Genomic DNA, 57,671 nt, shown 5'->3' with positions numbered 1-57,671 from the left:
ACGGTCAGCGACCGGACGTACATGGCGCCGATGCCGAGGCCCAGCGCCATCAGGACGATGTCGTTGGTGATGGCGAAGGCGCCGATCACGCCGTCGAAGGAGAAGGACGCGTCCAGCACCTCGAGGTAGAGGAACATGAAGAACGCGGCCTTGCCGGCCAGGGCGACCGCGGGCCGGCCCTCGCCGGCCCCTCCGGGCCGCCGCTCGGCACGGGTCTCGTTCTCCCGGGCGGCCAGCCTTCCCTCGAAGAAGCCGGAGAGTCCGCCCACGACCAGGTAGGTGATCAGGCCCGCGATGCCCGAGACGAGAACCGTCTGGGCCTTGTCGACGTGGAGGCCGCCGTGCTGGTGGGCGTGGGCGGCGAACGTCACGGAGGTGACCAGGAGGACGCCGAGGGCGATGCAGACCGACAGCATGTCGATCCTGCCGAGTCTGGCCAGGAAGCGTTCCACCGGTCCGAGCCACTTGGTCTCGTGGTCCTCGAGGACGAAGTCGAGGAAGATCATCAGCAGGAACATGCCGCCGAACGCGGCGATCGACGGGTGGGCGTCGGTGACGAGTTCCTGGTAGCGGTCCTTGTCGGTGAGCGCGAGGTGGACGGCCTCGACCGGACCGAGCCGGGCGCTGACGGCGACGATGACGACGGGGAAGACCAGCCGCATGCCGAAGACGGCGATCAGGATGCCGAGGGTGAGGAAGACCTTCTGCCAGAAGGCGTTCATCTTCTTCAGGATGCCGGCGTTGATCACCGCGTTGTCGAAGGACAGCGAGACCTCCAGGACGGCGAGGACGGCGACCAGGCCGAGAGCCGTCCAGCCGTCGTACAGGACTCCGGCGACCAGGCCGAGGGCCGTGACGGCGAAGGCCCAGCGGAATGTCTTCAGCAGCACGTGGCCCTCTTCTCTCTCGTCGCGTTCGCCGCCGGACGACGGTTCCCGTTCCGGTGCCCTTCTCCCGGTTGTCCACTACGCGGTGCGGCCGGCGCCCGTGGTGACCGGGCCCGCGCCCTCGCCCGGCGGAAGGCCGTCACGGGGACGTGCCGCCGGCCCGGCGGCACGTCCGGTTCCGCCGCGCGTCCGCCCCGGGCCCGCCCGGAGCGGCCCGACGGGCCCGCAGAGGGAGGGGAGCACGGCTTCCCGGGCCGCCCCGACGCACCGGCGGGTCACGTCCGCGGCGTCCGGTCCGCGGGCGGTGCGCACCCGGCGGGCCCACCGGGCAGGTGCCGGCGGTTGGCCGCCACGAGCCGGTAGACGGCGTGGGCCGCCCAGCGCACCGGCGGCAGGGTGAGCAACGCCCCCGCGAACGTCCAGGCGCCGCCGGCGCTCAGCAGCAGCTTCGCGACCGCCTGGGCGCCGCCGTACACCCTTCCGGCCGGTGTCACCCAGAGCGCTTCGTGCCGGGCGCGTTCCCGGGGGACGCCCAGAGCCGCCAGGTCGGCCCGCTGCCAGGGGACGGTCTCACACCGTGGACGCACCACTCGTTCGACGAGACGCACCGAGCCGGCGCAGAAGCCGCAGTCTCCGTCGAAGACGAGCACGGGCCGGTTTCGCATACCTCCCATCATGCCGCGCCCCCGCCCCGGCGGCCGTGGAGCGGCGGGCCCCGCCGCGGGCGGCGCGCTGTCAGCCACCGGCCGCGTGCGCCGAGGCCGCGTCGCGCAGCGCGTCCAGTCCCGCCCTGACGAGGGGGTGTGCGGCGCTGCCGCGCCGTACGACGGTCAGCAGCTGCCGCACGGGAGCCGGCTCACCCAGGAGGGGAACCCGGGTCACCGCGTGCGGGGGCAGCGGCACGATCCTCGGTACGAGGCAGACGCCGAGTCCTTCCGCGACGAGTGAGGAGACCGCGTACCACTCCTTGACCTGGTGGACGACGCGGGGGGTGAAGCCGGCGGCCGCGCACGCCGCCGTCACCAGGGGATAGGTGTCGTTGCGGTGTTTCTTCACGATCCATGCCTGATCGGCGGCTTCCGCGAGCCCGACCCCCTCGGGCCGGGCGAGCCGGTGCCCCTCGGCGACCAGCAGGTCCTGGCGGTCGGTCATCAAGGGGGCCTGCTCGAAGCGGGCGTCGGTGAAGGGCGGCGCTTGCGGGCCGGGCAGCACCAGGGCCACGTCGGCCTCGCCGGAGAGGAGCAGCCGGTAGCACTCGGCGCTCTCCTCCTCGGTGATCAGCGGCTCCACCGACGGGTGCGTCCCGCGCAGCCGGGCGACGGCCGGGGCCGCGAGCGCGGCCAGGGCGGAGGACACCCCGCACAGCCGCAGCGCGCCCCGGAGGACCGCGCTCTGCCGGGCGAGTTCCGCCTGAGCCGCCTCCCACTGCTCCCGCATTCCGTCGGCGTGCCGGAGCACGATGTGCGCGGCCGGGGTCAGCCGTACGCGCCGCCCCTCCGGCCGCAGCAGCGCCACCCCCAGATCACGGGCCAGCAGACGCAACTGCTGGGAGACGGCCGAGGGGGTCAGGTGCAGGGCGGCGGCGGTCGCGGTCACCGTCTCGTGCTCGGCGAGCGTCCGCAGAACGTCCAACCGGCGATCGATCATGCAGGCGAGCCTAGAGCGCGCGATGCGGAATCATCCGCCGATCGTCGAGGATCGCACCGTCGAGCCGTGAGGCGGGCCGTGCCGCCCCGGCAGGAGGGGCGGGTGGCCCTTCCGCGCTCCGCACGGCGTCCGTTTCCCGCTCGGGGCGTGTTGCTCGCCCCGGCCCGGGGCCCGTACGGCCGCCTGTCCACTGCCGAGCGGGAAACCGGGGCCCGGCGGCGGAAGGGGACCACCGGCACCCGCGGTGGTCCGGGCGGCTGTGCCGGCGGCCCCGCCGGGCGCGTGACGGGCCGTGGGACGGAACCGCTCGCCCCGCAGGCACTGCTGACGGACACCCACCGCGTGAGCCCCGCGCGGGCGGAGGCGGGGGAGCCGGCGGAGGGGCCCGGTGGTGCCCGGGCCGGGTTCTGGTCCCCGCCCCCGCCTGCGAACGCGACGACCGGGCATACGGGGTTCATCCCTACGAGAGGAGCTCACCCGTGCTCGGCATAGTCGCGGCGGTGCTGTTCTTCATCGCGTTCCTGATCAACGCGGCGGAGATCGGCACCAACGACGTGTTCTCTTCGGTGAACGTCATGCTGCTGGGGCTGACCGCCCTGGCGCTGCACGTGGCGGGAATCGGGTCCGGCTGGTCCCGCAGACGCTGACCCGGCGGCACGGGGGCCCGGTGACGACCCGTCACCGGGCCCCCGCGGCACCCGGGGCGACCACCGCGTGCCCGACGACGGCGGTGCTCGCCCGCGGGGAGCCGCCCCCGGCCCGTCGGGGGCGGCTCCCGGGAGCCCCGGTGCCCGGTCAGCGGGCGGCGAGGAGTTCGAGCGTGTCGATCACGCGGTGCGAGAAGCCCCACTCGTTGTCGTACCAGGCGACCACCTTGACGTGGCGGCCGTCGACGCGGGTGAGGGCCGAGTCGAAGACCGACGAGGCCGGATTGCCCGTGATGTCGGACGACACGAGCGGGTCGTCCGCGTACTCGAGGATGCCGGCGAGCGGCCCCCGGGCCGCGGCGCGGTACGCCGCCAGCACGTCGTCGCGCGTCACGTCGCGGGCCACGGTCGTGTTGAGCTCGACGAGCGAGCCCACGGGAACCGGCACGCGGATCGAGTCGCCCGACAGCTTCCCGTCGAGGTTCGGCAGCACGAGGCCGATCGCCTTGGCGGCGCCCGTCGTGGTCGGCACGATGTTGACGGCGGCGGCGCGGGCCCGGCGGGCGTCGCGGTGCGGGCCGTCCTGCAGGTTCTGCTCCTGCGTGTAGGCGTGCACCGTCGTCATGAAGCCGTGCTCGATGCCGGCGAGCTCGTCCAGCACCGCCGCCAGCGGCGCGAGCGCGTTGGTCGTGCACGACGCGTTCGAGACGATCGTGTGCGCGGCCGGGTCGTAGGCGGCGGTGTTGACCCCGTAGGCGAGCGTGACGTCGGCGCCGTCCGACGGCGCGCCGACGAGCACCTTCCGCGCGCCCGCGTCGAGGTGCGCGCGGGCGGCCCGGGCCGACGTGAAGCGGCCGGTCGCCTCGAGCGCGACGTCGACGCCGAGTCCGGCCCACGGCAGCCGTGCCGGTTCCCGCTCGGCGAGCACCGCGATGCGACGGCCGTCGACCACGAGGGCGTCCCCGTCGACGGTCACCGGGCGACCGAGCCGGCCGGCCGTCGTGTCGTAGGCGAGCAGCCGCGCGAGGACGGCGGGCTCCGTGAGGTCGTTGACGGCGACGACCTCGAGGTCGCTGTCGCGTTCCAGCAGCGCGCGCAGCACGTTGCGTCCGATGCGGCCGAATCCGTTGATGGCGATGCGAGTCATGGATGCTGTCCCTTCGGTCCGCCACCAGCGTCGCGCGCGGCGCCCGCCCGTGACCTCGGCGTGAGCGCCACGGTTCGAAAGGATCGTGCCAGGCGGCCGGCTACTCGCCCCGGGTGAAGGTGCGCCGGTACTCGCTCGGGGTGGTGCCGAGGACGCGCTGGAAGTGCAGCCGCAGATTGGCGCCGGTGCCGAGGCCGACGTCGGCGGCGATCTGCTCGACACCGCGCTGCGAACGCTCCAGCAGTTCACGGGCCATGTCGATGCGGGCGCGCATGACCCACTGCATCGGCGTGTATCCCGTGTCCTCGACGAAGCGCCTCGACAACGTGCGCGGCGAGACCGCCGCGTGCCGGGCGAGCGCGCCGAGGGTGAGGGGCTCGGCGAGCCGGTGCAGCGCCCACTCGCGGGTGGCGGCGAACCGCTCGCCGAGCGGCTCGGGCACGCTGCGCGGCACGTACTGCGCCTGACCGCCACTGCGGTACGGGGCCGCGACCAGGCGCCGGGCGGCGTGGTTCGAGGCGGCCACCCCGAGGTCGCCGCGCAGGACGTGCAGGCACAGGTCGATGCCCGAGGCGGCCCCGGCCGACGTCAGCACGCTGCCCTCGTCGACGAACAGGACGTTCTCGTCGACCCGGACGAGCGGGTGCTTCGCCGCCAGTGCCCGCGCGTAGTGCCAGTGGGTCGTGGCGCGCCTGCCGTCGAGCAGGCCCGTGGCGGCGAGGGCGAAGGCGCCCGTCGAGATGGCGGCGAGCCGCGCGCCCCGGCGGTGGGCGGCGAGCAGGGCGTCGACGACGGCCCGCGGCGGATCGTCGCGGTCCGGGAACCGGTAGCCGGGAATGAAGACGATGCCGGCCCACGAAAGCGCGTCGAGGCCGTGGGCGACGTGATACGACAGGCCGTCGCCGCCGGCCACGAGACCGGGCGCCGGACCGCACACCCGCACCTCGTACGGCATGCTCGCCCGGGTCGTGAACACCTGGGCGGGAATGCCGACGTCGAGCGGCTTCGCACCCTCGAGCACCAGGACGGCGACGCGGCGCAGACGGGAGGACGGCACGGGCAACAGGGTACGAGGTCACGGGGCCGACGCGGCCCGGACCCCGCTCGGCGGAACGCCGGCGGCGCCCCCGGGGGAGCCCCCGGAACCGGCCGGGCGGGACCCCGCGCCCGCCGGAGCGCCGGTCGACGGGAGCGCCGGTCGACGGCGGGCCACCGCACCGGCGGGCCACCGCACCGGCGGGGCGCCGCACGGCCCGGGTGCTCCTCGACGGCCGGCACCGCGCCGCGTTCCCGCTCCGGGACCGCCCGGCGCGTGCCCGGTCCCCGAGGGGCTCCTCCACCACCGGGCCGCCGCCCGGCAGGAGGACGGAAACCCGGCCGGCACGGCGGACGGTCCCGTCCGGACCGGGCGGTGAGAGCCGGATCGAGGGACTCCGCCCGGTCGGCCCCCGCGAACGGTGCCCGAAGCCCCCGCCCGCGGCGTCGGCGGGGCGGCGGTGGAGCCGGGAGGGCATCGGGGAGCGGGTGCGAGATTCACGGATCCTCTGACAACTTCCGGCCACACCGGCTACCTTGAACGCGCATGACCGGCATGTTCCGATGTGTCGGTGTATTCAGTGCATGACGCGCGGCTCGTCAGCACTTCTCTGCCGTGGGGGGCCATGTCGGACCGGAACGCTTTCGAATCGAACAGGTCGGGTGGGACCGACGAACAACTGGGAAACGCGCGCGCCGCCGACGCCGTCGAGCTGATCGAGCAGGTTCTGGCCCTGCTGTCGCGGGCGAGGGAGCTGGGGCTGGCCTGGAGCGACCGTCCCGAGGGCGAGGCCGGCGCGATCGACGTCATCCGGCGGGAGTGGGAAGCCGTCCGGGGCGGGGAGCTGCGCATGTCGGTGGTCGCGCCGATGAAGGCCGGGAAGTCCACGCTGGTCAACTCCGTCGTCGGCTACGAGCTGCTGCCCGCCCGGGCGGCCGCCATGACCACCCTGCCGACCCGCATCGTGCTGGACCGGCGTGTGCACGAGAGCCAACTGGCGGATCACGACAACGACCACTTCGCCCCCGTCCTGGAACTTCGCGAGGAGGACGCGGCGCAGTTCAACCTGCTGGTCGGCATGTTGCGGACCCATGTCTCGAAGCCGGCGGCCGGGAGCCTCCTCGAGGAGTACCCGCACCTCGCTTCCCTGGTCAACGACATCCTGTCCGGCCGGGTCGAGGACATCCGGGTGCGCTACGAAGGAAGGGCGGCCGTACAGAAGTGCCTGACGCTGCTGAACGACCTCGTGCGCCTGGCGGGGCGGATGCTGCCGGGCGGCTGGAGGGCGGAGCTCACGGACGTACCCGTGGTGCGTACGCCCTACTGGTCGGTCGTGTCCCAGGAGACGGAGGGGCCGGGACGGCTGGTCCTCGTGGACACTCCGGGGCCCGACGAGTACGGCCTTGAGGACATGCTGACGACGGTGGTCCGCAGGCAGCTCGGTGAGAGCCACATCGTGCTGGTCGTGCTCGACTACACCAAGATGGGCGGGAAGTCGGACGCGCAGATCCGGGAACTGATGAAGCCCCTTCTCCGTGTGGTCGGCACGGAGAAGCTCTTCGTGGTGGTCAACAAGATCGACCAGAAGCGCCGTGAGACGGACCTGGACGACGAGGGCATCGTCCGTTCGGCCTGCGCCAACCTCCGGTTGACCGACGCCCGGGCCCGCGACCGCGTCTTCACGGTGTCGGCCGAGTGGGCCCTGGCGTCGGTGCAGGTACTGGCCGCGCTGGCGCGATCGGACGAGGCGCCGATGGCGGACGGCAGCGCCGCGCGGCTGGCCCGGCTGCTGTACCCCGTGGACTGGCAGGACCAGTTGGAGGACATGGGCCCCGGTCGGCTGCGTAAGAGCACCGGGCGAGCCCTCGAGTACAGCCGCATCAGCGAGTTCCTCGTCTCCGTGGTGGCCTGGCTGCGCCTGCGCGCCCTGGGGCTGGCCGTCGACGGGGCGCTGGACAAGGCCGCGGCCGAGCTCTCCGATCTGCGGACCGCCACACTGGCGCGCCGCGACCTGATCGGGCGTGAATCGGCGGACCTGGCGGCGGCCGCCCGCGAGATCTCCGCCGATCTCGACGCCATCGCGGGTTTCCGCAGCCGGGTGAGCTCGCCGTCGATCCTGGCCGGCAAGCTCGCGGACGAGTTGAGCAAGGGCGAGCTCAAGGAGCTCAGGACCCAGGGCGAGGCGCTCGTGGAGGACTTCCGCGCCTACATGACGAAGGCCGAGAACCCCCCGTCCCGGGGCCGGAATCCCGTGGCGTTCCTCAGCGGCATCTTCAGACGGGGTGACGGGGCCTTCGAGTTCCCCACCCAGGAAGCCGCGGAGGGCTTCGTCCGCAGCCAGGCCCTGCCGACACGGCAGAACCTCGACGCGTCCCTCGAACACGCCCGCAGGCGCATCGAGTCGCGCGTGGGCGCGTCGGCCGAGAAACAGGTCCGTCACGAGAGCGAGCGGGTCCGGCCGGTGGTCGTACGGGCCGCCACCCGGATGAAGGACGAGTTCGACGTCACCTTCAGCATCCCCGCGTGGGAACTGGGAAGGGCGGACGTCGAGGAACTGCCGACCGAGCTCCAGACGGAGACCAGGGCCACGCGTCGCGAGGTCGAGTACGAGTACCACCAGCGCTCCTGGCGACGGCTGTGGCTGTGGAGGAGCACGTTCACCAGGACCGAGACGGAGATCACGCAGGAGCGGACGTACCTGGTGCGGCCCGAGGCCATCGCATCCGGTCTGCAGGTCTCGTTCGACGAGCGGCTGAAGGAGATCCGCGCCGCCCTGGACGGCCACGTCCGGGAGATGATCACACAGCAGGTGTCCCAGTACTACGACCGGGTCGAGGCGTTCCTCCAGCGGTACCGGCACATCCTCCAGCAGTCCGCCGAGGACAACCAGCTCCAGGAGAGGCGCCAGGTCGAACTGCGGGAGTCCCTGACGGTCTGCCTCGACGCCGCACGGACACTGCACGGCGAAGTGCGCCACCTGCGCGGCGCCTGAGACAGCGGACCCGCGGGCGGGGGCGGCCGGGTGAGGCCGCCGCCTCGCCCGCTCTCCCGGCCCGGTCGCAGGCCCGGCCGCCGCCGTGCCGGCCCGTCGAGACGACGCGAAGCCCCTCCGTCCGCTCCCCGATCACATGGAGGTGATCAGCCGTGCCCGAGGACCTGTACCGACTCGCCCGGGACATCCCCCTGGTGCCCGACCGGGTCATGCTGGAGCTCGCCAACAGCGTGGTGGTCGCCGATGACCTCACCCGGTTCCGGCGGGACCAAGGGGCGATCCGCGGCCTGCTGGCCGGGATCGTGGGCCGGGAACGCCGCCGCGAACTGCTCACCACGCGGGCCCTCATCGACGGCGGGCAGGCCCTGATCGGCTGGGTGACGGAGCTGTCGGGGCACGTGCGGGTCTCGGACCTGGCCCTGCGCCGGGTCGCGAACTGCCTCACGGAGGCGCGGCGCCGCTCGGGGTCGGACGCCGCGCGGATGTCGGCGCAACTCACCGAACTCGCCGAGGTCGTGGCACGGGTGGCCGAGGTGTGCGAGGCGCGTTTCACGCGGATCGAGGACCGGGTGACGGCGCTGGAGCACCGGCAGGCCATGACGGAACTGCGTCTGGGGGCCGAGGAGGGCTTCGCCCTGTCCACGGGACGCTGGGCGTCGGGGCACACGTACGCCATGGTGCCGTGGCCCCTCCAGGTGGTGCTCCTGGCCGCGGAGGTGGCCGCCGGCCCGGCCGGACTCTACGGCCACCGGGCCGGCGACGGGGCCTTCGACGAGCGGCTGGTCAACACGATCATGAGCACGCCGTGCCCGGACGTCCCGAAAGGGAGTTTCGTCGTCACCGACCTCCTCGACGAGGCCTGCGGCTCTCTGGCGGGGAACGAACTCCAACTGGTGGCGGAGTTGCTGGGCAGCGGTCTGGAGAACTCCCTGGCCGCACCCGCCGGTCCACTGGTCTCCGTGATCGGCGGTGCGGTGGAGCTGTGGGCCCTGCCCCGGGGAGCGAGACCGGCCGCCCCCGCGAGGACGGCTCTGGCGCTCGTGCGGCGGCGCCACGGCATGTGGACCGCCCGCACCAGCAGCGCACGGCACTTCGTCGAACACGTCGTCGCCGAGCAGGCGGCCGTCTCCCGCGCCCTGCGCGAGCGGTCCACCCCCGCCGAACCGCGCGGCGGTCCGTCCGGGGAGGGGCGTCCCGCGGGGCCGGCGGCCGCCCCGGTCGGGGGACTCCCGTCGTGACCGGCCTCGACGACCTCGCGGCCGCGGCACGCGGGACGGCGGCTGGCCGAGCCGGCGCCGCCCCTGAGCCCGGAAGGGACGAACGGATCACTCCGGCGCCTCCCGCGTCCGGCGCGATCAGGCCCCGGATCGGTCTGGTCCTGTCCGGCGGCGGCGCCAAGGGCGCCTACCACGTGGGCGTCGTGGAGTGCCTGGCGTCGGCCGGCGTGCACGTCGACGCCGTCGCGGGCGCCAGCATCGGCGCGCTGAACGGGGCGGTGCTCGCCTGTGCCGGGAACCTGGAACGGGGAGCGACGGCCCTTCGCGCGATCTGGGACGAGGTGGCGGCGTACAGCGCGGCACCGGAACGCGGCGGCGCCGTCGCGGACGGACTGGGCGTGCCCGTCGAGGAGACGACCCTGGAACAGCTCGGGCTGCTGCTGCCGCGGCTGACCGGCCGGGTCGTCCGCCCCTCGTACCTGGAAAGGCTCGTCACCGCCCATGTCGTCCCCGACCGCCTGGACGGCGGGACGCCGTTGTGGGTCTCCGCCTTCCCCGCGTGGGAGGAACTCGGCGTGCTCGGCGGCTGGGGCTGGACCCTCGACGTGCTCCGCTCCAGGCTGGGCGCGCGTGCCGAGTGGCTGCACGTCGACGCGCTGCCGCCGGAGGAACGGCGGACGGCCGTACTGGCCAGTGCCGCGCTCCCCGTGATCCTGCCCGCACGGCGGGTGGACGGGCGGCTCTTCAGGGACGGCGGCCTCGCGGACAACACCCCGGTGGGAGCGCTCGCCCTCCGGGAGCGCTGCGACATCGTGATCGTCGTCCACCTGACCGACGGCGCGCTGTGGGACGCCCACGACTTCCCCGGGCTCGGCGTCGTCGAGATCCGGCCGAGCCGGCCCCTGCAGATGCCGGGCCCGGTCGGCGGGACGACCGCCCTCGTCGACTTCTCCCCCGCGCGCCTTCGCGCCCTGCGGGAACTGGGCGCGCGGGACACCGCGAACGTCCTGGGGGCACTGGGCGCCCGGCTCTCCGCGGTGTGGGGGACGCGTTCCGCCGAGCAGACGATGCTGGACGCCGTGATGAGGCTGGAGTCCTCCTCCGGGACGGACTGACCGGACCGGCGGCACCACTTCCGTCACCGTCCCCCCCCGGCCGGCGGCGCCACCGCCTTCGCCCGCCTCCCGGCACCGGCGGGGGAGGGCGGGTCCGGCCACCGCCACCGCCGTCTGCCCCGGCAGCACCGGTTCCAGCGGCACCGGCCACCACCCCGTCCCGTCCCGGTCTTCTTCTCCGAGGGGCGGAAGGGCTCGACGGCGCCGGTGGCGGTCCCGGGACGTCCGGAGAAACCGACTCGCTCCGAGAGGTCCGGCTCGCCGCACGCTCGGGCATGGGCGCGGGCCGCGGGCCCGGCCGGCGCTTCCCGACGGGAAGGCGTCCGCGACCTCCACCCTCACCGCGGGCAACGCTCCCAGCTCCCCGACGGCGCCTTCGCCACCGTGGTGGTGGGGGCCCGCGAAGCCGCGCGGCGCGGGCTCGCCCCGTTCGGCGCCTGCCGGGGATCGCCGTCGCCCGCTGCGAGCCGGACGAGACAGGGATCGGCCCCGTGCACGCGGTCCCCGAGCTGCTCGCCGAACACCGGCTCCGCGTGGACGACGTCGACCTGTGGGAGCTCAACGAGGCCTTCGCCTCGCAGGCCGTCCACTGCCGGGACCGCCTGGGCGTCCCAGGAGAAGACCGGGAACCCGCCGGCGAGCTCGTGGGGGACCGCGCCACACCCCCGGCGCCGTCAGGAAGCCCCCGGGCCTGCGGCGGCGTGCCGCCCGCCACCGCCGTCGGCGCCGTCCGGGAGGCCCCGGTCCGCAGCGCTCCCGCCGCCCGGGGGAGCGTCGCCGGCCGCCGGCTCCGACCGGCGCGAGGCGCCGGAACGCCGTCGCTCCGGATCGGCCAGCCAGCGGTGGACCGCGAGCGCGGTGGTGCGGGCGTGCTCCTCCAGGACGGTGAAGTGGTCCCCGGGCACGGTGATCTCGGTGTGCGGCAGGCCCCAGGCCGGAGCGGGTTCCGCGCCGGGCAGCGGGTCCCGGGCCCGCACGAAGAGGGTGGGGGAGACGAGCCGGGAGGGCCGCCGGCCGGCGAAGAGCTCGAAGTACCCGGCCATGGCGGTGAGCCGGTCCGGGTCGGCCGGGAGGAACTCCGCCGCCCGGCGCAGCATGTCCGACGTCATCGCGGAGAGCTCCCGGTCGTGGTCGCCGTCGCCGCTCGGATAGGTGTCCACCAGGACGACGGCGAGCGGGGCGGAGCCCTCGGCCTCCAGCCGTTCGGCCACGGCCTGGGCCACCCAGCCGCCGGCCGAGCGGCCCAGCAGGACCACCGGGCCGTCGCCCGCGACCGCGCGGACGGCGGCGGTCTGGGCGGTGACGAGGGCGTCCAGGGTGGCCGGCAGCGCCTCCCCGGGACCGAATCCCGGGTGCCGTACCGCCGAGACCGGCCGCAGGCCCCGCAGCCCGACGCCGAAGCGCGCGTATTCCCGGGGACCGGAGAGCGCGCTGAGAGCGGGGAAGCAGATCAACCGGGGCCCCGCGCCGCCCGGTGCGAGGGTGACGGGTTCGAGGGCCGCGCCGGGCGCCCCGGCGCGGTCGAAGACCGGGCGCAGGCGTGCGGCGACGGTGAGCAGCACCATGCCGTCCCAGGTCCGTCCCCGGGCGCAGGCGGCGCGGAAGAGCGCGCCCAGGGAATCGGGAGCGCCCCCGGTGTCCGGTGCGTCCCCGGCCCGCGCCGGGGCCTCCGGCCGTCCGTCCGCCGGGCCGCCGAGGGCCCCGGGGCCGCCCGGCCCTCCGGAGGCATCCGGCCGTCCGGTGCCGCCGCCGGTGCCGGGAGCGCCGGGGGCGCCGGGGGCGCCGGGGGCGCCGGGGGCGCCGGGGGCGTCGGGGGTGCCGGAGGGAGCCGCCTCCCGGGCGTGCCGCTCCGCCAGTTCGGCGGCGACCGCACGCGGGGTCGGGAAGTCGAACAGCAGGGTGGACGGCAGCGTCAGCCCCGTCGAGGCCACGAGCAGGTTGCCCAGCTCGACCGCGGCCAGGGAGTCGAGTCCCCGGTCCGCCAGCAGGTCGTCCCCGTCGATCGCGTCCGCTCCCTCCGGGTGGCCCAGGACCGAGGCCGCCAGGGTCCGCACCTCCGCGAGCAGCAGCCCGACCCGCTCGCCGGGGGGAGCGGCCGCCAGCCGCCGGCCGAGCGGAGCCCCGCCCGCGCCCACCGCGGCGGGACCGGGCGTCCGCGGCGGGCCCGCCGCGGGACCGCCGTCGCTCCGGGCGGCCGGGCCGAGGCGGGCCGCCACCACCACCGGGTCGTCGCCGGCCACGGCGGCGTCGAAGAGGGCCAGGCCCTCGCCCTCCTCCAGCGGGCCGAAGCCCGAGCGGGCCATCCGCCGCAGGTCCGCGCCGGTGAGGTGCGCCATCATGCCCCCGCTCTGCCGCCAGGGACCCCAGGCGATCGACGTGCCGGGCAGACCGAGCCGTCCGCGGTGCCGTGCCAGGGCGTCCAGCACGCAGTTGGCGGCCGCGTAGTTGGCCTGACCGGCGGAGCCGAAGACACCCGCCACCGAGGAGAACAGCACGAACATCGCCAGGTCGTCCCCCCGGGTCAGTTCGTGCAGGGCGAGGGCGGCGTCCGCCTTGGGCCGCAGCACCCGCTCCAGGCGGTCGGCGGTGAGCGACTGGACGATGCCGTCGTCCAGCACCCCCGCGGTGTGCACCACGCCGGTCAGCGGACGGTCCGCGGGCACCGCGTCGAGCAGGGCGGCGAGCGCCGTCCGGTCCGCGACGTCACACGCCCGGACGGTCACCTCGGCACCCGACCGGCCCAGGTCCGCGACGAGTCCGTCCACCCCCGGGGCGTCCGGTCCGCGCCGGCCGGCGAGCAGCAGGTGCCGGACGCCGTGGGCGGCGACCAGGTGCCGTGCCACCAGCATGCCCAGGGAACCGGTGCCGCCGGTGACCAGGACGGTGCCCTCCGGATCGAGCCGCCGCCGGGGCCGCCGTCCCCCCGCCGCCCCGGCCACCGGTACCGGCTTCGGCACGTACGCCGTGCCCCGCCGCACCGCCGTCTCCGGCGCCGCGGCGGCCAGCAGAGCGGGCAGGAGGCGCCGGGAGTCGGGGTGATCGTCCATGTCGATCAGGGCGAAGCGTCCCGGGTTCTCCCGCAGGGCCGAGCGGACCAGTCCCCACACCGGTGCGTGGACCGCCACGGAAGCGTGCCCGCCGGGATCCCCGGGGCCGGTGCCGCCGTCCGCCGGAACCGGTGCGGCCGGGCCGTCGTCCTCCGGGCCGACGGCGCCGGAGGTGACCAGGACGAGCCGGGAGTCCGCCGGGCGCGGTGCGGCGAGCCACTCCCGCACCAGCTCCAGTGCCCGGACCGCCGCCCACCGCGGCCCCGCCGCCGGATCCCGCGCGTCGCCGGTCGTCTCCGGCGGCGGCGGGCACGGCGCGACGAGGACGGCCGGCGCCGCGCCGCCCGCCGCCGGGCCGGTGTACACCGGAACGCCGGAGCCCGGGGGCGCGAGCGCTTCCACCGGCCCGCTGCCCGCCGTGCCCAGGACACCCCACGCCGGCACCGTCGCGGGCGCGGGCGGCTTCGGCAGCGGCACCCAGACCGGCCGGTGGAGGACCCCGGTGACCGGAACCGCGGTCCCCCCTCCGGTGCGCGCGAGGGGCCGGAGCGCCAGCGAACGCACCGAGGCCACCGGTGCGCCCGCCGCGTCGGTCAGCTCCACCCCGGGCCGCCCGTCCGGTCCCGGGGCGATCCTCACCCGCAACCGCCGCGCGGCGGCCGTGTGCAGGCGCACCCCGCTGAAGGCGAACGGCAGGGACACCCCGTCACCGCCCGGCCCGGCACGGTCCGCCGCGCAGCCGTCGAGCGCCAGGGCGTGCAGCGCCGCGTCCAGCAGCGCGGGGTGCAGGACGAACCCCGGCTCCTCCGCGTCCGGGAGCGGAGCCCCGGCGGCCCCGGGCAGCGCCACCTCGGCGTACAGCTCCTCCCCGAGCCGCCAGGCGGCGCGCAGGCCCCGGAACGCGGGGCCGTAGTCCAGCCCGCTCGCGGCCAGCCGTTCGTACGGGCCGGAGCCCGGATCGCCGGCGTGCAGCGGCACCGCGCCCGGCGGAGGCCAGGGCAGGGCGCCGGCGGCCGTCTCGGGGTCCGCCGCCCGCTGCCGCGGCACGAGCGTCCCGGAGGCGTGCCGCTGCCAGGGCCGGTCGCTCGCCGGCGTGTGCGGCCGGGAGTGGAAGAGCACGGTCCGCCGTCCCGCGCCGTCCGGCCCGGACACCTTCACCTGCAACTCGACGGTGCCGTCGGCGGGCAGCGACAGCGGCGCGGTCAGGGCGAGTTCGTCCAAGGCGGGCGCACCGGCCGCCTCACCGGCGTGCAGGGCCATCTCCACGAAGGCGGCCGCCGGCAGCAGGACCGTCCCCGACACGACGTGGTCGGCCAGCCAGGGCTGACGGCGCACCGAGAGCGAGCCGCCCAGCAGCAGCCCGCCGTCGTCGGCCGTCGCGGTGCGCGTCGAAAGGAACGGATGGGAGGGGGCGTCCGGCGCGGGCGCGGTCCGGTGCCGGGGAGTGGCGTCGAGCCAGTACCGGCGGCGCTGGAAGGCGTACGTGGGCAGGGCGACGCGCCGGCCGCCGCGCCCGGCGCAGACGGCCCGCCAGTCCACGGGCACGCCGCGGGTGTGCAGCGCGGCCACGGTGCCGAGCAGGGCGTCCGCCTCCGGCCGGGCCCCGCGCAGGGTCGGCAGGACCAGCGGCGCCACGGTCCGCTCGCCGCCGGGCGCCCCGCCCGGGCCCGGGTCCGCCGGGGCCGGTCCGGGCGCGGCGAGGCAGTCCTCGACCAGGCCGGTGAGCACGCCGTGCGGGCCCAGCTCGACGTAGTGCGCCGTGCCCCGGTCACGCAGGTGCGCCACCGTGTCCGCGAAGCGGACCGGACGGCGGACGTGGCCCACCCAGAACTCCGGTGTGCTCAGTTCCCCGTCGGTGGCCGCCCGGCCCGGCACGGCGCTGACCAGGGGAGTGTGCGGCGTGGAGAAGGAGAGGCGCCGCACCGCCTCGGCGAAGTCGGCCAGCACGGGGTCCATCCGCGCGCTGTGGAAGGCGTGGTCGACCCGCAGCGGCGTCGTGGACCGGCCCCGGTCCCGGAAGTACGCGGCGGTCTCCCGCACCGCGGCCTCGTCCCCGGAGACGACCACCGAGGCGGGGCCGTTGACGGCGGCGATCTCCACCGCGCCCCCCGTCCCGGCGAGGTGGGCGGCCACCTCGTCCGCTCCGGCGGCCACGGCGGCCATCGCCCCGCCCGGCGGCAGCGCGTCCATCAACCGGCCCCGGGCCGCCACCAGGGCGCAGGCGTCCGCGAGGGACAGCACGCCGGCGGCGTGCGCCGCGGCCACCTCGCCCACCGAGTGCCCGGCCACCAGGTCCGGGCGCACGCCCCAGGCCCCGAGCAGCCGGAACAGGGCCGTCTCCAGGGCGAAGAGCGCCGGCTGCGCGAACCGGGTCGTGTGCAGGAGCGCACCCGTCCTCGTGCCGGGGCCGGCGAACACGACGTCCGCCAGGGGCACCGGCAGCAGGGGGTCGAGCAGGGAGCAGCACTCGTCGAACGCCCGGGCGAAGCTCGGGTACAGCTCCCGGGACTCGTACAACTCGCGTCCCATGCCCACGCGTTGACTGCCCTGACCGGTGAAGAGGAAGGCCAGCGGCCCCCGGTGGCGGGACGTGCCCGTCCGCACCCCGGGCCGGCTCGTGCCCTCCGCCACCCCCCGCAGCGAGGCGAGCAGCTCCGCACGGTCCCGGACCACCACCGCGGCCCGGTGCTCGAAGGCCTCGCGGGTGGTGGCGAGCGAGTATCCGATGTCCACCGGGGACGCCTCCGGATCGGCGGCCACCCGCTCGTACAGCCGCCGCGCCTGGGCCCGCAGCCCCGGCCCGCTCCTCGCCGACACCGCGACGACCGCGGACGCCGCCGCCCCGCCGCGGTTCCGCCCGGCCCCGCCGTCCGCCACGGGGACCGGCGCGGGGACCGGATCCGCCGGGGCCTGCTCGAGCACCACGTGGGCGTTGGTGCCGCTGATGCCGAAGGAGGACACCCCCGCCCGGCGCGGGCGGCCCGTCCCCGGCCACCGCACCGCCCGGTCCAGCAGCGCCAGCCGCCCCGACGACCAGTCGACCCGGGGGCTCGGCTCGTCGGCGTGCAGCGTGCGCGGCAGCACACCGTGTGCCATCGCCTGCACCGTCTTGATCACGCCCGCCACCCCGGCGGCGGCCTGGGTGTGACCGATGTTCGACTTCACCGAGCCCAGCAGGAGCGGACGCGCCCGCGCCCGACGCCCGTACGTCGCCAGGAACGCCTCCGCCTCGATGACGTCGCCCAGCCGGGTGCCGGTGCCGTGCGCCTCCACCGCGTCGACGTCCTCCGGGGCCAGCCCCGCGTCCGCGAGGGCCTGGCGGATCACCCGCTGCTGCGCCGGGCCGTGCGGGGCCGTCAGGCCGTTGCTCGCACCGTCCTGGTTCACCGCCGAGCCGCGCACCACGGCCAGCACCGGAAGCCCGGCGCGGCGCGCCTCGGACGACCGGCTCAGCAGCAGCATCCCGGCGCCCTCGGCCCATCCCGTGCCGTCGGCGGACGCGCCGAACGCCTTGCAGCGGCCGTCCGGGGCCAGCGCCCGCTGCCGGCTGAACTCCACGAACGACGCGGGCCCCGACATCACCGTGGCCCCGCCGGCCAGCGCGAAGGAGCACTCGCCCCGGCGCAGCGCCTGGGCCGCCAGGTGCAGGGCCACCAGGGACGAGGAGCACGCCGTGTCCACCGTGATGGCCGGGCCCTCCAGGCCGAAGGCGTAGGCGATGCGGCCCGAGGCGACGCTTCCGGCGCTGCCGAGGCCGAGGTAGCCCTCGACATGCGCCGGCACCTCCGTGAGACGGGTGGCGTAGTCGCTGTACATCAGCCCGACGTACACCCCGGTCGGCGAGCCGCGCAGGGCGCGCGGAACCAGACCGGCGTGCTCGAAGGCCTCCCACGCCACTTCGAGCAGCAGCCGGTGCTGCGGGTCCATGGCCCGGGCCTCGCGGGGCGAGATGCCGAAGAAGCCGGGGTCGAAGCGGTCCACACCGGTGAGGAAGCCGCCCTCCCGCACGTACGTCCGGCCGGACCGGCCCGGGTCCGGATCGTACAGCGCCTCCGTGTCCCAGCCCCGGTCCGCGGGGAACGGGCCGACGGCGTCCCTCCCGTCGGCCACCAGCCGCCACAGCTCCTCGGGGGAGGTCACCCCTCCGGGGTAGCGGCAGGCCATCCCCACGATCACCACGGGGTCGTCGTCCGGCCGTTCGCGGCACGTGGTCCCGGCACCGGACGGCGCGGCGGTGCCCGCGGCGCTCCGCGCGTGCAGGTGGGCGGCGAGCGCGGCGGCCGTGGGGAAGTCGAAGGCGACGGCCTCGGAGAGCGGCAGGCCGGTCGCCGCCGACAGCCGCTCCCGCAGCACGGTCGCCGCCAGCGAGTCCATGCCCAGGTCCCGGAGCGCCGTCGCGGGCTCCACCGCCTCCGCCGTGCGGCCGAGCACGGCCGCCGCCTCGCTCCGCACCAGGGCCAGCAGGTCCTTCGCCGGCTCCCCGGCCGCCGGCGCGCCGAGCGTGCGCGCGGGCCCGTCGGCGAGGGCGTGCCGCCGGACCTTCCCGGAGGCGGTGCGGGGGATGCGCTCCACCTCGTACAGCTCGGCGGGCACCTTGGCGGCGGACAGCTCCGCACGGCAGGCGGCGAGGACCGCCCCCCGGTCCGGCACACCGCCGCCCGGCTCGGGGACCAGGTAGCCGACCGGCACCTCGCCGAAGACGGGATGCGGGCGTCCGGCCACGGCGGCGTCCGCCACCCCGGGCAGCCGCCGCAGCACCGCCTCCACCTCCGCCGGATGGACGTTCACCCCGCCCCGGACGATCAGCTCCCCCACCCGGCCGGTGATCACCACGTCCCCGGAGGCCTCGATCCTGGCCAGGTCGCCGGTGCGGAACCAGCCGTCGCGCAGCACCTCGGCGGTGGCCTCCGGCCTGCCGTGGTAGCCGGCCATGACCCCGGGCCCGCTCACCCACAGCTCGCCCTCGCCGGTGTCCCGTCCGTCCGCGCCACCGCCGACCCGGACCCGGGTGCCGGGCAGCACCCGGCCGCACGCCCCGGCCCCCGACGCGTCGCCCGGTGCCGCCATGGTGACCGGGCCCGCCTCGGTGCTGCCGTAGTGCTCCAGGTAGGGGACGCGGCAGACCGCCTCGAAGGACTCCCGGAACGCGGTCCCCGCCGGGGCGCCGGCGCTGACACAGCCCCGCAGCGCGGGTGCCCCGAGGCCGCCCGCGTCGCCCCGCTCGCCGCGGACCGCGTCGAGCAGGGCCGAGTACGTCGTCGGCACCCCGCCGAGGAGGGTGTGGGGGGCGTCGGTGCGGCGCAGCTCGCCGAGCACCTCCGCCACCGAGAACCGGGGCGGGAGCACGGCGCTCGCCCCGGTCACCGTCACCCCGAGGACGCAGAACACCTGGCTCATGGCGTGGTGGAGGGGCAACGGCCACAGCAGCCGGTCCCGTTCGGACATGCCGAGGACCCCGGCGAGGCCCGCCGCGACCGGCGCGAGGCGGTTGCGCTGGGTGGACAGGACTCCCTTGGGCACGCCGGAGGACCCGGAGGTGTAGAGCAGCCACGCCACCTCGTCCAGCCCCAGGTCGTCCCGGGCGGGCGTCCCCGGCTCCGTCCCCGCCAGCTCCTCGTACGGCAGCGCGCCGCCCGCCCCCGCGGACCCGCCCGCCGGCGCACCGCAGTCCCCGGGCGGCGGAGCGTCCTCGTCCTCCTCACCGCCCTCGGCCACCACCACGACCAGCCCGGGGCGGGACAGCAGTTCCCGCCGGCGCGTCAGCCGGACCTCGTCGGTGACGAGCACGCGCGCCCCGCAGTCGTCCAGCAGACGGGCCAGCTCCGCCCCCGGGCTCCCGGGGTCCAGCGGCACGCCCACCCCGCTCGCCCGGGTGACGGCGAGCAGGCCCTCGACCGCCTCGACGCGGTTGCCGAGCAGGAGGGCCACCCGCTCGCCCCGCGCCAGGCCGAGCTCCGCCAGGTGGCCGGCCAGCCGCCCCGTCCTCCGCTCCAGGTCCCGGTAGGTCCGCCGCGTACGACGGTCCTGGAAGGCGACCTTCTCCCCGAGGCGCCGGGCATGCTCCCGGAGCGACTCCGGCAGCGGCCTGATGGTGTCCGCGTCTGTACGCACTCGCTCGAACCCTCCCGTGGACTCGTAGGTGAGGATGGCGGCGAGGCCCGCCCGGTTCCTCGCGGCGGCGGCGCGGCACACCGGGCGGTGCCGGACGGGCGGGGGAGCGCCGGGACGCCCGGGGCACCGGACGGCCCTGCCCCGGGAGGTCTCAGAGCAGCAGCTGGAGGATGGCGCAGACGCCGACGACGATGATGAAGGCGCGGAGCGCCGTCGGCGGCAGCCGGCGCCCGACCCTCGCCCCGATCTGCCCGCCGGCCGCGGAGCCCGCGGCGATGAGGAGGACGGCCGTCCAGTCGAAGTCGGCGACGAACAGGAAGAACAGTGCCGCGATGCTGTTCACGATCGCCGCGAGGACGTTCTTCACGGCGTTGAGGCGCTGGAGCGTGTCGTCGAGCAGCATGCCCATCAGGGAGAGGTAGATGATCCCCTGCGCCGCGGTGAAGTAGCCGCCGTACACGCTGGCGAGCAGCAGGCCGCCGAAGAGGACCGGACCGCCGTCGCTCCTCGTGACGGCGCCGGCGCGGGCGCGGCGCCGCTGGACGGCCGCGGAGAGGCGCGGCTGGAGGACGACGAGGACCAGGGCGAGCGCCACGAGGACGGGGACGATGGTCTCGAAGGCGGTTTCCGGGAGCATGAGCAGCAGCACCGCTCCGGCCAGTCCGCCGGCCGCGGCGGCGGCGCCCAGTCGCAGGACCCGCGGACGCTGCCCCTTGAGCTCCGCCCGGTAGCCGATGGCGCCGCTGACGGACCCGGGTATCAGCCCCAGGGCGTTGGACACGGTCGCCGTCACCGGCGGCAGCCCCGTGGCGAGGAGCACCGGGAACGTGATCAGCGTTCCCGAGCCGACGATGGTGTTGATGGTGCCGGCGCCGATGCCGGCGGTGAGGACCGCCAGTGACTCCCAGATGGTCAACGCCCTCTCCTTCACGTTCGGTGGACGCCTCCCCGCCCTGAAGGTCGAGGGGCCCACCGAGCATGCACGAGGCGTCCCCGCGCCGGTGGCAGGGGGGTGGCACCGGGGCCGCGGGAACACGCAGCGGACGAGGGGCGTGACGGTCACGGGGGCGGACGGGCCGGACGGGCCGTGCCGAACCGCCCGCCGGGTTCCGGCCGTGGAACGGAACGAGAGGGGCCGCCCGCGGCGGGCCGGTGGACGGCGCGGGCCGCCCGGCGCGCCGGTGGCGGGGTGAGGAACGCCGGGCGTACCGCCGGGACCCTCCCCGCCGACGGGGCCGGGGAGGGCGCCTTCCTCGCCCCGGTCTTCTTCTCGGGCTCCGGTCCCCTCGTCCACCCGGGCTCCGGTCTCCCCCTGTCCACGGCGGCGTTCGGAGCCCGGATCCGGGTTCGGGGGCCGACCCGGCCGTCCGGGCATGCCGAAGTCCTCGACGGCTGCGGGCAGCCGTCGAGGACTTCGGACGCACAGCACCGCGTCCGCGCCTCGGGCCGAGGGGCCGCAGCCGGCCTGCCGAAGCGGCCGGCCCGCGCCTCCCGTTCCCCGAACCCCTACATCATGAAGGGAGCGGCGGACCGGGCCCGCTGCCACATGCCGGGCAACTGCTGGACCGGGCGCTGCTGTTCGCCGTGCAGGGCGTTGAGCACCACCAGGCATCCGGTCAGGGCCGGCACCGCCCACTGCGCGTAGGCCAGCTGCCGCTGGGCCTTGGCGAGGTCGATGGGGTGCTTCTCCGCCTCCTCCGTGGCCTGCGGGTCGGGGGAGGAGGCCAGCTCGACCTTCTTGCCCAGGACCCGGGCGTAGGCGGTGGCCGCCAGGGCCGCGGCGGTGACGACGGTCTTGGCCGTGGTGGAGGCGCCCACGCCCTTCTGCGTGGCGACCCGGTGGGCGTTCGCGGCGAGCAGCCCGCCGCCGCCGAACAGGTGCGCGCCGATGGCGGCGGCGTTGACCGGTGTCCACTTCGCCCATCCCGCTGACGAGATCCGCGCCGTGGCCTGGTCCGTTCCGCCTTCCGCCTCGGCTGCCCCGTTGAGACCGACCGCACCCATCAACGACCCGCCGAACCAGGCTGCCAGGCCCACGTCGTGCAGGCTGCGGATGAAGGTGTTGCGTTCGGACATGGCAGTGCTCCTTACGACAGGGGGACGGGAAGAGCCGACGGAAACGCCGGGCACCCTTCCACCCTCGCGGGGCCCCGGCCCTCCTGCCATCACGGCTGGCCCGGACGGGTGAATCCGCGGGGAACCACCCGGGCGGGCCGGGTGGGAAGCGGCGGCCGCCGGCCCGCCGCACCGGCCGGTGGCGCCCACGGTGACGACTGCTCGTGCGGCTCGGCGGGCCCCGCGGCACGCCGCCCCCTCCGCCCGCCCCGGTCACCGCGGGTCCCGTCGGGCGGCGGTGGGTGCCGGTCGGCGGTGCGGTGGGTGCGGGCCGCGGGGCGGGTGCCGTGGAGGCGGGGGCGCCGGGGGCCGGTGGGCCGGTCGTGGGTCAGGTGAGGGCGGAGTTGCCGGTCACCGTGCGGGCGTGGGCGAACAGCCGCGCCTCGATGTCCGCCGCTGTCGCGGTGCCGATCAGCAGGTCCATGGCGTAGCCGTCCTCGAGGGCGATGAAGGACCGGGCGAGTGTCCGGGGAGTGTCGACGAGCGTGAAGTGCCCGTGGTCCCGGCCGTGTGCGAGGACCTGGCGGTACAGCTCGGTCTGCTGCTCGACGAAGAGCCGGTAGGCCTGGCCGACCGCTTCGTCGCGCAGGGCGACGGGGAAGAGCTCGAACAGCAGCCGGGTGCTCTGTTCGCCCGTGCCCGGCCAGGGCACTCCGCTGCGGATGCACGCCCGCAGCCGCTCCACCGGCCCCTGGGCCGCCGTGATCGCCTCCTTGCGGATGTCGAAGTAGGTCGCGGCGGCGTGCCTGAAGACCTCCGAGAGGAGTTCCTGCAGGTCGGAGTAGTAATAGAGAACGGAGGCGGGGGTGACGTCCGCTTCCGCGGCCACGTCCCGCAGCTTGACCGCGGTGGCCCCGATGCGGATGACGGCCCGTGCGGCCGCGTCGATCAATTGGGCGCGTCGTTCCGCCTGGTTCCTCGGTCGGGGCATGGCCCACATGCTCGCACACGCGGTTCTTTTCCCGGCCCCCACCCATTGACCCCCCGCACATTAGTTAACTAAATTTCGTTTAACGAATGTGTCCCGACCCACACACTTGGTGTTCCATGTCGCGTCCTCTCCCTCTCGCCCTGGCTCAGGCCCCCCGGCGCCCCGCCGGTGACCTGGACGGTTTCGCCGCCGACGTCGCCCGGCGCGTCCGGGGCCTGCCCGCGCAGCCGCTGGTGGTCTACCCCGAACTGCACCTGTGCGGCGCGCCGGACGGCTCCGGCCTGCTCCCCGCGGACCTGCCGGAGGCCACCTCCGAGCCGCTGGACGGCCCCCGCGACGCCGCGCTCGCGCAGATCGCCGGGGACCTCGGGGTGTGGCTGGCCCCGGGCAGCGTCTACGAACGCGGCAGTGACGGCCGCGTCCACAACACCGCGGCGGTGTACTCCCCGCGCGGCGAGCGGGTCGCCTCCTACCGCAAGATCTTCCCCTGGCGGCCCTACGAGACCACGGTCCCGGGCGGCGAGTTCACCGTCTTCGAGATGCCCGGCGTCGGCCGTGTCGGGCTGTCGATCTGCTACGACGCCTGGTTCCCCGAGACCACCCGCCACCTCGCGTGGATGGGGGCGGAACTGGTGCTCAACTTCGTCGAGACCGGTACCAGCGACCGGGCCCAGGAAATCGTCCTCGCCCGGGCCAACTCCATCGTCAACCAGGTGTTCACCGCCAGCGTCAACTGCGCCGCCCCCGTGGGCACCGGGCGCAGCCTGCTGGTCGACCCCTCCGGCACCGTCCGCTCGCAGGCCCCGGCCGACGGCGACACGACCCTCACCGACGTCATCGACCTCGACGAGGTCGGCAACATCCGGCAGTTCGGCACCGCGGCCCTGAACCGCCCCTGGCAGCAGTTCCGGCCCGACGACGCGCCGCTCGCCCTGCCCCTCTACCAGGGCCGCATCGACCCCGCCACCTGGAGCGGCCGCACCCGCCCCGGCTCCGCCCCCTCCTCCGCAGAGAGCACCCCATGACCGGTCAGCCCACCCGGATGAGAGGCAGCCTCGGCCTCCTCTCCGTCGTCCTGTTCGGCCTCGCCTACATGGCCCCGGCCGTCGTCACCTCGACCTTCGGCGTCATCGCCGCGACCAGCGAAGGCGCCGCCCCCACCGCCTACCTCGTCGCCACCGGCGCGATGCTGCTGACCGGCCTCAGCTACGCCAGGATGGCCCGGATCCTCCCGTCCTCGGGATCCGTCTACACCTACGCGCGGCGCACGCTCGACTCACGGTTCGGCTTCCTCGCCGGCTGGGCCATGCTCCTGGACTACCTGTTCCTGCCCATGGTGGCCTTCCTGGTGCAGTCGATCTACCTGCACGCGCAGTACCCGTCGGTGCCGCAGTGGCTCTGGCTGGTGATCAACATCGTGTTCGCCACCGCCGTCAACGTCATCGGCCTCAAGGTGGCCGACAAGGTCAACAAGACCCTGCTGATCGCCGTCACCGGCTGCCTGCTGGTCCTCCTCGTGCTCTGCGTCCGCCACGGCCTCGGCCACGGCGGGACCGCGGCGGCCGGCGACGCGATCTGGAACGGCACCACCAGCATCTCCGCCGTCACCGCGGCCGCGGCCATCGCCGCCTACGCCTTCCTCGGCTTCGACGCCGTCAGCACGCTCAGCGAGGAAGCCCGCGACCCGCAGCGGACCATCCCGCGCGGCATCGTCCTCACCGTGCTCGCAGGAGGCGTGATCTTCGTGGCGCTCTCCTTCGTGATGCAGTGGGCCCACCCCGGCGGCACCTTCGCCGACGAGTCCTCGGCCGGCTACGCCGTCTCCACCCTCGTCGGCGGCCAGGGCTTCGCCGACGTCGCGAACACCATCACCATGCTCGGCGGCTTCGCCTCCTGCGTGGCCATCCAGGCCAGCACCAGCCGGCTGATGTTCGTCATGGGCCGCGACAACGTCCTTCCCCGCCCCGTCTTCGGACGCCTGCACGGCAGACTGCTCACCCCGGTGCCGAACGTCCTCATCGTGGCCGCGATCGCGCTCCTGGCGACGACCCTGACCCTGGCCGACGCCACCTCGTTCATCAACTTCGGCGCCTTCCTCGGCTTCACCGTGGTCAACGTCTGCGTCATCGCCCACGCCGTACGGCAATGGCGCTCCGGCGACCGCCCCTCACTGTTCGGCTTCGTCCTCCTGCCCCTGGCCGGCGCCGCCGTCGACGTCTACCTGCTCACCCAGCTCGACGCCACCGCGACCAAGCTGGGACTCGGCTGGATGGCCATCGGCGTCGTCTACCTCGCCGTCCTCACCAAGGGGCTGCGCCGTCCCGCCCCCGAACTGCGGGTCGACGACCAGGAGCCGGCCGCGGCGGCGCACTGAGAGGCCGCCGTCCGCGCCGGGCGGCCCGACCGCCGCGTGCCCGCCGCTCCCGCCCGGCACCCGTCCTGCCGGGCGGGACGACACGTCCCCGGTCCCTGACCGGGACCGCGCGCGGCGCACCCCGCGGCCGGCCGGGCCGCACCGGTCACCCGGAACGCCCCGGCGGACAGCCGGCCGAGCGGGACCGGCACGCCCACGAAGGGAGGGACGCCCCGTGTGCCGGCCGCTGCCCGCCCGGGTACCCGGGGCGGCATGACCGAGGCGCTTGAAGCAGGTGGCTGGGGACTACTGGCGGGCAGCGCCCTGTTGGTGGGAGCCGTGTTCGGCTACGGGCTGCGCGTGCCGCAGAAGGTCATCGCGGTGGTGATGGCCTTCGGCGCCGGCGTGCTGCTCTCGGCCGTCTCCTTCGAACTGGTCGGCGAAGCCTACGAGCAGGGCGGGCTCGGCCCGGCAGCCGTGGGGACGCTGGCCGGGGCAGCGGCCTACACGGCGGGCAATCTGTGGCTGGCGCGCCGGGGCGCCCGCCACCGCAAGCGATCGGGTCATCACCCCGGACAGGTCCAGCCCTCCGAGCAGGAACGCAGCGGGTCGGGGCTGGCCCTGGCGCTGGGCGCGCTGCTGGACGGCGTGCCCGAGTCGGCGGTGATCGGGATCAGCCTGCTGGACGGCGGCGCGGTCAGCCTCGTGACGGTGGCGGCGGTGTTCATCAGCAACGTCCCGGAAGGCCTGTCCAGCTCGGCCGGCATGAAGGGGGCCGGACGCGGCAAGGGCTACGTCTTCGGCGTCTGGGGAGCCATCGCCGCCGCGAGCACCGTCTCCGCGATCCTCGGCTACACCGTCATCGGGGGCTTCTCGGAGGCCGTGATCGCCGCGGTGACGGCCGTGGCCGCCGGCGCGATCCTGGCCATGATCGCCGACACGATGATCCCCGAAGCGTTCCAGGAGGCCCACCTGGCGATAGGGCTGGTCACCGTCACCGGCTTCCTGGTCTCCTTCGCGCTCTCCCACGCCTGACGCGCTCCCGGGCGCCCGTCGCCGCCCGGCGCCCCGCACAGGATGCCGGGCGGCGGAATCCGCCGCTAAATGGATGAGGGGCTTCGTGCCGTCCGGACGACGAACGCGTGTGAGGGAAAGGCTGGGACAAGGCATGCAGGAGCGCAGTCTGCGGGACCTCCGGGTATCGGCCATCGGCCTGGGGTGCATGGGCATGTCCGCCTTCTACGGATCCGCCGACCGGGAGGAGTCGATCGCGACCATCCGGCACGCCCTCGACCTCGGGGTGGACTTCCTCGACACCGCGCAGATGTACGGGCCGCTCACCAACGAGACGCTCGTCGGCGAGGCGATCCGGGGACACCGCGACGAGTACGTGATCGCGACGAAGTTCAACTACCGGATGGACGACGCCGTACCCGGCGACGCCAGTACGGTCGGTCCGCAGGACGGTTCGGCCGAGCACGTCCGGAGCTCGATCCACGGCTCCCTGGAACGCCTGGGGACCGACCGCGTCGACCTGTACTACCAGCACCGGGTCGACCCGGACGTCCCCATCGAGGAGACGGTCGGCGCGCTGGGCGAACTGGTCGCCGAGGGCAAGGTGCGGCACATCGGCCTGAGCGAGGCGAGCGCGGAGACCATCCGGCGCGCCCACGCCGTGCACCCCGTCACCGCGGTGCAGAGCGAGTACTCGCTGTGGTCGCGGGACGTGGAGGCCGAGGTGCTGCCCGCCTGCCGGGAACTGGGCATCGGCTTCGTGCCGTACTCGCCGCTCGGCCGCGGTTTCCTCGCCGGACGGTTCACCTCCCCCGACGAGCTGGACGCGAACGACTGGCGCCGCGAGAACCCGCGCTTCCAGGACGCCAACCTGGAGGCGAACCTCCGGCTGGCGGCGAAGGTGAAGCAGATCGCCGCCGAGAAGGAGGTGACCCCGGCCCAGCTGGCCATCGCCTGGGTGCTGGCCCGGGGCGAGGACCTGGTGCCGATCCCCGGCACCAAGCGCCGCACCTACCTGGAACAGAACGCCGCCGCGGTCGACGTCACGCTGACCGAGGACGACCTGGCCCGCATCGACGCGGAGCTGCCCGAGGCGGCGGGGGAGCGGTACGACGAGGCGGGGATGCGGTCCGTCAATCGCTAGGCGGCTCCTCACCGGCCGCCGGACCGTCGGACCGGGGTGAGGAGTCCGTCCGGGGCACCCGGCGCCGTCCCGGACGGGCCGACCGGACCGGGTGCCCTCTCCCGCGCCTCGGTCGAGCCGGTGGCCGCGGCGGGCTCACCGCCGTTCACCGGGATCGCCCTCCCGTGGTGCCCCGTTTGCGAGCAGGTGCGGTGTCCGCCTGCGTGGCGCCACCCCTGGCGAGGAGCGAGGACGCCGCAGGGCGACCGCGCCGGGGAGAGCGGCAAGAGGTGAGGACGTGACGATCCTGATCAGGCGTCAGGAACATTCCGTGGACGTGGACCACGGCGGGTGGGCCTTGCAGGACTGCGACGACACGCAGGTTCCTGTCCTGTTCCCGGAGGGTTTCGGCGGCGAGGCGTTCCTCGCCGTTCACCCCGGCCGACTTGATTTCCTCAGCGCCGGACACACCCACACCGCTTCCCTGGAAGTCCAGGTCTGGGACGGGGAGCCCGCGGTGCCGGCCGGAGAACGGGACGAGACGGCACTGGCGAGCATCGTCTGTTCCTCGGGCAAGCCGCGCGCCAGGGGAGTGGCGGGCGGACCGATGCCGGGGACGATCGACCTGTCGGACGGGCCGGGCGACTGGGCGGTGCGAGTGGTGTGCACCGGGCGGGAAGAGGTGTCCGTACGGGCCCGGCACGGCGTCGTGCGCGGTGTGGAGCGGTACGTCGCGCAATTCTGGCCGAAAGCTCGGTGATCCGCAGTGGTGCCTCGTCGTGGCCCGCGGGGACGGGACGAGGAGGCGTCCGCGGCCCTCAGTCGAGACAGAACTCGTTGCCCTCGACGTCCTGCATCACGATGCACGACTCGTCGTACCCGTCGGCGGGCAGCAGCCGCACGCGGACCGCGCCGAGCGCGACCAGTCGCGCGCACTCGGCTTCGAGCGCGGCCAGGCGCTCCTCCCCCACGAGTCCGGTGCCGGCCCGCACGTCGAGATGCACCCGGTTCTTGACGACCTTGCCCTCGGGCACGCGCTGGAAGAACAGGCGCGGACCCACGCCCGAGGGGTCGACGCAGGCGAACGCCGAACCCTGCCGCTCGGGCGGAAGCGAGCGGTCGAAGTCGTCCCACGTGGCGAACCCCTCGGGGGGCGGCGGTACGACGTAGCCCAGCACCTCGCACCAGAAGCGGGCGACGCGCTCGGGGTCCGCGCAGTCGAAGGTGACCTGGAACTGCTTGATCGACGCCATCGGCCCACCATAGCGGCGCGCGCCGTTCACCGGGACCCGGACGCCGTCGCCGCGCGGCCCGAGGCGGAACCCGTGCGGGGCACGGCACCTGCTGGTCCCCGCCCCGTCGGTGCCCGCCTCCGGACGATCGGTCCCAGGGGCCGGCGGCCGTGGTGGTCCCGGACGTGCCGGACGGGTGACGCGGCCCCGTGGGCTGAGTCCCCGTCCGTACCGTCTGGGGAGCAATGACCAAGAGGTTCACCGCGTTGGTCGTCGGCTGCCGTGATCCGGAGCGGCTCGCGGCCTTCCGGTGCGCGGTCCTGGGTTCCGAGGTGATCGACCGGGGCGGGGGCAAGGTCGGGACCGGCTCCTGGGTGCCGACCGTCGAGGAGGTCCGGGCCCGCCAGATGCCGCCCACCCTGGTGTTCGTCCGGGTGCCCGAGGGCAGGACCGCGAAGAACCGGCTCCACCTCGACGTCAGCCCGGTCGACGGCAGTACCGACGACGAGGTGGCCAGGCTGCTCGGCCCCGGCGCCACCAAGGTGGACGCGGGCCAGGGCCCCGGCCGGAGCTGGGTGGTCATGGCCGAGCCCGAGGGAAACGGGTTCGACGTCCCGCGCACCCCGGCACCGTCCCACCGGACGGCCGGTCCCGAGGGTCGGGGCCTTTCGTGTGGATCGGGCCGGGCTCGCGGGGTCCGGGATGCGGCGACGCCTTCGGCAGGTCGCCGGTCCTCACGCGCAGTGAGTGGCGGGGGAGTCCGGGTCCGGCGTCGCGACCGCACTTCGGACCCCTCGCCTCACGCGCGCAGCCGACCCCCTGGGACCGGTCGTCTAGGGCCGGATCGCGAGCGGCAGTGGTGCGCAGTGCACGATGTGGAGGCGGGAGACCGCCCGGGTGACGGCCACGTACAGGCGGTTCATGCCGCGGGGCTCGGCCCGGACGATGGCCGAGGGCTCGACCACCACGACGTGGTCGTACTCCAGTCCCTTGGCGGCGGTGGCCGGCACCACGGTGAGACGGGCCCCGAGGCGGTCCGGCCCGGACGCCGGGACTCCCGCCGCGGCGAGGGCGCGGTGGAGCGCGGGCACCGCGGCGTCGGCCGCGATGACGCCGATGGAGCCCGGGTGCTCCAGCGCCGTGTTCACCGCCGCGACTGTCGTGGCGGTCGTGTCGTGGGTCGTCTCGACGCGCACCTCCCCGTCGCGACGCAGGGACCGGGCGGGGGGTACGTCCACGTCCAGGTGTGCCAGGAGGCGGTTGGCGAGTTCGGCGACGGCGCCGGGGAGGCGGAAGCCCGTGGTGAGCGGAGCGACGACGGCGTCCGGCTTCCCCAGGTGCGCGAGGAACCGCGGCCAGTCGCGTGCGGCCCAGGGGGTGGTTCCTTGGGCGAGGTCCCCGAGGACGGTGACGGATCCGAAGGGTGAGCGGCGGGCGATGGCGCGGCACTGCATGGGGGACAGGTCCTGCGCTTCGTCGATCACCACGTGCCCGTAGCTCCCGGGCCGCTCGATCAGGCCGGCGATTTCGTCGAGGAGCACGAGGTCGGCCGCCGACCAGCGCGCCGACCTGTAGGAGCGCGGGGGCCTGGACCAAAGGAGGCTTTCCCGCTCCTCCCCGTCGAGAACGCCCTCGGCCGCAGCGGCCAGTGCGGCCGGGCAGGTGAACAGGCCGGCGAGGACCTCCTCGGGTCGCACGGCCGGCCAGAGGGTGTCGAGCAGGGTGGCGACCGGGCGCGCCCGGGAGACCTTCCGCACCCAGGTGTCGGTGCGGGGACCGCCGCGACGCTCGGCCTGTTGCCGAACGGCGCGGACGACGCGGGTACGGACGCGTTCACGCCCCACGGCGTAGGGGGGTTCCTCGGCGCGCACGTCCCGGACGATCTCCTCCAGTTCGTCGGCGGGTACGCGCCAGCGGCAGGAACCGTCCGGCAGCACGAGCGGCTGCGTCACCTCCGTGCTCACCCGCGCGTAGAGCCCGCGGCGCAGGACCTCCGCCATGCGGACGTCGTGCTTGACGACCGCCGCGGTGTCGCCGTCCCGTGCCGTGACCGGGTGGCGGGCGATCTCCTCGTCGAGGGTGGTCTGCCGCACGCCTGTCTCGCCGAGCGCGGGCAGGACTTCGCGGATGTAGGCGAGGAAGGCGCGGTGGGGACCGAGGATCAGCATTCCGCCGCGCTGAACGCGTTGCGGACAGGCGTAGAGGAGGTAGGCGGTGCGGTGCAGCCCGACCGCCGTCTTGCCCGTTCCCGGGGCGCCCTGGACACACAGGGAGGTGGTGAGGTCCTCACGCACGAGGTCGTCCTGCTCGGGCTGGATGGTGGCGGCGATGTCGCGCATGGGACCGACGCGGGGGCGCTCGATCTCGCCGGCGACGATGCCGCTCTCCCGCGCCTCGCCCTCACCGAGGTGCTCGTCCTCCAGCGCGGTGAGGTCGGCCGGGTCGCCGCGGCCGGCGGGTGACCAGCCGAAGCGGCGGCGGACGGCGACGCCTTGGGGGTCGCGGGCGCTCGCCTGGTAGAAGGCGCGTGCCACGGGGGCGCGCCAGTCGACCACCAGGGGCGGGGCCGACGGGTCCCGCGCGATGCGCATGCGGCCGATGTGGTACGTCTGCCCGGCGTGCTCACCGGCGGTCCGGCTGTCCCGGGCGAAGTCGAGGCGGCCGAAGAACAGCGGGCCCTCGGGCGGTTCCCGGAGTTCCGCGGCCTGGCTGCGCAACCGGCGGCCGAGTACTTCGGCGTCGGCGCCGGACGCGGAGGCGTCCTCGCCGATGACCACCTGCTCCTGCGCGCCGTCGGTCATGGCTTTCAACGCCGCTCGGCATTCCTCGTGATGGGCGCGTTCCAGGGGCAGGGCATCGCTGGGTAAGGAGTCGGAGCGTGACATCCCCCCACAATAATGCAACCGAGTAAAGTTTTTTACTCGGTTGCGGTGCGAGGCCGGGTCAGGTGCGGCAGGCCGGCCTCGAGTTGCGCGAATGCCGACCGGGCCACCGCCACGGCCTCGGGGTAGAGCGCGTCCGCCCTGCGGCCCGCGGCCGTCCGGCGCCAGTTCTCCTGCGCGAGGACACGCCGGACGGCCACGATCTGCCCGGCGGCCAGACGCGCCTGGACGCCTCCTCCGATTTCGCCGCCGAGGACGTCGGCGAGAGCGGCCTCGTCCCGTTCCACGTGAACGTGCAGCCGTGCCACCAGCGCCGGGGTCCCGTACAGCAACCGGTGGAAGGCGAGCACCTCCGGGTCGTCGTTCAGGCCGGTCACCGGATCGCGCCGGGCGAGCCCGTCCAGGAAGTGGCACCGCAGCGCCTCCAGCGGGGAGCACCCGGCCGGGCGCTGTGCCACCACCCTGCCGGCCTCCCCCTCGTGGTCGGCCAGCCGGTGCAGGACCAGGTCCTCCTTGGCCGGGAAGTACCGGAAGAGCGTCGGCTTGGAGACGTCGACGGCCGCCGCGACATCGGCGACGGTCACCTGCTCGTAGCCCTTCTCCAGGAAGAGCCCGATGGCCGTGTCCGACAGACGCCGGTACATCTGCCGCTTCTTGCGCTCACGCAGCCCGACCGCCTCGCTCATACGAGGAAGCGTACGCAGCGCCCCGCCGTCCTCCCCTCACGGTGCCCCGGCACGGCAGGTGAACCCGGCTGCACAAGATGCGGTCGGATCCGATTGATTCGTGCCATTCACCGGCAACCCGCCTCCGGCGTCACCGGGATGCCGCTACACAAGAAGGCGGGAACGGCGCATGGCCGTCCCCGTGTGGTGGTGACCGGTCGGTGGGGGAGGTCTGGACGGTTGTCGGCCCTCGACGTGTCCGTGCTGCTCGCAGTCACCGTCGTCCGGCGGCCGCGTCGGCGAACGGAGGCCCCCGGCCGGGCCGGTGAGGAGCTGACCGTCGCCCTCGTCCCGGCACGGGGCGTCCTGATCGCCCCCACCCCACTGGGCCGGGGAATCGTGGACGTCCTGGGACGACTCGCGAGCGGCGTCACGCGGGCCGGCCGATGAGCTCCCGTGCGCGTAGGAGGCGTACGACGACCGGGCGGCCGCCGGCGCGGCGGCGCACGCGGAGGCCGGGCAAGCGGCGGCAGCGCGCACAGGACCGGCTGCCCGGCCTTCTCGTGGCGGTGGCCCTGGCCGCCGGCTTGGCGGTGGCCGTCGTCGACCGGCTGCTGGAGCACTGGTGGGTCCCGGTCGTCGCCGGCGTGCTCGCGGCCCTGGCCGTCGGCGGCCGGTTCCACCAGGAGCGGCAGAGGGCGCGGTGGGAGGCGGTGCGCGCGCGGGGCCTGCGGTACGGGCTGTCCCAGCTGGACGCCCTGCACCACTCCCGGTTCGAGGACGCGGTGCGGGACCTCATGCGCCGGGACGGCTGCCCGGACGCGGTCCGCGTCGGGGGTGGCGGAGACCTGGGCGCCGACGTCAAGGCCACCGACCCCTACGGACGCCGCTGGGTGATCCAGTGCAAGCACCGCCGCGACGGCCTGGCCGGCTCCGCGGTGGGAACGCCGGACCTCCAGGTCCTCAACGGCACCGCCCGCCAGGTCCACGGCGCCGACGTCGCGGTGATCGTGACGAACGGCCGGGTGACCGCGCCGGCCGTGGCCTTCGCCGAGCAGCAGCGCCTCCACGTGGTGGACCGCCACACCCTCGGGGTGTGGGCGTCCGGCTCGCGCCCCCTGTGGGAGCTGCTCGGAGCCGTCCCACCGCCCCGCGGACCGGCCTCCCTCTCCTGAGCCGCCCGCAGCCGGCGCCACCTCGCCGGGGCCGCCGGCTCGCCGGGCGCCCACTCCGGTGACACGACCGGCCGTCGTCCGACGGCTCATCGTCCGTAACCTCTGCGGGGGACTTCGCGGGCCCGCGCCGGGCGGTGATGCCGCACCGGCCGTTCGAGGGTCCGCTCGATGCTGCCCTGCTCCACCGGCGCTGTCCTGTTCTACCGGCAGTCGACGGCCTCAACGGGGCACACGGGCCGGGTTCGGAGCCTGCAGACCGTGCGCCGGCCAGCCGCAGGCCGCTCGAGCGGACCATTCAAGGGGCAAGACGGGTGACTCGGATGAGGTCCGGCTTATGCGCGCAGATCTGGGAAAGCCACCCGCCCGGGTGGTCGAGGGAGACGCTGTCGTTTCTCCCTCCGGGGCGAGGGCAAGCGGTTTTCGAAACTTGCGGCAGCCCCGCCGCAATCCGCTGACGTGGCGAAGTGTCCCGCAGCACCGTGCTTTTCGAGGGCCGGTGTCGCGTGTGCGGGTCGATGGAGGAGGGCGCGTGTGCTCCGTGCGGTCCCGGGGCGGAGGGGGTGACGCACACCACAGCGATGCACTGTCCGATCGGTCAGGACTGACCGATCGGACAGTTAAGGTGGAGGGCATGGCACGCCCCGCCTCCGCCCTGCGCGGTCAGATCCTCGAGTCGGCACTGCGACTGTTCGCCGTGCACGGCTTCCGCGGCACCTCGCTGCAGGACATCGCCTCCGACGCGGGTTGTTCGAAGGCGTCGCTCCTCTACCACTTCGCCGGCAAGGAGAAGATCCTCACCGAGCTGCTGACCCCGGCCCAGGACGCCCTCGCCACGCTGCTCGACCGCGTGGCCGGGCTGGAGGGCGGCCGGCTGGTGGAGGAGACCGTCGTCGGATACGTCGAGCTGACGCTGCGGTTCCGCCGCGAGATCCGGCTTCTGTTCGAGGACATCACGGAGATGTCCTGTCACCAGGACCTCAACGTCATGGAGTTGGCGGACGGGTTGCTGGACGCGCTGGCCGGCCGCTCGCGGCAGGCCCCGGCCCGGGTGGCGGCGTGGATGGTGCTGGGCGCCGTCTTCATCACCAGCGCCACCGATGACGAGGTGGCACCGGACGAGGTGCTGCGCGCCGAAATGATCCGCAGTGCGCTGCGGGCACTTGACCACACCCCCAGTTGACCCCCTAACGGAAAGATCCCTCCTCCATGGCGACCTTGCTGTACCGGCTCGGGCGGTTCTCCTTCCGCAGAAGAGGCCGAATAGCCGCGGTCTGGCTGCTCCTGCTGATCCTGCTGGGCGTCGGAGCCGCCACCCTGATGGGTCCGACCAGCGACAAGTTCTCCATGCCGGGCACCGAGTCCCAGCAGGCGCTGGACGACCTCGACCGGCAGTTCCCCCAGGCCGGCGGAGCCACCGGCACCATCGTCGTCGCCGCGCCCGAGGGCGAGAAGCTGAACCCCGCCGCGGTGGCACCCGTGGTGAAGGAAGCCTCCGGGATCGACGGCGTCATCGCGGCCATGGACCCGTTCCGGACCGGCTCCGTCTCCCAGGACGGCCGCTACGCCCTGATCCAGGTGCAGTTCGACAAGGCCGCCGACGAGGTCACCGACGAGCAGAAGGCGGCCTACGAGGCCGTCGGCGCCGACGTCGAGGGCCTGCGGGTCGAGCACGGCGGCGAGGTCATGGGCGGTGAGGTGGAGGTCGGCTCCACCGAGGCGCTCGGCGTCCTGGTCGCCGCGGTCGTCCTGGTCGTCACCTTCGGCTCGCTGGTCGCCGCCGGCATGACCCTGCTGAACGCGCTGATCGGCGTCGCGGTCGGCATGGCCGGCCTCTTCTCCCTGACCAGTGTCATCGAACTGACCTCCACCGCGCCCATCCTGGCGCTGATGCTGGGGCTGGCCGTCGGCATCGACTACTCGCTCTTCATCACCTCCCGCTACCGCCAGTACCTCGCCGAGGGCCTCCAGCCCGAGGAGGCCGCCGGCCGCGCGACCGGCACCGCCGGCTCCGCCGTCGTCTTCGCCGGTGCCACCGTCGTCATCGCCCTGGCGGGCCTCTCCGTCGTCGGCATCCCCTTCCTGAGCGTGATGGGCCTGGCCGCGGCGGGCACCGTCGCCGTCGCCGTGCTGGTCGCCCTCACCCTGCTGCCGGCCTTCCTCTCCTTCGCCGGCAAGAGAATCCTGCCGCGCAAGCAGCGCCACGCGGACGGGGACACCGCCGAGGACGGCACCGCCGCCGAGGGCTTCGGCTTCACCTGGGGCCGGCTCGTCACCAGGCTGCGCGTCCCGCTCCTGGTCGTCGGCATCCTCGGGCTGGGCGCGCTCACCCTCCCGGCCCAGGACATGCGCATGGCCCTGCCGGACGCGGGCACCGCCGCCGAGGGCTCCCCCGCGCGCGAGGCGTACGACCTGACGTCCGAGGGCTTCGGCGAGGGCTTCAACGGCCGTCTCATCGCCGTCGTCAGCGGCAAGGACGCGGAGTCCACCGGAGCGGCGGCCGAGCAGGCCACCGCCCTGATCAAGGACACCGACGGCATCCTGACCGTGGCCCCGCCGCAGCTGAACGAGCAGGGCACCACCGCCCTGCTGGCCATCATCCCCGAGGCCGGCCCGACCGCCGCCGCCACCGAGGACGCCGTCCACGACATCCGCGACCGGGTCGCGGACATCGAGGGGGCCGACATCGCCCTCACCGGCGCGACCGCCCTGGGCATCGACGTCTCGGAGAAGCTCGCCGACGCCCTGCCGGTGTACCTGCTCCTGGTGGTGGGCCTGTCCGTCCTGCTGCTCATGCTGGTCTTCCGGTCGGTCCTGGTGCCGGTGAAGGCAGCCCTGGGCTTCCTGCTCACCGTGGGCGCGACCTTCGGCATCACCGTCGCCATCTTCCAGGAGGGCCACCTCGCCGGCCTGGTGGGCGTCGACACCCCCGGCCCGCTGGTGAGCTTCCTGCCGATCCTGCTCATCGGCATCCTGTTCGGCCTCGCCATGGACTACGAGGTCTTCCTCGTCTCCCGCATGCGCGAGGACTTCGTCCACGGCGCCGACCCGCAGGCGGCCATGGTCAGCGGCATGGGCCACAACGCCCGCGTCGTCACGGCCGCCGCGCTCATCATGACGTCCGTGTTCGGAGGCTTCGTCCTGATGGACGACCCGATCATCAAGTCCATCGGGTTCGCCCTCGCCGTCGGCGTGGTCATCGACGCCTTCGTCGTCCGCATGGCGCTGGTCCCGGCGGTGATGTCGCTGCTCGGCCGTGCCGCCTGGTGGCTTCCGGGGCCCGTCGACAAGGTGCTGCCCGACCTCGACATCGAGGGCGAGAAGCTGAACCGGCAGCTGGCGGCGGAGACGCGCGAGGAGACCCCCGTCTCGGTCTGACCCGCACGCCGGCCGGACCGGACCGCACCCGGAGGGCGGGACCGCACAGCGGTCCCGCCCTCCGGCGTCCTTCCGCTTCCCGCGCCCTCTCCGGCCACCGCGGGGCGGGAAGGGCCCGCCCGTCGCCGTGCACGCACGCCCGAAGCGGCGGACCGGCACACGTCCTCGCGCCACCGCACCGCAGGCCGCGATCGACACGGCACGGGGGGGAAGGCCGCTGCTGCCGGTGCCCGGGCGTCATCCCGCCGTCGGGCGTTCCGTGGCCGGCGTGCGGCGTGCTGCCGCGGTGTCCAGGTGGACCACGACGGTGGTGTAGAAGCGGTGCACGGCGTCGTCGACGCTGCGGATGAAGCCGGTTTCGGCGTTGCCCCGGCCGCTTCCCATGCTCTTGAACAGGGACAGGCGGAAGCCGGTGATCCTGGTGCCGTTGTCCTTGGGGAGCAGGTCCGCCGGTTCCGGGCGGAGCCGCTCCAGCGTCCCGCGCGGACCTCCGGTCCCGCCGTCGACGAGGGTTTCGACGTGCAGGTCCGCAGGCGCCTCGGCCAGGCGCCGGACGAGCCGTTTGGCCCAGCTCAGGGGGTAGCCCTGCTCGGGAGCCGGGATCTCGACGGAGGCGCGCAGTTTGCCGGTGCGCAGGTCCGCGCCGACGGCCAGGACGCCGGGGGTGCCGTCGATGCGCAACTCCGCCTGGAGCCGCCCGTCGAGGCAGAGCTGATCGGCGAGGCGGTTCCGGCGTCCGGTGGGATCCGTTCCGCGCTTGGCGCGCTGGACCGGAAGGACCTTCTGCCCGAGTTCGCCGCCCAGCTTGAGGCAGACCTGGCGGATGAGCCGCTCCCAGTTCTCGACCACTTCCAGCGCCCGGGCGCCGCCCTGGCAGAGGGTCTCGTCGTCGATGCCGTTGCGCACGGGGACCCAGGCGGGGCCCATGTTCTGGAAGCCGTGGCAGCCGGAGTTCTCGTGCTGCAGGTAGTGGAGCAGTTCCCGCAGCAGCCAGGCGTGTGCCGCGTCGCCCACTCCCTCGTGCCTGATCAGCATCTGCGCCTGGTGGGCGACTTCCGCCCAGGACAGGTGCCACAGGGCCACCTTGTGCTTGCGCCGCTTGTCGACCTTGACGTCGACGAGCGGGCTGCCCTCCAGCGCGACGTCGTCCGTCAGTGTGATCACGGCCTCGTAACCGCGGCGCGCGGCGATGTCCATGTACGCCTGCACCTGGTCGGCCTTGAGCGCGTTGCCATTGGTCTTCGTCTCGACCAGCGCGGTCCACAACTTGCCGGCCCGCTCCACGCGGATCACCCCGTCCGGCCGCCGCGGGCTGTCACCGTGGGGCAGGGAGACCTCCGTGAACGTCCCCATGCGGCCCGCCGGAGCCCCGAACCCGGCGGTCAGTTCTTGCACAAAGCCCCCCAGCGGCGCGTCCTGGGCATGCGGAAGATTCCGCCCCCATCCCTGCTGTGCGCGACACAAGAGGACGAGCCGCGCGGAGAGGTAACTGTAGTGCGCATCGAGCCCGCTCGTGGAGGTTCCGTGAAGACGGGTGCGTGGCGGTGACCCTCCGCCGGCTTGAAGCCGCACGCCAGGGGCCGGTGCGGCGGTGCTTCGGATGGGGTGCCGGTCCGGACGCCGGGGACGGTCCCCGGCGGGGCGCCCACGTCCCCGGCCGCCGGGTCACCGCTGCCGATCGCGTCCGACCGGGACGACCCGGCGGAGGGCCCGCACGTCGGCGGGAGAGGGAACGGTGCTTTTGGTGAGGTTTTCAAGAAGTTCGGTCACCCTTGTTGACTCTCTGTCTAAAAGCCTGCACATTACCGCTCGGTAGGACCGTTCTCGACCGCGCGTTCCGGCGTCTCCCGCGCCCCGGGCCTGCCCGGCGGGCCGCTCCGCCCTGCCGCCCCGCCGTCCTGCAGTCGCCCCCGAGGAGAGGGATCGCATGCCGAAGCACACCCTTCGTAATGTCATGGGCGCATCAATGGCACTCGCCGGTGCGCTCGCTCTCGGCTTCACCGACGGCACCGCCCACGCCTCCACACCGCTGGACTACGTCGCGCTCGGCGACAGCTACAGCGCCGGCTCGGGCGTGTTGCCGGTGGATCCCACCCACCTGCTGTGTCTGCGCTCCACCGCGAACTACCCCCGTGTGATCGCCGCACGGACGGGCGCCCGACTGAAGGACGTGACCTGCGGCGCCGCTCGGACGAAGGACTTCACCGAGTCGCAGTACCCCGGGGTCGCACCGCAGGCGGACGCGCTGAGCACGGACACCGATCTGGTGACGCTGACGATCGGCGGCAACGACGACGGCACCTTCATCAACGCCATGACCGCTTGCGGCACCGCGGGAGTGCTCAGCGGCGGCAAGGGCAGCCCGTGCAGGGACAAGTACGGCACGTCCTTCACGGACCGGATCGACGCGAACACCTACCCCGCGCTCGAGTCCGCCCTGCGGACCGTGCGGGCCAAGGCGCCCAACGCCCGTGTGGCGGTCCTGGGTTACCCGTGGATCATGCCCGCCGAGGCCGACCCGTCCTGCTTCGTCAAGCTGCCGGTCGCCACCGGCGACGTGTCCTACCTGCGCGGAATACAGGAGCGCCTCAACGCGGCCGTCAAACGGGCGAGCGAGGAGACCGGCGCCACCTACGTGGACTTCTCCCGGGTGTCCGAGGGCCACGACGCCTGCAAGCCGGCCGGCACCCGCTGGATCGAGCCCCTCCTCCTCGGGAACAGCCTCGTTCCCGTCCACCCCAACGCCCTGGGGGAGCGGCGCATGGCCGAGCACACCATGAGCGCGCTCGGGCTGAACTGACGGCGACGCACCTCACCGCCGACGGCCGGCCGGCCCGGGGCACGGACCACCGCTGCCGGTCCGTCGCCCGGGACCGGGAACGCCGGGTCCCCCCGGTGAGCGGCGGTTCGTCCAGGAGAGCGAGCAGGAGACGACCCCGGCTTTGCGTCCCGGCGCGGGAGCCGTTTCGACGTGACCGGGGGAGCCGCCTTCCGGCCGGCTTCGCGGTGCCGATTCCACGGTGCCGGTTTCCCTTGGCGCCATTCAGGGGCCTGCGGTGGGACGGCGGGTCGTGGTTCCGCCGCGTGAGCCGGTGGGGGCCGCGGCCGACGGGCGGATAAAGGCGTGGTCCGCGGGCCGGCTGCCCGGTACGGTCGGGGCCGTGATGATCGTGGAGGTTCCTGGGCGGGGGGGCCCGCCGTGCGTGCCCCGGCGACGGACGGGCCTTGTGCGACCTGGGCGACGAGCAGGGTCCGCCGCCGAGGAGCCGGTGACGGCCAAGCGGCTCGACGGGTGAGGAACGCCTCCGTGTCCACCGACCCCGCGGCCCACAGGAGCGGACGGGCCCGGGCCCTGCTGCTCGTCCTGTGCGGAACGATCTTCCTCGAGGGCAGCGACGTCGCCGTGCTGGCCGTCGCCGTCCCCACCATCCGCGCCGACCTCGGCCTGACCACCGGCACCACGGCGTGGGTGATGAGCGGCTACGTGCTCGGCTACGCCGGTTTCACCCTGCTCGGCGGCCGCGCCGCCGACCTGCTGGGCAGGCGGCGGATGTTCCTCACCTGGCTGGGCGTCTTCCTGGTCTTCTCCACGCTGGGCGGCTTCGCGACCGACGGCTGGATGCTGGTCGCGGCCCGGTTCGTCACCGGCGTGGCGGCCGCCTTCATGACCCCCGCCGCCCTGTCGGTCATCACGACCTCGTACCCGGAGGGGCCCCGGCGCGACAAGGCCCTGCTGATCTTCGCCGGCGCCGGCGCCGGCGGCTTCTCGCTGGGCCTCGTCATCGGCGGGCTGCTGACCGGACTCGGCTGGCGCTGGGTGTTCTTCGCCCCGGCGTTCCTGGCCGGCGCCCTCCTGCTCGCGGCGCTCGGACTGCTGCCGGCCGAGGCCCGCCCCGAGCCCGCACAGCACGGCTACGACCTGGCCGGCGCGGCCAGCGCCGCCGCCGCGATGCTGCTGCTGGCCTACGGCATCGTCCGGCTGGAGCACGGCCGCGAGGGGCTCGGACCGACCCTCGGCACGCTCGCCGCCGGGCTGGCACTGGTGGCGGCGTTCATCGTGATCGAACGACGCGCCACGGCGCCGCTCGTCCGGCTGGAGATCTTCCGCAAGGCCGCGATGGTGCGGGCCGACCTCGCCGCGTTGCTCTTCCTGGGCGCGTTCTTCGGCTTCCAGTTCATCGTCACGCTCTACCTGCAGGAGCTGCGTGGCTGGTCCTCCCTGCAGACCGCGATCGCACTGATCGTCATGGGCTGCGACGCCGTGCTGGCGCCCCTCCTCACCCCGCGCCTGGTGAACCGCTACGGCAACGGCAGGGTGATCCTCGGCGGCTTCCTGCTGGCGATCGTGGCCTACGGCCTCTTCCTGCCGGTGGGGACGGACTGGCCCTACGCGGCGATGTTCCCGGGCCTGCTCCTCTCGGGCATCGCCTTCGCCCTCGCCTACGGTCCGCTGACCATCGCGGCGACCGACGGCGTGGCCCGGGAGGAACAGGGCCTGGTCGGCGGACTGCTGTACACGTTCACCCAGTTCGGCTCGGCGGTCGGGATCTCCGCGGTGACCGCCGTGTACGGGATCGCCTCGGCGGGCACCGACGGCTCGCCGGACGCGGTGCTGGCCGCCTACCGCACCGCACTCGTCATCCCGGTGGGGATGGTGCTGCTGGGGGCGGCGGTCTCGGCCCTCGGCCTGCGCGGCCCCCGGCCTGCCGGCAGCCGGCAGAAGGGCGCGGTGCCCGCGGCCCGCGACGAAGCCGGCGGCGTTCCGGGGTGAGGCCGGCGGCGCCCGCCGTGACCGGGTCGGCGTCGTCCCACCCGTCTCGGACGCGGCCAACCGCCCGTCACCAAAGGGGGACAGGCGGCGAGCTGATGGTGTGTCGTCGCCGCCCGGTGGCATCGATGCGCACCGGCACCGATCACGAGGGAGCGTCGCGCGTGACTCCCGGACTCACGCCGAAACGACATCCCGGGGGAGCGCCACGCCCACGGCCCCCTGATCCGAACGAGACCTCCTGGATCATGCGCCTGGCACCGGTGTCGCCGCTTCCGGCAGCGACCCGCACCGTCCGCCCCTCCTGATCGCGAGCTCGATCACCACGCTGCGGCAGCCGGAGGACCGGCGGAAGCGGCGGACCGGCCGGGAAGGGGAAGCCGTCACGTCCTTCACCGGCGCCCGGAGGGAAGGGAGGGAGGAGCCGGCGTGGCGAAGCTCCCCGGCAGGCCGCACGGGACGGTGACGGCGACGACCGCGGCACCGTCCACGGCGCTGCCTCCCGAGCCGCGAACGAACGGGGGAACCGACACGACGCAGGGTGGAGTGAAGCGGGAAGATGCCGCCGGGACGGCCCGTCGGCAAGGTGACGAGCGGGGACGACCCGGCGGAACGCGTTGACATCCGTGCCCACGGCTTCCGTCCTTTGAACCGTCCTCACCCGGACCGCGATCCTCCAGCTCGCCTTCGGATGGGGTGCGTTCCTCACCCTCGTTCTCGCCGCACCCCCGCTCTCCGAGCGCCTGCCGACCCCGGCGCTGTGGGGGGTGCTCACGGGGATCGTCACGGTGATCATCGTCTGCGCCTTCGGGGTGGTCACCCAGGCCGAGCACCTTGCGCGCCGGCTCGGGGACCCCTGCGGCACCCTCGCGGAGAGCCCCACCCACCTCGTCCTCCTCGGCGTGACCCTGCCGCTCACTCTCGCCACCTTCGGCGGCCGGCGCGTGACCGCCCTCCACGGGGCGGCGCACCTGACGGTCTTCGTGCTCTACGGGCTCGCCGTGTTCTCCCGCTGACCCCGCACGCGTGCCGTCGCCGTGGTGACCGGGAGCGGGGCAGGCCCCGGTGGGACGGCCGTCGAGGACGTCGGGAGCGGTACCGGAGCCGGCACGGCCGTGCCGGACAGCGGTGACCAGCCCTTCGGGGCCGGCGCGGGCCCGGTCGGCCGCCGCGGTGCGCGGTGGCCCGGACCGGACGCCCCCGAACGGTCGGGGACGGGGGCGTGGGGCGGCAGGGGGACCGGTCCCTCGGCGTGACGCGTCCGGGAACTCCTCCGCCGTCAAGATCGTTCCACCGGTATGCCGCAGCACCAGGAAGCCGCTTCCGTACGCCCCCCCACCGACGCCGACGTCCCCACCGCGGTCGACACCCTCACCCGGGCCTTCGCCGACTACCCCTACACGCGGCACGTGATCGCCGCAGAGGACCACGAGGACAGGATCCGGCGTTTCCATGAGCTGTGCCTGACCCGTATCGGGATGGTGTACGGCCGCGTCTGGGTCGCCGACGCGGGCCGCGCCGTCGCCGTCTGGACCACTCCCGACCGGGACCCCTCGCCGGCCTTCGCCGACATCGGCCCCCTGCTCGAGGACCACGCCGGCGACCGGGCGGCCGCCTACGAGTCCGCGGAGCAGGCACTCGCCCCCCATCGGCCGCAGGAGCCGGTGTGGTTCCTCAACACCGTGGCAGTCGCTCCCGAAGCCCAGGGGCGGGGTCTCGGCAGCGCGGTGCTGGCGCCCGGCATCGAGGCGGCCGCGCGCGGCGGACACCCGGCGTTCCTGGAGACCTCCAGCGAGCGGAACGTGGCCTTCTACGAGCGCCTCGGCTTCGAGGTCACAGCCGACGTCCGGCTCCCCGACAACGGCCCCCGCACCTGGTGCATGCGCAGGGATCCTCGCTGAAGCGCGTCGCAGGAGGCCGTGTCCGCGCGGGCCGGAACGGTGTCCGCCGTGGGGCCGCGCAGCGGGGGCGAGGTGGTGCGTGCGGGCGGGCAACGATCGCGTCGTGGGCGCGGACCTCTACAACGAGGTCCGCCGCACCGTCTGGGACGACCCCGACTGGGGCCTGGGCGACGACCACGACTGGTTCACCGCTTCCCAGCGCGTCGGTGATCGCATCCTGACGGAGGCCGACAGCGACCTCCTCATCATCGTCGAGGGCATCAACTGGACCGGCATCCCCGTCGACGGCTTCCCGCACGGACGCCCCACCCTCGAACCCGTACGCCACCTCTCGCACACCCTCGTCGCCTCCCACAAACTCGTGTACTCCGCCCACTTCTACGGCTACACCGGACCGAACCACAGTGGCGCGACCGGAATCGGCGAGACCTCCGACCCCCGCTACCAGGACCTTTCTCCCACCGATCTGATCGACGTGCTGAACCGCCAGGCCTTCTTCGCCGCCGCCGAACCGGACCGGCACTTCACCGCCCCCGTCTGGATCAGCGAGTTCGGTGTCGGCGGCCGTGAGGAAACGGGCGTCGCCCAGCGCGTCTGGTTCGAGAACTTCGTCGACCACCTGATCCGCACCGACGCCGACTTCGCGTGCTGGCCGCTGGTGGGCTGGCACGACAACCGCCGGGGCAACGGCTGGGCCCTGCTGCACTGGGATGCCGAGGGCCACCGCATGGGGCTCCACGACGGCGACGACTGGCGAGCCGGCGCGTGGGGGCGACTCGTCGGGACCCCCGGCCGCACCGGGCACGTCGCCCCCGTGGCCACCTGGTCGATGCTCGGTCCCGACCACGGCGACTTCGTCGCCTCGCTGCGGATGCGCGCGCTGCCCGACTGGGACCCGGGCGCGCGCAAGGCCGTCTGTCCCGACGGGCAGCGCCTGGTGGGCCTGAGCCACACCGGCAACCGTGGCCTGTGCTCCGACGTGAGTGCCGGTCCCGTGTGGGACCCGCGGGGCGGGCACGAAGTGGTCAAGGACGAGCGGCATGTCGCGCCGGGCCGTGACTGGGCCTCCGGTTACACCAAACTCCAGTGTCCCGAGGGCCACTTCCTCACCGGCTACAGCGTTCGCGGTGCCGCTGTCTCGGCCGCCCTGTGCGCGGAGGCCCCACCCGGCGCGATCACCGCCACGAGCGGCCGTACGGTCTGGTTCGACCGGAGCGACGACCGGGGCGCCCTGCCCGAGGGCGGCGACTTCGCAACCGGCCACCACAAGGGCCAGTGCGCGGACGACGAGTACGCCGCCGGTGTCGCCCGCACCGGCCGCGTCGGCTCCTCGCGCACCCCCGACGCCCTGTACTGCCGCAAGCTCGCCTGAGGGGTGCCCTCAAGAGCCATGACGTGCGGACCTCCGCCGGACCCGGCCGACCGGGGAAGCTCCTGGCACGGCCGGACGGTCGCAGGGGCAGTGGTCCTCCGCCGGACCCGCACGGCGCGATCCCCGGACGGTCCTCACCGGTTCGCAGTCGCGCCCGGGGCGGGGCGCGCGGTGCGGGACGGCCCCGTACCGCGCGCCGGGATCACCGCCGGCCGGCGGGGGAGTCCGCTCAGTTGACGGCCAGGACCGCCGTGTTGTTCGTGGTGTCCGGGTCGAACCTGAACTCGCCGAACTCGGGGTGGATGCTCACGGCACCGGTCGTGCCGGGCACCACGGCGTCGATCCGCAGCGAGAAGGCGTACGAGTGTTCCGCGTCCTCCAGCACCCAGTACGGCAGGACGCAGTCGTAGCGCGGGGCGCCGGTCCGCTGCGGGTGGTGGCCGCCGGAGAGGGTGCGCGGGGCGCAGCCGGACGGGACGCCGGTGACCGTGGTGCCCCGGGGGACGATCATCCGGACGTGGGCGACGGGGTCGCCGGAGCCGATGTTGCCGAGCCAGCCGGGACCGTTGTTCCTGAACGTGAGCCGGGCCGTGACCGTCTCACCCGCCGCACCGGAGACCGCGTCACCGGTGACCGAGAAGTCGGCGGTGCTGTCGGCCCCGATCGTCAGGGCTATGGAGTTGTCGTCCCACCGCAGGTCCTCGGCGCCGCCGCCCGGGTCGACGCTGATGTCGAGCCGCTCCTGCAGCGCGTGCCGGGCGAGCCTCACCTTCAGCGGCTCGGGCAGCTCGAAGGTGTCGCCCGGCGCCAGCTCCTGGTCGAAGGAGCAGATGACGCGTGTCATCGGCGCGTAGTCGTCATCGCCGGTCCGGGAGTACGCGCAGGCGTCGTACCGGGTCAGCTCCTCCAGCCCGTACGAGGCCATCAGGGTGAGGGCGAAGCCGTGTGCGGTCGAGTCGCCGTTGTTGGTCAGCTCGAAGGGGACGGTCTTCTCGTCGCCGGGTGCGGCGTGCCTGATCGGGGCGATGTCGGCGATCGCCAGGTCGGGTCCGGCGGCGACGGTGAGCGTGGTGTCGAAGCTGTCGTGGGGCGCGACGAGCGTGCCGGAGGGGCCGCCGGCGGCCGTCGCCTCGTAGGTGATCCTGCCCCGCGCCCCGGCCGCCGCGCCGTCGGCCGCGCGGACGACGAGGCGGACCTGCTCGCTGTAGGCGGGCCCGATCACGGGCACTTCCGGCACGTCGCACACGGCGGTCGTCCCGTTCGGTGCGCAGTTCTCCGGCCAGGTCACCTCGGCCACGCCGGCGAGCCCGGAGACGTCCACGGTGACCTTGCCGTCGGTGACCGTGAAGTTGTCGTTGTCGTGGTAGAGACCGATGTCGAGCGGGCGGGACTGCGGCCCCTCGCCGTCCGTACCGAGCGGCAGGGTCTGCTCGTACGGCGCGTTGATCCACAGCTGGTCGGTCTGCGGTTCGTCCGCGAACGCGGGTACGGCGAGACCGGCGGCGAGCAGCCCGGCCGCCGCGGTGACACAGGCTCCGAGGCGCACTGAACGCCCGACGGAGACGGGTCTCATGGTTTCCCCCTGGGGATGAGCTGGTGAGTGGTGCACCGAAGTCTTCGGTATACCGGCTGAATGATCAAGGGGAAAAGAAAGGGATGTGCCAACCCGGCAGATGACACAGGGTCAATTCTGACGGTCTGTCACAAAGGCTCTGAGCAAGGAGTTTCGCTTTCGGGCGGTTGTCGTGCGGGCCTTTCACGGGTGCGCGGGGCGGTCCGGGCGAGGAGGAACGTGCCGGTGAGGCGCCGGGGCAGCGGCCGGGGGCGGGCCACCGGTCGGCAGGCGGCTCGGGGAGGAGGCCGGCGGCGGCCGCGGCCGTGGCGGTGGTGAGGCTTGCGCACAGCGGGCTCCGGCGCACTGGGCGGCGCACCGGTTCGGGGTGGTGTGGCGCCGGATACATACGGGAACGGCAGGAGGGCAGGGCTCCGCCCGGCTCGCTCATCGCGGGGGAGTCCCTCACGGAAGCGGGGGAGCCACCGACTCCGAGGTCTCCACATCGTTCCGCCGCGGCGATGGAACCGTCTGCCCGGGTGCCGGGTGTGTGCTTCCGTGCGCCCCTGATCCGCTGCCCCGCACGTCTTGTTCTCCTCGCACCCCGGGCCCACGATCGGTCGGTCGGCTCGTACCGCTCACAGGGGGACATCCGTGGGAGCACCGCTTCGGCGCCCTACCGCCACAGTCGTCACCCCTGCTGTGGCACGTGCCCTGCTGCCCATCGCGGAAACCGACCGGACCACGGCCCCGGTCATCCGTACGGGAACGGAGTCGGCAAGACAGTTCCGGCCGCGCCCCCGGTCATCGGGCGGACCGGCCCGAGGCACAGGTCCCCCGCCGGCCCTGCGCCGACGCCGACACGATCAGCAGGGGCAGCGCCCAGGCCGTGTCCACGGCGACCGCGGACTGCCTGCTCAGCACCGTCAGCCGGATCGACCAGTTCCCGGCCCGCCCCACCCCGGACGGGGGAGGAGACCCCACGGGTGTCCGGACCGTGGCCAGGCCCTGGTCCTGTGAGGAAGGAACCGTACGTATGAGGCGCAGTTCACGGGCGGCGCTCGTCGCCGCCGTCGCGGCCGTGTTCGCGATGCCGGCGACCGCGTCGGCGTCGGTGCGGGCGCAACCGCTTCAGGTCGTCCAGTGCACGGGCACGGAGACCACCACCTACAGTCCCGGCGTCCTCTTCCAGGCTCGCGAGATCGATCTCAGCACCACCGGCACCTTCACCTCGTGTCTCGATGCAACCGGTCAAGTCACCAGCGGCGGTTACGGGGAGCAGTTCACCCTGTTCGTCGGCTGCAACGACCTGCTGGGCAGCTTCACCGGCCAGCGCACCATCACCTGGAACACCGGTGCCGCCAGCGTCATCACCGGCAGCGGCAGCAGCACCGCCGTCGCCGGCCAGGTGGTCACCGTCTTCACCGGTACCGTCACCCAAGGACCCTTCCAGGGATCCAGCGCGGTCCAAACCATCACCCTCCCCCAACTCAACGCCCTCAAGTGCCTGACCACCGGCATCACCGACGCCACCGGAGTCACCACCCTCACGCTCACCTGAGCGGAAGCACAGAGCCGGCGCGATGAACCGGATCAAGGAGATCCGTCGTGGCGTCGAGCGACCCCGCCGATGGACGGACCGTCGCCGACGACCTGGGCGCCGGGCCGCCGCGCACCCGGTCCGCACCGGTGGCGGGGGCGTGGGGGAGACCTGCCCCGATGCCCGCACCACATCCGGCCAGTGAAGACGCCGAGAACATGGGCGAGGCGTCCGTCCTCGACGGCGCCCGGCGGACACGCCGGCGTCCGCCACCGCGCCAAGCCGGGCCGGCCGAGCACGGGCACCGGAAACAGGGTCGGGCCGTGCCCGAGCAGAAGGCCGGCGGCACCGCCCCCCGCTTCCGCGCCTGGCCCGGAAAAGCCCCGCGCCGGACAGGCCCCGGGGACCGGGCGGTGGACGACCCGCGCCCTGGCGGTCCGGCCCGTTCCGACTGGACCGGTGGCATCTCCCGGCCCACCGCCCCGGTCCTGACGCAGGACCACCGCTCGACGCGTGCAACGCCTTGAACGTCCAGACGAACCCTCGACCGGGCAGGCCCGGCCGGCGCCCGACACGGCGACCGGCCGGCGTCATCACGGGGAACACCGTCCCCACCGGGGCCTCGATCAGCTCCCGCCCGGTGTCATGAGCCGCCCGCTCCGCCACCCGGCACGCCTCAGGGAGTTCCGCGGCGGTCCCCGCCGCGGTCCAGGCGCGCCCTGATCAGTGCGGCGTCCCGGTCGAGGGCGGCACGGGACCGTTCCTGCCACCTGACCTCCAAGCGGAACCGGTCGTCCGCGGTGCGGGGGAAGACGTGCACGTGGAGATGGAAGACCGTCTGATCGGCGGCTTCACCGTCGGCGAGGAACACGTTCACTCCCTCGCAGGGCAGCTCCGAGCGCCGCAGGGCCCGCGCCAGCAGGTGTACGACGCGGAACAGGTGGGCCATCAGGGCCTCATCGATGTCCTCCAGGCCCGCCACGTGCACCTTGGGGATGACGAGGAGGTCTCCAGGCGCAGCCGGGTGGATGTCCATGAAGGACAGGACCAGCTCGTCCTCGTACACGCGACTGGCCGGCGCCCGGCCGGAGACGATGCCGCAGAAGGCGCAGGCCGGATCCCCGGCGAACGGTTCCATGGACACAGCATGCGACAGCGGTCCCGGAACCGCTCCTGACCGCGCCGACCCGTACGTGGGAGTGCCGCGTCCTCCCTCGGGCATCCGCCCGGCAGGTGCCCGTCTCCGTGGAGCAGCCGGTCCGGGCCCTCGCGCTGACGGACCCGAGGGCGCGGACAGCCGGCGAAGACGTCCACGAAGACGTCCATGAAGACGTCCACGAGGGCGACTACGACGTGGACCGGATCGCGGAGATGTCGAACTGCAACCGGACCTTCTCGCTCACCATGGTGCCGCCGGTCTTGAGGCGCTGGTTGTAGACCAGCCCCCACTCGGTACGGTCGATGGTGGTGGTGCCGTCGAAGCCGGCTCGCTCGTACCCGAACGGATCCACGACCGAGCCGAGGTAGTCGAGCTGCAGGTCGACGGGCCGGGTGACGCCGCGGATGGTCAGGTCTCCCGTCATGCGGAAGCTCTCCCCGCCCTCGTGGAGGGTGGAGGTGCTGCGGAACACCATCTCCGGGTGGCGCCGCGCGTCGAAGAAGTCGGTGCCGACGAGGTGCGCGTCCCGTTGTTCCACGCCCGTGTCGACGCTGGCGACCCGGATGACGAGGTCGGCCCGCGACTCGGAGGGCCTCGCTCCGTCGAAGTACAGCGTGCTGTCGTAGTCGGTGAAGGCCCCCCGAACCGTCGTCACCATCGCGTGCCGCACGGAGAATCCGATGCGGCTGTGCGGGCGGTCGATGGTCCATCGCCCGGTCAGCGCCCGCAGCGCCGGGTCCAGTGCGGCACCGGTGGCCGAGGCTCCCGCAGCGGGCGTGCCGGTACCGGCGGTCGGTGCCGGCTCGACGACGGCTGCCTGACGGCGGCTGAAGATACCCATGAGGTCGTGGGCCCTTTCTGTCTGATCGCTCCGTGCTATCACGGAGTCGGCAGGTGCCACGCGGCGAGATGGGTGGTCTCGTCCGGGTTCCATGCCGTCGACTGCAAAGCTGCACGAGATCGACATGAGTGGCCTCCGGTCGGCCGGTGAGGCCGGCCCTCCGTGCGGCCGGCATGTCCAGCGACCCCGGGAGACCTGGGCGACCGGAACCGTCGTCCTGCCCGCCGCCCCGCTGTTCGACACGCCCGCCGCGCTGACCCGCGCCGAGGAACTGATCCGCCGAGCGGCCGCCGACCACCGCGCCGAGATCGTCGTCCTCCCCGAGGCGTTCCTCGGCGGCTACCCCAAAGGCCTGGACTTCGGCATCACCGTCGGCAGTCGCACACCGGACGGCCGGGACCTGTTCCGCCGCTACCATGCCGCTGCCATCGACATCCCCGGCCCCGAGGTGGAGGCTCTGGCGGCGCTCACCCGCGAGCTCCGCTGCCACGCCGTCGTCGGCGCCGTCGAACGCCAGGGCGGCACCCTGTACTGCGTCGCCCTGTTCTTCGGCCCGGACGGCTATCTGGGGCTGCACCGCAAGCTCGTGCCGACGGCCGCCGAGCGTTACTTGTGGGGCCAGGGCGACGGCTCCACCCTTCCCGTCATCGACACCGGCACGGCCCGCCTGGGCGCGGCCATCTGCTGGGAGAACTACATGCCGCTGTTCCGTACGGCCATGTACGCCAAGGGAGTCGACCTGTGGTGCGCCCCGACCGTGGACGACCGCGACGCGTGGCAGGCCACCATGCGGCACATCGCCCTGGAAGGACGCTGCTTCGTCCTCGGGGCCGGCCAGTACCTGCGCCGTGACGCCCTGCCCCACGACGTCCACCCCGTCCAGGGAGACGCACCGGAGACCGTTCTGATCGGCGGCGGATCCGTCATCGTCTCCCCGCTCGGTGAGGTTCTGGCCGGTCCACTGCGCGACGGCGAAGGCATCCTGACCGCGGAACTCGACCTCGACGACCTGACCCGCGCCCGCTTCGACTTCGACCCGACCGGCCACTACGCCCGTCCCGACGTCTTCACGCTGCACGTCGACGAGGCGGCGAGGGCCACTGCCACCAGGACCGGTGACACGGCAGCGGGCCGGCGGTAGCCGGTCCCCCGGACTCGGTCCGAGGCCGGGGGAGGCCGTCCACGTCACCAGGACACCGGTGCCGCCGCTGCCCGGCCGCGCCCGCAGGCCCGTCGCCGTCCCGCCTCCTTCGTCGAGGACGACCGAGCCCGTCACGTCCCGCACCTGGCGCACTTCCTCGACGGGCCGGAGAGGCGCGTGGATGCGGACGGGTGCCTGCCCGTTTCCGGGCGGATCACGCTGCCGGGGGCTGGTCGAGGGCCGGCGGCGGCGGCCGGTGTCCGGCCCGCGCCTTCAGCGTTCCGCGGCTGTCTTCCCGGCTTCCTTCCGCTGTGCGTTGTTCCCGGTCTTCTCCGCCTTCTTCGTCCGGCCGGGCGGTTGGTGCGAGGGCTCGGTCGCCGCACCGCCCTGCGGTGTCCCTGCGGGTGTGTCCGTGTCGCTCGGCCCGGCTTGTGGCGTTTTGGTCGCAGGGTCGTGCGGGGCCGCCTCGGTGGCGGATTCGTGGTTCGGGCCGCGGGAGGCGGGACCGGTGCTTCGTGCGGGTATGCCGTCGGAGGGTGTGCCGACGGAGGCGCCGCGGCCGGAGGACGGCGCCGCCGCGGGCGGCGTGGCCACCTCCTTCTGCCCTGCGCCGCCAGGAGGATCCGAAGTCCCCGTGGGGGAATCCGGGGCCCTGGCCGTGCCTCGGTCGTCGCCCTCCCGCCCCGTGCTGTCAGGAGGGTCCGGTTCTGCGGTGGGGGCGCTGGTGGCCTTGGTCGCGCTCCGGTCGTCGCCCGGCGGGGCGGAGTCGTCGTTGAGGGCGAAGGCGGTTGCCATGACAGCGGCGAGCGCAACGGTCGCGCCGCCCACGAGGGTGCGGCCCCGCGCGGACACGGTGCGGGGAGCGGCCCGGCCCTTGCCGGGCAGCGGACTCATGTGCGTGTGATCGGCCGTCCGCGACGATGCGCGGCCGGCGATGAGGCTCGTGGCCCGCGCCGACGGACCGGCTTCGGGACGTGCTGTCCCGGCCAGCGCGGCCAGCGTCCGGGCGCAGTCGCGGGCTGTCGGGCGGTCCTGCTCGTCCAGGGCCGTCATGTCCCGTAGCAGGGAGGCCAGTTGTTCCGGCAGGTGGTGGGGCAGGACAGGCTGGCGGTGCAGTCGCGCGATCGCTGCTTCCAGGGGGCCGCCGTCGTACTCGAGCCTGCCCGTGAGGCATTCGAGGAGCACCAGGCCGAGGGCGTACACGTCGGCGGGCCGGCCGACGGGCCGGCCGAGGACCTGCTCGGGGGAGAGGTAGGCGGCGGTGCCGACGAGCGTGCCGGTGGCGGTGCGGGTGGTGGCGTCCAGCAGGCGGGAGATGCCGAAGTCGGTCAGGTAGGGGCGGTGGGAAGCGTCCAGGAGGATGTTGGACGGTTTGACGTCCCGGTGGACGACTCCCGCTTCGTGTGCGTGAGCCAGCGCCCGGGCCAGGTCGGCGCCGAGCGCGGCGGTCGCTTCGGGCGACAGCGGGCCCTCGGCGATGTGGTTCTTCAGTGTGCTGCCCTCGACCAGTTGCATGACCAGGAAGGCACGCCCGTTGTGCTGCCCGGCGTCGTAGGCGGTGACGAGTCCGGGGTGGTGCAACCGGGCCAGGATCACCGCTTCGCCGTGCAGGTTCTCCTCGATGTCGACGCCGGTGCCGGGCCGGAAGACCTTGACCGCCACCGGTCGCCTCAGGCGCAGGTCGAAACCTCGGTGGACATCCGCGGCGCCGCCCGAACCGAGGAGGCCGTCCAGCCGGTACCGGCCGCTCAGTACCTCGGCGGAACACCGGGAAGTCATGGTCCGAGCCGACTCGCGAAGCCCCATTCCCTCTCCCACTGCATCGAGGTGCGCATGCCCTGGCGAGTCGTGAGCGACGCGCCGCCGGACGCCAGGTACCCACGAGGAGCCGGAGTACCCCCGGCACGGCACCGCGGCGGCACTTCGCGAAGCGAGGCCTTCGCCCGTCGGGTCCCGTCGGGTCCCGCCGGTGCCCGCCGGCCTTGCGAACACGACGACGCCCCCGCTCCCGGGGCGGCCGGGCGGGGCATCGGGCGAGGCGGCCCGGGAACGCGCGGTCCCGGTACGGACCTCAGGCGCGCCCCCGGCTTCGTGCACGGCGGCGGCCGACAGCCTTCGTCCACCACCTCGCCGCTCTCCGCAGGGCCGACGCGTCCGCTCCGCCGGGGCGGGCCGGCCGGTCAGCTCTTGGGCACGGCCTGCACGTCGATGTCGACCCGGACGATGGGGCCGACGGCGGCGATGCCCCGTGCCAGCATCGCCTGCCAGTTCATCGCGAACTGGCCGCGATGCAGTTTGGCGGTGGCCCGGCAGACCGCGCGGACCTCGCCCTCCAGGCCACGGGCGAGCCCGAGGTATTCCGTGTCCAGGGTGACCGTACGCGCCACCCCGTGCAGCCACAGCTCACCGATGACGGCCCACCGGTTGCCGCCCTGGGGCTCGAACCGGTCGCTGTAGAACTCGATGGTCGGGAACCGCGCCACGTCCAGGAAGTCCTCCGACCGCAGATGGTCGTCGCGCAACTTCACGTTGGTGTCGATGGTCGCCGCGTCGATCACCACGTGCATCGCCGTCTGCGTCAGGTCGTCGGTGATCCGCACCGTTCCCGCGAAGGAGTTGAACCGGCCGTGCACCCGGGCCAGTCCGATGTGCTGCGCGGTGCAGGTGATCGAGGAGTGGGCCGGATCGATCTCCCAGTCGCCCGGTGCGGGCATCTCCATCGGCTGCTCCACCTGCAGGATCACGTCGCCGGGCGAAGCGGGGGAGTTCTCGGTGACCGTGCACGGCGCCTGGTACGGCACGTATCCCTCGGCGAGCACCGCGAGCCGGTGTTCCCCCGCCGGAACCGTGGCCGTGAACGATCCGAAGGGGTCCGTCTCCCCTTCGGCCACGGTGTGCCCCAGTGCGTCGCTGACCGCGAACCGGGCGTGCGGCACCGGCTCGTCGGCCGGGCCGAGGACCCGGCAGCTCAGCACCCCGGCGTTCGAGGGATCCCGCACGGCTGCCGGGGGGCCCGTCCGCTGATCCCGTTTCGTTCGGCTTGCCAGCCAGCGGCCCATCATGTGCGACACCCTCTGCGTAACGTCGAGAACACCGATTGCCGGACGGCCATTCGATCACCCCCCAAGCTTTGGATGCAACAGGCAAGCACCCTGGGGGGAACCAGCGCGAGCACGCAGAACTCACACGAGTAACCCCTGCGCTCCGATCACCCGGTACCGCGGAGGTCCTTCCCGGTCGGCGCACGGGCCGTGCGCCGACCGGGACGGCCCCGGCGCGCCGCGAGCGCCTGCCCGTCAGCCCCCGGAGCCGCAGTGCCGCGTCACCCGCACCGGATCCGTCCCCGCGAGGGGGGGCCCGGGGAGGGGAAGGGGGGGGGGGGGGGGGGGGGGGGGGGGGGGGGGGGGGGGGGGGGGGGAGGGTGGGGGGGCGGCCCCCCCCCCCCCCCCCCCCCCCCCCCCCCCCCCCCCCCCCCCACCCCCCCCCCCGCCCCCCCCCCCCCCCCCCCCCCCCCCCCCCCCCCCCCCCCCGGCGCACGGCGTCGCGCGGCTCGGCGACCGGTCGAGTTCCGGTTCGGCGTGGTCGAAGCGGGCCGGCGCCGGAACCCCTTCCCCGCCCACCCGGTGAGCGGCCCCGGCAGGAAGGCCCGGGGCACCCTCACGAACCGGCCGCAGCATGACGACGGCGGCCTCGGAGGAGGAAGTACAGGGCCAGTACGGACGAGAGCGCGGCGGCGGCCCACAGATCGCCCTGCCAGCCCACAGCAGGGCCGGCAGCGCGACCAGCGGCGCCGCGAGGAGGGCGGTCAGCGACTGGGTGGCGGTGATCAGGGTCGCCGCGCGGCCCGCGGCGGTCGCGTCCCCGGCCTGCGCGCGCTCCTTGGTCGCGACCAGTGGTGGACCCAGGTGAACTGGGAGGCCGTCGCCGGAGCGGAGCCGGAAGTCATCATGATCCTCGACTACGGGGACCTGCCCGCCCAGAAGAAGATCGACTTCCTGAGGAAGTCCCCCCGCACGAAGGAGCTGCCTGCCGTCAGGAAGGACAACTTCTTCATCCTCGACTACGACGAGGGCGTCGGCGGGCCGCGCAACATCGACGGCCTGGAAGAGTTCGCGAAGTACGTGCGCGGGTTCCGGGGCTGACCGAACCGCGGCGCGCCAGGGCCGTGTCCGATCCGTACGACCCCGGCGCTCCGAGCCGCGAGTGCTGAACCCGGGCGACCGCCGTGTCGGGGAAGCGGCGCGGCGGATCCGGTGTCGCGGCGACCGCCACCGACGGTGACATGGACCCCCTGCGGGCAGGCGGCGGAGGGCCGGTTCCCGGACCCGCCGCCTTGATGCACCTGCCGAACCGTTCGACGTGCCACGGTGCACCGCGCCCCGGCGCGAGGCCGCACCGGCCGTCGCCGCCCGCGCGCCGGCGCCCGCCACGTCCCCCGTCGTCCCGTGACGGCACCGCCCCGTGCCGTCCGGGCCCAGGCGGCGCGAACCCGCGCGTTCCCCGGGGGAAGGAGGCGGAGGACACGCAGCTGAGCCGCGGGCGCCCCGTGGGGGAGTCCGGTCGGAAGGCCGGCGCCGATCCGAACGGGGACCGTTCAGGCGGAGGAGGGCTCAGGAGCCGGGCGGCTTGACCTCCCCCGCGAAGACGATGATCTGGTCGATGAGACTCCGCCGCAGATGGACGACGTCCGTCCCCGCCAGGCGGGGGCCTCCGTCCGGCGTGGTGAAGACCCACTGGTACCGGGCCCACTCGTCCGGCATGTCCACCGCCGAGCAGCGCACCATCGTGCCGGTTCCCGCCGGGTGGCGCCGGATGTCCAGCACGAACCGTTCCGCCGCCTCGATCCCCTCGCTGCGGCCCAACGGTCCCCAGAAAATCACGTCCGAGGTAAGGGCCTGGGAGAGCAGCCCGGTCACGTAACCGTCGTCCGAGGCGTTGAACGCGGAGATGAACGTGTCGATCGCGGACCGCGCGGTCTCTTCATGCATGCACCAGTAGTACCAGTTCCTTCGCGGCTCGTTCGTCCTGTGAGCCGTCTTCCGGGCACGGCGAACATTCCGGTCACCGCACCGGGCCGTGTTCCGGAGGTCGGTCGAGTGCCCCTCCTGCGGGTGATCGGGGGGTGCCGGGTTGCGCTCAGGGTGCTGTGCGGCCGTCGGGCGCACCGCGAGGCCGCGGTGTGCCCGACGGCCGTCTGCCGTGCGGGCGGCGTCGTGCTCCGTCCGCACGGAGTTCCTGCGAGGTCAGCGAGCGGCGGCGTTCTCCGTGCCCCCGGTCCCCGGGGCTGCCTCGACCTCGGCCTCGGCGTCGGTGTCGGGCTGGAGGGGGGGCGGTGTCCTCCGGGCCGCGCAGGGCGACGCCCACGGCCATGGTGGAGCGGGCGCCGATCCCGGCGGCCAGCTTCGGGGCCAGGCCGGAGGCCGTCATCATCATGGCGGCCATCGGCATCATCGCCACCGTGGACAGCAGCCCCGACCAGCCGAGCACCGCTTGGAAGAACGGGAAGAGGACGACGGCGATGCCGGCCTGGACGCCGAAGACGACCAGCAGGGTGATCGAGCCGGAGGCCGGGCCGCGCTCACGGAAGATGCGTACGTCCAGCAGGGATGCGTCGCGGCGGTGCAGTTCCCAGGCCACGAAGGCGGAGGCGGCGACGACGCCGACGGCCAGGCCGATCAGGATGACGGGGGCGGTCCAGCCGCGCTCGGGGCCTTCCTGCAGGACGAAGACGAGACCGGTCACGGCGGTGGTGGAGACCAGCGCACCGATGGTGTCGAAGGAACGGGCGGAGCGTTCGCGGGAGAAGGAACGGGCGGAGCGTTCGCGGGAGTCGGGCACCGACTTCGGAGTCATCACCAGCGCGACGGCGGCCAGGACCACGGGCAGCACGAACAGCCAGCGCCAGTCGGCGACGTCGACCAGCAGGGCGGAGAGGAACATGCCCAGGATGCCGCCGCCCCCGGCGACGCCGGTCCACACGCCGATCGCCTTGCCCCGTTCCTCCTCGGGGAAGGTGGAGGTGATGACGACGAGAGTGACCGGCATGATCATCGCGGCGCCGATGCCCGCGGCCACGCGCGCGGCGATCATCACCGCGGCCGACGGGGCGAGCCCGGCGACGACGCCGGCGGCACCGAAGATGATCAGTCCGGTGATCAGCACGGGCTTGCGGCCCACCCGGTCACCGATCGCGCCGAGCGGCAGCAGCAGCGCGGCCAGGGCGAGGGTGTAGACGTTGATGATCCACAGAACGGTGGTCTGCGAGGCGCCGAACTCGACGGCCATGTGGGTCTGGGCGACGTTCAGGCCGGACACCGATGCGATGACGGCCATCAGCGCGACCGAGACGGTGATCAGGATCGCGCGCAGCTGACGCGCATCCGGTGTTCCCGCGCCGCCGGCCGGCGTGGCCACCGCCCGGGGAGGTTGATCGGTACTCATGTCTTCCTTTCCGTAAGGGCATGCGGGACCAGCGCCGGGACGGAGCCGGTCGCCAGGTTGGTGAGACGGGGACCCGCTCACCGGGGGGGGGGGGGGGGGGGGGGGGGGGGGGGGGTTGGGTGGGGGGGGGGGGGGGGGGGGGGGGGGGGGGGGGGAGCGCCGGGGGGGGGGGGGGGGGGGGGGGGAGGCCGAGAACAAAAAAAAACTCAATGCCCTCCCTGCACTGACTAGCAGGCACTCCCCCG

39 protein-coding genes and 6 pseudogenes (1 of these 45 running past the window's edge) are annotated in these 57,671 nt (G+C 74.2%); 24 read left to right on the top strand and 21 right to left on the bottom strand.

Features of this window, described 5'->3' with window-relative positions; translation table 11 throughout:
* The 3 genes from ACZ56B_RS08595 to ACZ56B_RS08585 all read right to left on the bottom strand — a co-directional run.
* Nucleotides 1-890, bottom strand: partial view of a DUF475 domain-containing protein gene (locus tag ACZ56B_RS08595; protein WP_468787681.1) — the 5' portion only. It extends 250 nt beyond the left edge of the window; only the first 890 of its 1,140 coding nucleotides appear in the window; it begins with the start codon at nucleotides 888-890; the stop codon falls past the left edge of the window.
* A 272-nt stretch (nucleotides 891-1,162) separates the two neighbouring features.
* Nucleotides 1,163-1,552, bottom strand: a complete 390-nt coding sequence (locus ACZ56B_RS08590; protein ID WP_468787679.1) for a thiol-disulfide oxidoreductase DCC family protein — start codon at nucleotides 1,550-1,552, stop codon at nucleotides 1,163-1,165.
* A 70-nt stretch (nucleotides 1,553-1,622) separates the two neighbouring features.
* The gene (locus ACZ56B_RS08585; protein ID WP_468787677.1) at nucleotides 1,623-2,534 is read right to left on the bottom strand and encodes a LysR family transcriptional regulator; all 912 of its coding nucleotides are present in this window, start codon (nucleotides 2,532-2,534) and stop codon (nucleotides 1,623-1,625) included.
* Nucleotides 2,535-3,013: 479 nt separating this feature from the next.
* Between ACZ56B_RS08585 and ACZ56B_RS08580 the strand changes: the two genes are divergently transcribed.
* Nucleotides 3,014-3,181, top strand: coding sequence for a hypothetical protein (locus ACZ56B_RS08580; RefSeq protein WP_468787675.1), 168 nt, complete (start codon nucleotides 3,014-3,016; stop codon nucleotides 3,179-3,181).
* A gap of 148 nt (nucleotides 3,182-3,329) precedes the next feature.
* Here ACZ56B_RS08580 and gap read toward each other — a convergent pair whose 3' ends face one another.
* Entirely contained in the window at nucleotides 3,330-4,328 is a 999-nt protein-coding gene (gap, locus tag ACZ56B_RS08575) for a type I glyceraldehyde-3-phosphate dehydrogenase (RefSeq protein WP_468787673.1), read from the bottom strand.
* A gap of 100 nt (nucleotides 4,329-4,428) precedes the next feature.
* Entirely contained in the window at nucleotides 4,429-5,385 is a 957-nt protein-coding gene (locus ACZ56B_RS08570; RefSeq protein ID WP_468787671.1) for a GlxA family transcriptional regulator, read from the bottom strand.
* Nucleotides 5,386-5,989: 604 nt separating this feature from the next.
* Between ACZ56B_RS08570 and ACZ56B_RS08565 the strand changes: the two genes are divergently transcribed.
* The 4 genes and pseudogenes from ACZ56B_RS08565 to ACZ56B_RS08550 form a co-directional block, all read left to right on the top strand.
* Nucleotides 5,990-8,356 (top strand): dynamin family protein, encoded by a 2,367-nt coding sequence (locus ACZ56B_RS08565; RefSeq protein ID WP_468787669.1) that lies wholly within the window; start codon nucleotides 5,990-5,992, stop codon nucleotides 8,354-8,356.
* A 152-nt stretch (nucleotides 8,357-8,508) separates the two neighbouring features.
* Nucleotides 8,509-9,594 carry a diguanylate cyclase regulator RdcB family protein gene (locus ACZ56B_RS08560; protein ID WP_468787667.1) on the top strand — a complete coding sequence of 362 codons (1,086 nt, stop codon included), beginning with the start codon at nucleotides 8,509-8,511 and terminating at the stop codon, nucleotides 9,592-9,594.
* Complete coding sequence (locus ACZ56B_RS08555; protein ID WP_468787665.1) at nucleotides 9,591-10,688, top strand: patatin-like phospholipase family protein; 1,098 nt, start codon at nucleotides 9,591-9,593, stop codon at nucleotides 10,686-10,688. Before ACZ56B_RS08560 ends, ACZ56B_RS08555 begins: the two co-directional genes overlap by 4 nt.
* Before the next feature lie 275 nt (nucleotides 10,689-10,963).
* Nucleotides 10,964-11,245 (top strand): annotated as a pseudogene (locus tag ACZ56B_RS08550) (hypothetical protein); the annotation flags it as partial.
* A 117-nt stretch (nucleotides 11,246-11,362) separates the two neighbouring features.
* On the opposite strand, the gene ACZ56B_RS08545 reads toward ACZ56B_RS08550, so the two are convergent.
* The 4 genes from ACZ56B_RS08545 to ACZ56B_RS08530 all read right to left on the bottom strand — a co-directional run bounded on the left by ACZ56B_RS08545 (nucleotide 11,363) and on the right by ACZ56B_RS08530 (nucleotide 22,892).
* On the bottom strand, nucleotides 11,363-19,846 hold the full coding sequence (locus ACZ56B_RS08545; RefSeq protein ID WP_468787663.1) for a type I polyketide synthase: 8,484 nt from the start codon (nucleotides 19,844-19,846) through the stop codon (nucleotides 11,363-11,365).
* A 151-nt stretch (nucleotides 19,847-19,997) separates the two neighbouring features.
* Nucleotides 19,998-20,762, bottom strand: a complete 765-nt coding sequence (locus ACZ56B_RS08540; RefSeq protein ID WP_468787661.1) for a sulfite exporter TauE/SafE family protein — start codon at nucleotides 20,760-20,762, stop codon at nucleotides 19,998-20,000.
* Nucleotides 20,763-21,352: 590 nt separating this feature from the next.
* Nucleotides 21,353-21,922: a hypothetical protein gene (locus ACZ56B_RS08535; protein ID WP_468787659.1), complete on the bottom strand. Its 570-nt coding sequence runs from the start codon at nucleotides 21,920-21,922 to the stop codon at nucleotides 21,353-21,355.
* Between the two features lie 367 nt (nucleotides 21,923-22,289).
* Nucleotides 22,290-22,892 carry a TetR/AcrR family transcriptional regulator gene (locus tag ACZ56B_RS08530; RefSeq protein ID WP_468787657.1) on the bottom strand — a complete coding sequence of 201 codons (603 nt, stop codon included), beginning with the start codon at nucleotides 22,890-22,892 and terminating at the stop codon, nucleotides 22,290-22,292.
* 116 nt (nucleotides 22,893-23,008) lie between these two features.
* On the opposite strand from ACZ56B_RS08530, the gene ACZ56B_RS08525 reads away from it, so the two are divergent.
* From ACZ56B_RS08525 to ACZ56B_RS08505, 5 genes are all read left to right on the top strand, one after another.
* A complete protein-coding gene (locus ACZ56B_RS08525) occupies nucleotides 23,009-23,917 on the top strand; it encodes a carbon-nitrogen hydrolase family protein (protein ID WP_468787655.1) in 909 nt (302 codons plus the stop codon).
* Entirely contained in the window at nucleotides 23,914-25,266 is a 1,353-nt protein-coding gene (locus ACZ56B_RS08520; protein ID WP_468787653.1) for an APC family permease, read from the top strand. Before ACZ56B_RS08525 ends, ACZ56B_RS08520 begins: the two co-directional genes overlap by 4 nt.
* A gap of 252 nt (nucleotides 25,267-25,518) precedes the next feature.
* On the top strand, nucleotides 25,519-26,280 hold the full coding sequence (locus tag ACZ56B_RS08515) for a ZIP family metal transporter (RefSeq protein WP_468787651.1): 762 nt from the start codon (nucleotides 25,519-25,521) through the stop codon (nucleotides 26,278-26,280).
* Nucleotides 26,281-26,413: 133 nt separating this feature from the next.
* Complete coding sequence (locus ACZ56B_RS08510; RefSeq protein ID WP_468787649.1) at nucleotides 26,414-27,403, top strand: aldo/keto reductase; 990 nt, start codon at nucleotides 26,414-26,416, stop codon at nucleotides 27,401-27,403.
* 277 nt (nucleotides 27,404-27,680) lie between these two features.
* Nucleotides 27,681-28,142, top strand: a complete 462-nt coding sequence (locus tag ACZ56B_RS08505; RefSeq protein WP_468787647.1) for a hypothetical protein — start codon at nucleotides 27,681-27,683, stop codon at nucleotides 28,140-28,142.
* A gap of 58 nt (nucleotides 28,143-28,200) precedes the next feature.
* Here ACZ56B_RS08505 and ACZ56B_RS08500 read toward each other — a convergent pair whose 3' ends face one another.
* Nucleotides 28,201-28,635 carry a VOC family protein gene (locus tag ACZ56B_RS08500; RefSeq protein WP_468787645.1) on the bottom strand — a complete coding sequence of 145 codons (435 nt, stop codon included), beginning with the start codon at nucleotides 28,633-28,635 and terminating at the stop codon, nucleotides 28,201-28,203.
* A 224-nt stretch (nucleotides 28,636-28,859) separates the two neighbouring features.
* On the opposite strand from ACZ56B_RS08500, the pseudogene ACZ56B_RS08495 reads away from it, so the two are divergent.
* Nucleotides 28,860-29,246: pseudogene (locus tag ACZ56B_RS08495) on the top strand (VOC family protein); the annotation flags it as partial.
* Between the two features lie 201 nt (nucleotides 29,247-29,447).
* Here the strand turns inward: ACZ56B_RS08495 and ACZ56B_RS08490 are convergent.
* Together ACZ56B_RS08490 and ACZ56B_RS08485 are read right to left on the bottom strand one after the other, a co-directional pair.
* On the bottom strand, nucleotides 29,448-31,499 hold the full coding sequence (locus ACZ56B_RS08490; RefSeq protein ID WP_468787643.1) for a HelD family protein: 2,052 nt from the start codon (nucleotides 31,497-31,499) through the stop codon (nucleotides 29,448-29,450).
* A 32-nt stretch (nucleotides 31,500-31,531) separates the two neighbouring features.
* Nucleotides 31,532-32,182, bottom strand: coding sequence for a TetR/AcrR family transcriptional regulator (locus ACZ56B_RS08485; RefSeq protein ID WP_468787641.1), 651 nt, complete (start codon nucleotides 32,180-32,182; stop codon nucleotides 31,532-31,534).
* Between the two features lie 219 nt (nucleotides 32,183-32,401).
* Here ACZ56B_RS08485 and ACZ56B_RS08480 point away from each other — a divergent pair, with 219 nt between their 5' ends.
* The 4 genes from ACZ56B_RS08480 to ACZ56B_RS08465 all read left to right on the top strand — a co-directional run bounded on the left by ACZ56B_RS08480 (nucleotide 32,402) and on the right by ACZ56B_RS08465 (nucleotide 36,711).
* Nucleotides 32,402-32,611 carry a hypothetical protein gene (locus ACZ56B_RS08480; protein ID WP_468787639.1) on the top strand — a complete coding sequence of 70 codons (210 nt, stop codon included), beginning with the start codon at nucleotides 32,402-32,404 and terminating at the stop codon, nucleotides 32,609-32,611.
* The gene (locus ACZ56B_RS08475; RefSeq protein ID WP_468787637.1) at nucleotides 32,608-33,336 is read left to right on the top strand and encodes a restriction endonuclease; all 729 of its coding nucleotides are present in this window, start codon (nucleotides 32,608-32,610) and stop codon (nucleotides 33,334-33,336) included. Before ACZ56B_RS08480 ends, ACZ56B_RS08475 begins: the two co-directional genes overlap by 4 nt.
* 631 nt (nucleotides 33,337-33,967) lie before the next feature.
* Nucleotides 33,968-34,516 (top strand): TetR/AcrR family transcriptional regulator, encoded by a 549-nt coding sequence (locus tag ACZ56B_RS08470; RefSeq protein WP_468787635.1) that lies wholly within the window; start codon nucleotides 33,968-33,970, stop codon nucleotides 34,514-34,516.
* A 26-nt stretch (nucleotides 34,517-34,542) separates the two neighbouring features.
* Nucleotides 34,543-36,711 (top strand): MMPL family transporter, encoded by a 2,169-nt coding sequence (locus ACZ56B_RS08465; protein WP_468787633.1) that lies wholly within the window; start codon nucleotides 34,543-34,545, stop codon nucleotides 36,709-36,711.
* Between the two features lie 237 nt (nucleotides 36,712-36,948).
* Here ACZ56B_RS08465 and ACZ56B_RS08460 read toward each other — a convergent pair.
* Nucleotides 36,949-38,103, bottom strand: a pseudogene (locus ACZ56B_RS08460) (TerD family protein); the annotation flags it as partial.
* Nucleotides 38,104-38,638: 535 nt separating this feature from the next.
* Between ACZ56B_RS08460 and ACZ56B_RS08455 the strand changes: the two are divergent.
* The 5 genes and pseudogenes from ACZ56B_RS08455 to ACZ56B_RS08435 form a co-directional block, all read left to right on the top strand.
* The gene (locus ACZ56B_RS08455; RefSeq protein ID WP_468787631.1) at nucleotides 38,639-39,511 is read left to right on the top strand and encodes an SGNH/GDSL hydrolase family protein; all 873 of its coding nucleotides are present in this window, start codon (nucleotides 38,639-38,641) and stop codon (nucleotides 39,509-39,511) included.
* Nucleotides 39,512-40,018: 507 nt separating this feature from the next.
* Entirely contained in the window at nucleotides 40,019-41,482 is a 1,464-nt protein-coding gene (locus ACZ56B_RS08450; protein ID WP_468787629.1) for an MFS transporter, read from the top strand.
* A gap of 764 nt (nucleotides 41,483-42,246) precedes the next feature.
* Nucleotides 42,247-42,495, top strand: coding sequence for a hypothetical protein (locus ACZ56B_RS08445; protein WP_468787627.1), 249 nt, complete (start codon nucleotides 42,247-42,249; stop codon nucleotides 42,493-42,495).
* Between the two features lie 282 nt (nucleotides 42,496-42,777).
* Complete coding sequence (locus tag ACZ56B_RS08440) at nucleotides 42,778-43,380, top strand: GNAT family N-acetyltransferase (protein WP_468787625.1); 603 nt, start codon at nucleotides 42,778-42,780, stop codon at nucleotides 43,378-43,380.
* 91 nt (nucleotides 43,381-43,471) lie between these two features.
* A pseudogene (locus tag ACZ56B_RS08435) lies at nucleotides 43,472-44,752 on the top strand (glycoside hydrolase family 5 protein); the annotation flags it as partial.
* Nucleotides 44,753-44,981: 229 nt separating this feature from the next.
* Here ACZ56B_RS08435 and ACZ56B_RS08430 read toward each other — a convergent pair.
* Entirely contained in the window at nucleotides 44,982-46,325 is a 1,344-nt protein-coding gene (locus ACZ56B_RS08430) for a COG1361 family protein (protein ID WP_468787623.1), read from the bottom strand.
* 783 nt (nucleotides 46,326-47,108) lie between these two features.
* A complete protein-coding gene (locus ACZ56B_RS08425) occupies nucleotides 47,109-47,288 on the bottom strand; it encodes a hypothetical protein (protein ID WP_468787621.1) in 180 nt (59 codons plus the stop codon).
* A 52-nt stretch (nucleotides 47,289-47,340) separates the two neighbouring features.
* Here ACZ56B_RS08425 and ACZ56B_RS08420 point away from each other — a divergent pair, with 52 nt between their 5' ends.
* Nucleotides 47,341-47,865 (top strand): hypothetical protein, encoded by a 525-nt coding sequence (locus ACZ56B_RS08420; RefSeq protein ID WP_468787619.1) that lies wholly within the window; start codon nucleotides 47,341-47,343, stop codon nucleotides 47,863-47,865.
* 655 nt (nucleotides 47,866-48,520) lie between these two features.
* Here ACZ56B_RS08420 and ACZ56B_RS08415 read toward each other — a convergent pair.
* Together ACZ56B_RS08415 and ACZ56B_RS08410 are read right to left on the bottom strand one after the other, a co-directional pair.
* Nucleotides 48,521-48,982: an HIT family protein gene (locus ACZ56B_RS08415; RefSeq protein WP_468787617.1), complete on the bottom strand. Its 462-nt coding sequence runs from the start codon at nucleotides 48,980-48,982 to the stop codon at nucleotides 48,521-48,523.
* 208 nt (nucleotides 48,983-49,190) lie between these two features.
* The gene (locus tag ACZ56B_RS08410; RefSeq protein ID WP_468787615.1) at nucleotides 49,191-49,844 is read right to left on the bottom strand and encodes a YceI family protein; all 654 of its coding nucleotides are present in this window, start codon (nucleotides 49,842-49,844) and stop codon (nucleotides 49,191-49,193) included.
* Nucleotides 49,845-49,935: 91 nt separating this feature from the next.
* Between ACZ56B_RS08410 and ACZ56B_RS08405 the strand changes: the two genes are divergently transcribed.
* Nucleotides 49,936-50,985 carry a nitrilase-related carbon-nitrogen hydrolase gene (locus tag ACZ56B_RS08405; protein ID WP_468787613.1) on the top strand — a complete coding sequence of 350 codons (1,050 nt, stop codon included), beginning with the start codon at nucleotides 49,936-49,938 and terminating at the stop codon, nucleotides 50,983-50,985.
* 273 nt (nucleotides 50,986-51,258) lie between these two features.
* Here ACZ56B_RS08405 and ACZ56B_RS08400 read toward each other — a convergent pair whose 3' ends face one another.
* Both ACZ56B_RS08400 and ACZ56B_RS08395 read right to left on the bottom strand, forming a co-directional pair.
* On the bottom strand, nucleotides 51,259-52,764 hold the full coding sequence (locus ACZ56B_RS08400) for a serine/threonine-protein kinase (RefSeq protein ID WP_468787611.1): 1,506 nt from the start codon (nucleotides 52,762-52,764) through the stop codon (nucleotides 51,259-51,261).
* Nucleotides 52,765-53,165: 401 nt separating this feature from the next.
* Nucleotides 53,166-54,047: a YceI family protein gene (locus ACZ56B_RS08395; RefSeq protein WP_468787609.1), complete on the bottom strand. Its 882-nt coding sequence runs from the start codon at nucleotides 54,045-54,047 to the stop codon at nucleotides 53,166-53,168.
* Between the two features lie 613 nt (nucleotides 54,048-54,660).
* Here ACZ56B_RS08395 and ACZ56B_RS08390 point away from each other — a divergent pair.
* Nucleotides 54,661-54,894: a hypothetical protein gene (locus ACZ56B_RS08390; protein WP_468787837.1), complete on the top strand. Its 234-nt coding sequence runs from the start codon at nucleotides 54,661-54,663 to the stop codon at nucleotides 54,892-54,894.
* Nucleotides 54,867-55,127 (top strand): annotated as a pseudogene (locus ACZ56B_RS08385) (ABC transporter substrate-binding protein); the annotation flags it as partial. The gene ACZ56B_RS08390 and the pseudogene ACZ56B_RS08385, both read left to right, overlap by 28 nt.
* A gap of 468 nt (nucleotides 55,128-55,595) precedes the next feature.
* Here the strand turns inward: ACZ56B_RS08385 and ACZ56B_RS08380 are convergent.
* Together ACZ56B_RS08380 and ACZ56B_RS08375 are read right to left on the bottom strand one after the other, a co-directional pair.
* Nucleotides 55,596-55,973, bottom strand: a complete 378-nt coding sequence (locus ACZ56B_RS08380) for a nuclear transport factor 2 family protein (protein ID WP_468787607.1) — start codon at nucleotides 55,971-55,973, stop codon at nucleotides 55,596-55,598.
* A 361-nt stretch (nucleotides 55,974-56,334) separates the two neighbouring features.
* Nucleotides 56,335-57,426: pseudogene (locus ACZ56B_RS08375) on the bottom strand (MFS transporter); the annotation flags it as partial.
* Nucleotides 57,427-57,671 lie beyond the last annotated feature (245 nt).

It is taken from the genome of Streptomyces sp. NPDC034670, assembly GCF_055574875.1.
This window is presented reverse-complemented; position numbering and strand designations above follow the sequence as displayed.

Bases quoted from the DNA above. Each gene is read 5' to 3' on its own strand.
- ACZ56B_RS08475 (WP_468787637.1), top strand. From the start codon at position 32,608: ATGAGCTCCCGTGCGCGTAGGAGGCGTACGACGACCGGGCGGCCGCCG.
- ACZ56B_RS08530 (WP_468787657.1), bottom strand. From the start codon at position 22,892: ATGCCCCGACCGAGGAACCAGGCGGAACGACGCGCCCAATTGATCGAC.
- ACZ56B_RS08465 (WP_468787633.1), top strand. From the start codon at position 34,543: ATGGCGACCTTGCTGTACCGGCTCGGGCGGTTCTCCTTCCGCAGAAGA.
- ACZ56B_RS08410 (WP_468787615.1), bottom strand. From the start codon at position 49,844: ATGGGTATCTTCAGCCGCCGTCAGGCAGCCGTCGTCGAGCCGGCACCG.
- ACZ56B_RS08420 (WP_468787619.1), top strand. From the start codon at position 47,341: ATGAGGCGCAGTTCACGGGCGGCGCTCGTCGCCGCCGTCGCGGCCGTG.
- ACZ56B_RS08430 (WP_468787623.1), bottom strand. From the start codon at position 46,325: ATGAGACCCGTCTCCGTCGGGCGTTCAGTGCGCCTCGGAGCCTGTGTC.
- ACZ56B_RS08520 (WP_468787653.1), top strand. From the start codon at position 23,914: ATGACCGGTCAGCCCACCCGGATGAGAGGCAGCCTCGGCCTCCTCTCC.
- ACZ56B_RS08585 (WP_468787677.1), bottom strand. From the start codon at position 2,534: ATGATCGATCGCCGGTTGGACGTTCTGCGGACGCTCGCCGAGCACGAG.
- ACZ56B_RS08395 (WP_468787609.1), bottom strand. From the start codon at position 54,047: ATGATGGGCCGCTGGCTGGCAAGCCGAACGAAACGGGATCAGCGGACG.
- ACZ56B_RS08490 (WP_468787643.1), bottom strand. From the start codon at position 31,499: ATGTCACGCTCCGACTCCTTACCCAGCGATGCCCTGCCCCTGGAACGC.
- ACZ56B_RS08415 (WP_468787617.1), bottom strand. From the start codon at position 48,982: ATGGAACCGTTCGCCGGGGATCCGGCCTGCGCCTTCTGCGGCATCGTC.
- ACZ56B_RS08565 (WP_468787669.1), top strand. From the start codon at position 5,990: ATGTCGGACCGGAACGCTTTCGAATCGAACAGGTCGGGTGGGACCGAC.
- ACZ56B_RS08510 (WP_468787649.1), top strand. From the start codon at position 26,414: ATGCAGGAGCGCAGTCTGCGGGACCTCCGGGTATCGGCCATCGGCCTG.
- ACZ56B_RS08470 (WP_468787635.1), top strand. From the start codon at position 33,968: ATGGCACGCCCCGCCTCCGCCCTGCGCGGTCAGATCCTCGAGTCGGCA.
- ACZ56B_RS08390 (WP_468787837.1), top strand. From the start codon at position 54,661: ATGACGACGGCGGCCTCGGAGGAGGAAGTACAGGGCCAGTACGGACGA.
- gap (WP_468787673.1), bottom strand. From the start codon at position 4,328: ATGACTCGCATCGCCATCAACGGATTCGGCCGCATCGGACGCAACGTG.
- ACZ56B_RS08455 (WP_468787631.1), top strand. From the start codon at position 38,639: ATGCCGAAGCACACCCTTCGTAATGTCATGGGCGCATCAATGGCACTC.
- ACZ56B_RS08535 (WP_468787659.1), bottom strand. From the start codon at position 21,922: ATGTCCGAACGCAACACCTTCATCCGCAGCCTGCACGACGTGGGCCTG.
- ACZ56B_RS08400 (WP_468787611.1), bottom strand. From the start codon at position 52,764: ATGACTTCCCGGTGTTCCGCCGAGGTACTGAGCGGCCGGTACCGGCTG.
- ACZ56B_RS08440 (WP_468787625.1), top strand. From the start codon at position 42,778: ATGCCGCAGCACCAGGAAGCCGCTTCCGTACGCCCCCCCACCGACGCC.
- ACZ56B_RS08590 (WP_468787679.1), bottom strand. From the start codon at position 1,552: ATGCGAAACCGGCCCGTGCTCGTCTTCGACGGAGACTGCGGCTTCTGC.
- ACZ56B_RS08380 (WP_468787607.1), bottom strand. From the start codon at position 55,973: ATGCATGAAGAGACCGCGCGGTCCGCGATCGACACGTTCATCTCCGCG.
- ACZ56B_RS08525 (WP_468787655.1), top strand. From the start codon at position 23,009: ATGTCGCGTCCTCTCCCTCTCGCCCTGGCTCAGGCCCCCCGGCGCCCC.
- ACZ56B_RS08500 (WP_468787645.1), bottom strand. From the start codon at position 28,635: ATGGCGTCGATCAAGCAGTTCCAGGTCACCTTCGACTGCGCGGACCCC.
- ACZ56B_RS08515 (WP_468787651.1), top strand. From the start codon at position 25,519: ATGACCGAGGCGCTTGAAGCAGGTGGCTGGGGACTACTGGCGGGCAGC.
- ACZ56B_RS08405 (WP_468787613.1), top strand. From the start codon at position 49,936: ATGCCGTCGACTGCAAAGCTGCACGAGATCGACATGAGTGGCCTCCGG.
- ACZ56B_RS08485 (WP_468787641.1), bottom strand. From the start codon at position 32,182: ATGAGCGAGGCGGTCGGGCTGCGTGAGCGCAAGAAGCGGCAGATGTAC.